The organism is Streptosporangium sp. NPDC002544 (assembly GCF_040295965.1).
GTDB lineage: Bacteria > Actinomycetota > Actinomycetes > Streptosporangiales > Streptosporangiaceae > Streptosporangium.
Genome location: NZ_JBEOWJ010000038.1, coordinates 1 through 57,671 on the forward strand (window position 1 = coordinate 1; position 57,671 = coordinate 57,671).

The 57,671-nt window shown below is 70.6% G+C and carries 45 protein-coding genes and 1 tRNA gene (2 of these 46 only partly in view); 22 read left to right on the top strand and 24 right to left on the bottom strand.

Annotation, left to right across the window (positions count from 1 at the left end; genetic code table 11):
- Window positions 1–167 precede the first annotated feature (167 nt).
- A complete protein-coding gene (locus ABT061_RS39900) occupies window positions 168–1,148 on the bottom strand; it encodes a Gfo/Idh/MocA family protein (RefSeq protein ID WP_350928011.1) in 981 nt (326 codons plus the stop codon).
- A 73-nt stretch (window positions 1,149–1,221) separates the two neighbouring features.
- Complete coding sequence (locus tag ABT061_RS39905; RefSeq protein ID WP_350928013.1) at window positions 1,222–2,805, bottom strand: peptide chain release factor 3; 1,584 nt, start codon at window positions 2,803–2,805, stop codon at window positions 1,222–1,224.
- A gap of 251 nt (window positions 2,806–3,056) precedes the next feature.
- On the opposite strand from ABT061_RS39905, the gene ABT061_RS39910 reads away from it, so the two are divergent.
- The 6 genes from ABT061_RS39910 (at window position 3,057) to ABT061_RS39935 (ending at window position 12,745) form a co-directional block, all read left to right on the top strand.
- Window positions 3,057–3,818, top strand: coding sequence for a PP2C family protein-serine/threonine phosphatase (locus ABT061_RS39910; RefSeq protein ID WP_350928015.1), 762 nt, complete (start codon window positions 3,057–3,059; stop codon window positions 3,816–3,818).
- Between the two features lie 532 nt (window positions 3,819–4,350).
- Entirely contained in the window at window positions 4,351–4,959 is a 609-nt protein-coding gene (locus tag ABT061_RS39915; protein ID WP_350928017.1) for a hypothetical protein, read from the top strand.
- A gap of 13 nt (window positions 4,960–4,972) precedes the next feature.
- On the top strand, window positions 4,973–7,084 hold the full coding sequence (locus ABT061_RS39920) for a flotillin family protein (RefSeq protein WP_350928019.1): 2,112 nt from the start codon (window positions 4,973–4,975) through the stop codon (window positions 7,082–7,084).
- Entirely contained in the window at window positions 7,081–12,129 is a 5,049-nt protein-coding gene (locus ABT061_RS39925; RefSeq protein ID WP_350928020.1) for a DNA repair ATPase, read from the top strand. The genes ABT061_RS39920 and ABT061_RS39925 overlap by 4 nt, the downstream gene beginning before the upstream one ends.
- 47 nt (window positions 12,130–12,176) lie before the next feature.
- Window positions 12,177–12,311: a hypothetical protein gene (locus tag ABT061_RS39930; RefSeq protein WP_350928022.1), complete on the top strand. Its 135-nt coding sequence runs from the start codon at window positions 12,177–12,179 to the stop codon at window positions 12,309–12,311.
- Window positions 12,312–12,382: 71 nt separating this feature from the next.
- Entirely contained in the window at window positions 12,383–12,745 is a 363-nt protein-coding gene (locus tag ABT061_RS39935; protein ID WP_350928024.1) for a DUF488 domain-containing protein, read from the top strand.
- Window positions 12,746–12,877: 132 nt separating this feature from the next.
- Here ABT061_RS39935 and ABT061_RS39940 read toward each other — a convergent pair whose 3' ends face one another.
- Together ABT061_RS39940 and ABT061_RS39945 are read right to left on the bottom strand one after the other, a co-directional pair.
- A complete protein-coding gene (locus ABT061_RS39940; RefSeq protein WP_350928026.1) occupies window positions 12,878–13,987 on the bottom strand; it encodes a DNA alkylation repair protein in 1,110 nt (369 codons plus the stop codon).
- A 197-nt stretch (window positions 13,988–14,184) separates the two neighbouring features.
- Window positions 14,185–14,799: a helix-turn-helix domain-containing protein gene (locus tag ABT061_RS39945; protein WP_350928028.1), complete on the bottom strand. Its 615-nt coding sequence runs from the start codon at window positions 14,797–14,799 to the stop codon at window positions 14,185–14,187.
- 114 nt (window positions 14,800–14,913) lie between these two features.
- Between ABT061_RS39945 and ABT061_RS39950 the strand changes: the two genes are divergently transcribed.
- The gene (locus tag ABT061_RS39950) at window positions 14,914–16,569 is read left to right on the top strand and encodes an FAD-dependent oxidoreductase (protein WP_350928030.1); all 1,656 of its coding nucleotides are present in this window, start codon (window positions 14,914–14,916) and stop codon (window positions 16,567–16,569) included.
- A gap of 122 nt (window positions 16,570–16,691) precedes the next feature.
- The gene (locus ABT061_RS39955; RefSeq protein ID WP_350928032.1) at window positions 16,692–17,522 is read left to right on the top strand and encodes a phosphoribosylaminoimidazolesuccinocarboxamide synthase; all 831 of its coding nucleotides are present in this window, start codon (window positions 16,692–16,694) and stop codon (window positions 17,520–17,522) included.
- 85 nt (window positions 17,523–17,607) lie between these two features.
- Here ABT061_RS39955 and ABT061_RS39960 read toward each other — a convergent pair whose 3' ends face one another.
- Window positions 17,608–18,411 carry a PP2C family protein-serine/threonine phosphatase gene (locus ABT061_RS39960; RefSeq protein WP_350928034.1) on the bottom strand — a complete coding sequence of 268 codons (804 nt, stop codon included), beginning with the start codon at window positions 18,409–18,411 and terminating at the stop codon, window positions 17,608–17,610.
- An 84-nt stretch (window positions 18,412–18,495) separates the two neighbouring features.
- Here ABT061_RS39960 and ABT061_RS39965 point away from each other — a divergent pair, with 84 nt between their 5' ends.
- The gene (locus ABT061_RS39965; RefSeq protein WP_350928036.1) at window positions 18,496–20,439 is read left to right on the top strand and encodes an N-6 DNA methylase; all 1,944 of its coding nucleotides are present in this window, start codon (window positions 18,496–18,498) and stop codon (window positions 20,437–20,439) included.
- Between the two features lie 25 nt (window positions 20,440–20,464).
- Window positions 20,465–21,358 carry a serine/threonine-protein kinase gene (locus ABT061_RS39970; protein WP_350928038.1) on the top strand — a complete coding sequence of 298 codons (894 nt, stop codon included), beginning with the start codon at window positions 20,465–20,467 and terminating at the stop codon, window positions 21,356–21,358.
- A 179-nt stretch (window positions 21,359–21,537) separates the two neighbouring features.
- On the opposite strand, the gene ABT061_RS39975 is transcribed toward ABT061_RS39970, so the two are convergent.
- The gene (locus ABT061_RS39975) at window positions 21,538–22,161 is read right to left on the bottom strand and encodes a class I SAM-dependent methyltransferase (protein ID WP_350928040.1); all 624 of its coding nucleotides are present in this window, start codon (window positions 22,159–22,161) and stop codon (window positions 21,538–21,540) included.
- 134 nt (window positions 22,162–22,295) lie between these two features.
- On the opposite strand from ABT061_RS39975, the gene ABT061_RS39980 reads away from it, so the two are divergent.
- The 3 genes from ABT061_RS39980 to ABT061_RS39990 all read left to right on the top strand — a co-directional run bounded on the left by ABT061_RS39980 (window position 22,296) and on the right by ABT061_RS39990 (window position 25,143).
- Window positions 22,296–23,573, top strand: a complete 1,278-nt coding sequence (locus ABT061_RS39980; protein ID WP_350928042.1) for a sensor histidine kinase — start codon at window positions 22,296–22,298, stop codon at window positions 23,571–23,573.
- Window positions 23,546–24,205: a response regulator transcription factor gene (locus tag ABT061_RS39985; protein ID WP_350928044.1), complete on the top strand. Its 660-nt coding sequence runs from the start codon at window positions 23,546–23,548 to the stop codon at window positions 24,203–24,205. The genes ABT061_RS39980 and ABT061_RS39985 overlap by 28 nt, the downstream gene beginning before the upstream one ends.
- Before the next feature lie 110 nt (window positions 24,206–24,315).
- Complete coding sequence (locus tag ABT061_RS39990) at window positions 24,316–25,143, top strand: MBL fold metallo-hydrolase (protein ID WP_350928046.1); 828 nt, start codon at window positions 24,316–24,318, stop codon at window positions 25,141–25,143.
- A gap of 7 nt (window positions 25,144–25,150) precedes the next feature.
- Here ABT061_RS39990 and ctaD read toward each other — a convergent pair whose 3' ends face one another.
- On the bottom strand, window positions 25,151–26,851 hold the full coding sequence (ctaD, locus tag ABT061_RS39995; protein ID WP_502991581.1) for an aa3-type cytochrome oxidase subunit I: 1,701 nt from the start codon (window positions 26,849–26,851) through the stop codon (window positions 25,151–25,153).
- 276 nt (window positions 26,852–27,127) lie between these two features.
- Between ctaD and ABT061_RS40000 the strand changes: the two genes are divergently transcribed.
- A complete protein-coding gene (locus ABT061_RS40000; RefSeq protein ID WP_350928048.1) occupies window positions 27,128–28,465 on the top strand; it encodes an NAD(P)/FAD-dependent oxidoreductase in 1,338 nt (445 codons plus the stop codon).
- Between the two features lie 166 nt (window positions 28,466–28,631).
- Entirely contained in the window at window positions 28,632–29,780 is a 1,149-nt protein-coding gene (locus ABT061_RS40005) for an NAD(P)/FAD-dependent oxidoreductase (protein ID WP_350928050.1), read from the top strand.
- 102 nt (window positions 29,781–29,882) lie between these two features.
- On the opposite strand, the gene ABT061_RS40010 is transcribed toward ABT061_RS40005, so the two are convergent.
- The 4 genes from ABT061_RS40010 to ABT061_RS40025 form a co-directional block, all read right to left on the bottom strand.
- A complete protein-coding gene (locus tag ABT061_RS40010) occupies window positions 29,883–30,752 on the bottom strand; it encodes an SIS domain-containing protein (RefSeq protein WP_350928052.1) in 870 nt (289 codons plus the stop codon).
- A gap of 243 nt (window positions 30,753–30,995) precedes the next feature.
- Window positions 30,996–32,750, bottom strand: a complete 1,755-nt coding sequence (locus tag ABT061_RS40015) for a CotH kinase family protein (protein WP_350928054.1) — start codon at window positions 32,748–32,750, stop codon at window positions 30,996–30,998.
- Window positions 32,751–32,756: 6 nt separating this feature from the next.
- Window positions 32,757–33,434, bottom strand: a complete 678-nt coding sequence (locus ABT061_RS40020) for a DUF4956 domain-containing protein (protein WP_350928056.1) — start codon at window positions 33,432–33,434, stop codon at window positions 32,757–32,759.
- A gap of 16 nt (window positions 33,435–33,450) precedes the next feature.
- Window positions 33,451–34,323 (bottom strand): polyphosphate polymerase domain-containing protein, encoded by an 873-nt coding sequence (locus tag ABT061_RS40025; RefSeq protein ID WP_350928058.1) that lies wholly within the window; start codon window positions 34,321–34,323, stop codon window positions 33,451–33,453.
- A gap of 480 nt (window positions 34,324–34,803) precedes the next feature.
- On the opposite strand from ABT061_RS40025, the gene ABT061_RS40030 reads away from it, so the two are divergent.
- On the top strand, window positions 34,804–36,570 hold the full coding sequence (locus ABT061_RS40030; RefSeq protein WP_350928060.1) for a PD-(D/E)XK nuclease family protein: 1,767 nt from the start codon (window positions 34,804–34,806) through the stop codon (window positions 36,568–36,570).
- 278 nt (window positions 36,571–36,848) lie between these two features.
- Here the strand turns inward: ABT061_RS40030 and ABT061_RS40035 are convergent, their stop codons facing one another.
- The 7 genes from ABT061_RS40035 to ABT061_RS40065 form a co-directional block, all read right to left on the bottom strand.
- Window positions 36,849–38,162 carry a DUF4407 domain-containing protein gene (locus ABT061_RS40035; RefSeq protein ID WP_350928062.1) on the bottom strand — a complete coding sequence of 438 codons (1,314 nt, stop codon included), beginning with the start codon at window positions 38,160–38,162 and terminating at the stop codon, window positions 36,849–36,851.
- Window positions 38,152–39,555: a hypothetical protein gene (locus ABT061_RS40040; protein WP_350928064.1), complete on the bottom strand. Its 1,404-nt coding sequence runs from the start codon at window positions 39,553–39,555 to the stop codon at window positions 38,152–38,154. Before ABT061_RS40040 ends, ABT061_RS40035 begins: the two co-directional genes overlap by 11 nt.
- Complete coding sequence (locus ABT061_RS40045; RefSeq protein ID WP_350928066.1) at window positions 39,552–41,660, bottom strand: hypothetical protein; 2,109 nt, start codon at window positions 41,658–41,660, stop codon at window positions 39,552–39,554. The genes ABT061_RS40040 and ABT061_RS40045 overlap by 4 nt, the downstream gene beginning before the upstream one ends.
- Window positions 41,657–41,998: a hypothetical protein gene (locus tag ABT061_RS40050; RefSeq protein WP_350928068.1), complete on the bottom strand. Its 342-nt coding sequence runs from the start codon at window positions 41,996–41,998 to the stop codon at window positions 41,657–41,659. The genes ABT061_RS40045 and ABT061_RS40050 overlap by 4 nt, the downstream gene beginning before the upstream one ends.
- Before the next feature lie 17 nt (window positions 41,999–42,015).
- The gene (locus tag ABT061_RS40055) at window positions 42,016–42,720 is read right to left on the bottom strand and encodes a hypothetical protein (protein ID WP_350928070.1); all 705 of its coding nucleotides are present in this window, start codon (window positions 42,718–42,720) and stop codon (window positions 42,016–42,018) included.
- A gap of 137 nt (window positions 42,721–42,857) precedes the next feature.
- Window positions 42,858–43,574 (bottom strand): Crp/Fnr family transcriptional regulator, encoded by a 717-nt coding sequence (locus tag ABT061_RS40060; protein WP_350928072.1) that lies wholly within the window; start codon window positions 43,572–43,574, stop codon window positions 42,858–42,860.
- Window positions 43,575–44,341: 767 nt separating this feature from the next.
- The gene (locus tag ABT061_RS40065; protein ID WP_350928074.1) at window positions 44,342–44,962 is read right to left on the bottom strand and encodes a hypothetical protein; all 621 of its coding nucleotides are present in this window, start codon (window positions 44,960–44,962) and stop codon (window positions 44,342–44,344) included.
- A gap of 429 nt (window positions 44,963–45,391) precedes the next feature.
- On the opposite strand from ABT061_RS40065, the gene ABT061_RS40070 reads away from it, so the two are divergent.
- Together ABT061_RS40070 and ABT061_RS40075 are read left to right on the top strand one after the other, a co-directional pair.
- A complete protein-coding gene (locus tag ABT061_RS40070) occupies window positions 45,392–45,847 on the top strand; it encodes a helix-turn-helix domain-containing protein (RefSeq protein ID WP_350928076.1) in 456 nt (151 codons plus the stop codon).
- A gap of 2 nt (window positions 45,848–45,849) precedes the next feature.
- Window positions 45,850–46,404, top strand: coding sequence for a PIN domain-containing protein (locus ABT061_RS40075; RefSeq protein ID WP_350928078.1), 555 nt, complete (start codon window positions 45,850–45,852; stop codon window positions 46,402–46,404).
- A gap of 271 nt (window positions 46,405–46,675) precedes the next feature.
- Here the strand turns inward: ABT061_RS40075 and ABT061_RS40080 are convergent, their stop codons facing one another.
- Together ABT061_RS40080 and ABT061_RS40085 are read right to left on the bottom strand one after the other, a co-directional pair.
- Entirely contained in the window at window positions 46,676–47,326 is a 651-nt protein-coding gene (locus ABT061_RS40080; RefSeq protein ID WP_350928080.1) for a response regulator transcription factor, read from the bottom strand.
- Window positions 47,323–49,407: a sensor histidine kinase gene (locus ABT061_RS40085; RefSeq protein ID WP_350928082.1), complete on the bottom strand. Its 2,085-nt coding sequence runs from the start codon at window positions 49,405–49,407 to the stop codon at window positions 47,323–47,325. Before ABT061_RS40085 ends, ABT061_RS40080 begins: the two co-directional genes overlap by 4 nt.
- 389 nt (window positions 49,408–49,796) lie before the next feature.
- On the opposite strand from ABT061_RS40085, the gene ABT061_RS40090 reads away from it, so the two are divergent.
- Window positions 49,797–50,168 carry a ClpX C4-type zinc finger protein gene (locus tag ABT061_RS40090; RefSeq protein ID WP_350928084.1) on the top strand — a complete coding sequence of 124 codons (372 nt, stop codon included), beginning with the start codon at window positions 49,797–49,799 and terminating at the stop codon, window positions 50,166–50,168.
- A 422-nt stretch (window positions 50,169–50,590) separates the two neighbouring features.
- Entirely contained in the window at window positions 50,591–51,682 is a 1,092-nt protein-coding gene (locus ABT061_RS40095; protein ID WP_350928086.1) for a PP2C family protein-serine/threonine phosphatase, read from the top strand.
- A gap of 185 nt (window positions 51,683–51,867) precedes the next feature.
- On the opposite strand, the gene ABT061_RS40100 is transcribed toward ABT061_RS40095, so the two are convergent.
- Window positions 51,868–51,939 (bottom strand) — tRNA-Arg (locus tag ABT061_RS40100).
- A 91-nt stretch (window positions 51,940–52,030) separates the two neighbouring features.
- Window positions 52,031–52,411 (bottom strand): C40 family peptidase, encoded by a 381-nt coding sequence (locus ABT061_RS40105; RefSeq protein ID WP_350928088.1) that lies wholly within the window; start codon window positions 52,409–52,411, stop codon window positions 52,031–52,033.
- 936 nt (window positions 52,412–53,347) lie between these two features.
- Between ABT061_RS40105 and ABT061_RS40110 the strand changes: the two genes are divergently transcribed.
- Complete coding sequence (locus ABT061_RS40110; RefSeq protein ID WP_350928090.1) at window positions 53,348–53,737, top strand: response regulator transcription factor; 390 nt, start codon at window positions 53,348–53,350, stop codon at window positions 53,735–53,737.
- A gap of 275 nt (window positions 53,738–54,012) precedes the next feature.
- Here the strand turns inward: ABT061_RS40110 and ABT061_RS40115 are convergent, their stop codons facing one another.
- A complete protein-coding gene (locus tag ABT061_RS40115; protein WP_350928092.1) occupies window positions 54,013–56,772 on the bottom strand; it encodes an ATP-binding protein in 2,760 nt (919 codons plus the stop codon).
- Window positions 56,773–57,051: 279 nt separating this feature from the next.
- Here ABT061_RS40115 and ABT061_RS40120 point away from each other — a divergent pair, with 279 nt between their 5' ends.
- Window positions 57,052–57,671: the 5' portion of a LysE family translocator gene (locus ABT061_RS40120; protein ID WP_350928094.1), read on the top strand. The gene runs 1 nt beyond the window's last position; 620 of the gene's 621 nt are visible here — the first part of the coding sequence; its start codon is at window positions 57,052–57,054; only part of the stop codon is in view: it crosses the right edge, with 2 bases visible at window positions 57,670–57,671.
- Window positions 57,624–57,671, bottom strand: partial view of an alpha/beta fold hydrolase gene (locus ABT061_RS40125; protein ID WP_350928096.1) — the final stretch only. Its footprint extends 696 nt past the window's final position; 48 of the gene's 744 nt are visible here — the last part of the coding sequence; its start codon lies off the right edge, out of view; its stop codon occupies window positions 57,624–57,626. The genes ABT061_RS40120 and ABT061_RS40125 overlap by 49 nt on opposite strands.

The window sequence follows — 57,671 nt, forward strand, 5'->3', positions numbered from 1 at the left end:
CCACCACACCCGAGCAGGCCGGAGGCCGAAATCACCAGACGGCCACTGAGACGGCCGGCCGGAACACCCGCCCACCGCAGCGGGCACAGCGCAAACCCCACGCAGGGCACGGCGAACACCCCGCACCTGGAGAACCCCCGGGCCCGCACCGGAAAGCTCCAGATCAGTCATTCACCGGGAAACCGGACACCCACCTGCGCGCGGACCTCATCCAGGATGCCCATCACGTCCAACGTCGCCTGCCACGGCACCAGCGGGCTCTCCAGCAGCCCCTCGCGCAGGCAGCGCATGGCCTCGGCCGCCTCGTGCAGCATGCCGGCCCCCTCGAAGGGGACGTGGAAGGTCTCCGGCTCAGCGCCCATGCGGTGCAGGACGAAGGTGTCGGGACGGAAGAACGGGTTCGGCAGCTCGATCCGGCCGAGCGGACCGGAGATCGACGCGGTGACCGGGCTGCTCGCGGTGATACCGCAGGAGAGCAGGGCGACGGCTCCGCTGTCGTAACCGAGCAGCACGCCGGTGTTCTCGTCCACGCCCTCGGGGGTCAGCCGCGCCCAGGACCGCACCCCGGTGGGGACACCGAGCACGAGGTGGGCGAAGGAGATCGGGTAGACGCCCAGGTCGAGCAGAGCGCCGCCACCCAGCTTCGGGTCGCGGAGCCGGTGGTCGGGCTCGACGGAGACGGAGATCGAGAAGTCGGCGTGCACGGAGTCGACCGGGCCGACGGCCCCGCCCTCGACCAGCTCCACGAGCTTGCGGATGCCCGGGACGCAGCGCATCCACATGGCCTCCATCAGGAACAGGCCCCGCTCCCTCGCGAGGTCGACCAGCCTGGCGGCCTCGGCCCGGTTCAGGGTGAACGCCTTCTCGCACAGTACGGCCTTGCCCGCCTCCAGACAGGTCCGTACCGCGGCGTAGTGGGCGTTCTGGGTGTTGGCCACGTAGATGATGTCCACGTCCGGGTCGGCGGCCAGCTCGGCCCAGCTGCCGTAGGCCCGGGGGATGCCGTACCGGTCGGCGAAGGCCCGCGCGGACTCCTCCGACCTCGATCCGACCGCGACCACCTCGGCGTCCGGCAAAAGCTTCAGGTCTTCGGTGAAGGTGGCGGCGATGCCACCGGTCGCCAGGATTCCCCATCTAGTCGCACTCATGGCGACAAATTTCACCACAAATGGCAGGTAAACCAACCGGGTACGGCCGGTCAAAAGGCCGTACCCGAACCGGTCAGCCGCGAGTGTCGGCGAGCAGGGCGTTCAGCACCAGGTCAGGGTGGTCGCGCATGACGCCGCGCATCCGCCACTCGTCGGTGAACAGCGCCAGCAGGACCCCGTCCAGCGAGCGGGTGAAGACCTCCACCCCGCGCTGGCGGGCCAGGATCGGTGCCGACTCGGCGTCGGTGAGCCTGGCGATGCCGAAGTCGAGCCGGTCCATCAGGATCTCGGTGTTGAACTCGGTGGCCATCCGGTGCTTGACCACGTCGAACTGCATCGGACCCACTGCGGCGAGCACCGGCGACTGGTCGCCTCTGACATCGGAGCGGAGCACCTGGACCACGCCCTCGGCGTCGAGCTGCTCGATGCCCTTGCGGAACTGCTTGGAACGGCTGGAGTCGCGGACCCTTGCCGTGGAGAAGTGCTCGGGGGCGAAGCTCGGAATTCGGGGGAACTCGACGGGCGAGCCGTCGTACAGCGTGTCGCCCGGACGCAGGGCGCTGGCGTTCACCAGTCCGACCACGTCTCCGGGGTACGCCTCGTCGATCGTGGCGCGTTCCTGGCCGAAGACCGACTGGGCGTACTTGGTGGCGAACGGGCGGGCGGTGGCCGCGTGGACGAGCACCATGCCGCGCTCGAACCTGCCCGAGCAGACCCGGACGAAGGCGATCCGGTCGCGGTGCGAGGGGTCCATGTTGGCCTGCACCTTGAAGACCAGGCCGGAGAACGGCTCCTCCAGCGGGCGCGGGTCGTCGTCGACGTCCGGCCGGGGCGCGGGAGCGGGAGCGATGTCGACCATGGCGTCCAGCAGGCGGCCGACGCCGAAGTTGGACAGCGCGGCCCCGAACAGCACCGGGGTGGACTCGTGCGCCTCGAAGGTCTTCTGGTCGTGGTCGGCGCCGATCGCGGAGAGCAGGTCGATCTCGTCCTTGGCCCGCTCCCAGTCGCCGCCCAGCTCTATCAGGGCCTGCTCGGCGCTCAGATCGGTCTCGATGGCCTTGGTGGCACCGCCGGGGGTGCGGGTGTAGCGGACGATCCGGTCGGCGCCGCGGTCGGCCACCCCGTGGAAGAAGCCGCCGGTGCCGATCGGCCAGGTGATCGGCGTGGGCTTCAGACCGGTCTTCTCCTCGATCTCGTCCAGCAGTTCCAGGGCCTCGCGGCCCGGCCGGTCCCACTTGTTGACGAACGTGATGACGGGGATGCGGCGGTGCCGGCACACCTCGAACAGCTTCAGCGTCTGCGGCTCCATGCCCTTGGCCGCGTCGAGCAGCATGACCGCGCAGTCGACGGCGGCCAGCACCCGGTAGGTGTCCTCGGAGAAGTCCGCGTGGCCGGGAGTGTCGACCAGGTTGAACATGTGGCCGCGGTATTCGAACCTGAGCGCGGCGGAGGTGATGGAGATGCCTCGGGCCTTCTCCATCTCCATCCAGTCGGAGGTCACCCCGCGCCGTCCGGACTTGCCGTGCACCGCGCCCGCCTGGCTGATCGCGGAGGCGTGCAGCGCCAGTGCCTCGGTCATGGTCGACTTGCCCGCGTCGGGGTGGCTGATCACCGCGAACGTGCGGCGACGTGCCGCCTCCTGCATGATCGCGGTCATTCCTGATCTCCTAGTGGTGCGTAAAGTGGGGAACTCCGGGCACAGTGCGGGGGCACTGAGGAGGCGCTGAGCGGCCACTGAAACAGCTTACGCGCCACTACCGGTGTCAACAGATGTGGCAACACTTCCCCAGGCCGCTTGCGCCACCATGGTGTTACGTGGATCGTGGAACATCTCGGTTCGCCATAGGCCCATCCCAACTGTCCGAAAGCGGCTCAGCTCGTGCAACTCGACGATCTAGTGATGTGCAGATGATCACGCTGCGCTATACGGCAGGGTCCGACGTCGGCCGGATCCGGCAAGGCAACGAGGACGCCGCCTACGCGGGTGCGCGGCTCCTGGCCGTCGCCGACGGAATGGGCGGTCACGTGGGTGGTGAGGTCGCCAGCTCGGCGGCCATCGCCACCGTGGCGTCCCTGGACCAGGAGTGCCCGGGCGACCTCGCCGCCGCCGCCGAGGCCGGGGTCCGCAAGGCCAACCAGCGTCTGCGCGAGCTGGTCGCCGAAGACCCGTCACTCACCGGCATGGGGACCACTCTGACCCTGATGCTCTGGAACGGCTCGCGCGTCGCCCTGGCCCACATCGGCGACTCCCGCGCCTACCTGCTCCGCAACGGCGATCTCTATCAGATCACCTACGACCACACCCTGGTCCAGACGCTGATGGACGACGGCCGGATCACCGCGGAGGAGGCCGCCCGCCACCCGCACCGGTCGATCCTGCTGCAGGTCCTCGACGGCAACGAGAACCTCGAACTCGACCTCTCCCTGCGGGACGCCGAGGTCGGTGACCGCTACCTGCTCTGTTCCGACGGGCTGTCGGGGGTGGTCGATGCCGAGCGGCTTCGCCAGGTGCTCGCCGAGGTCGACGACCTTCAGGAGGTCACCCGGCAGCTGATCGCGCTCGCCTGCGAGGCGGGAGGACCCGACAACATCACCTGCGTGGTCGCCGACGTGGTCGAGGGGGAGATCACCGACAATCCCGTGGTGGTCGGTTCGGCCGTCCCCTCATAAGCGCTCACAGAGGCTTACAGAGGCTCACGGAAGCCGCCCGCTCGTGGTCGGTCACCGCTCATGCGGACAGGTCACGACACGCCGGGATACCCCGGCCGCTGCCCGCTGCCCGGTGAGCCCTGGTCACAGCCGGGGGACAGCGGTTATCGTCGGAAACCCACGTTCCTCGCCGACCCACCTTTCGGAGGGATGTCCCCCGTGTACAAGGAATTCGCCATCGAGGCCGTCGTGTGGCTCATCCCCGTCGTGATTCTCGTCGGTCTCGCCTACATGATCACCCGGCCCGCCTGATCTCTCGGGATCACGCCGAGGACGCGAGGCCACGCCTGCGCTCCTCGGTTTCCTCATGCCCTCGGACGACCCCGCGCCGCCGCGCGCACAGCCCCCGGGAACCCGCAGGTGGAGCAGTTAATACGGATATTTTTCCAATTTGGGAACTATTCCCTTTAACCGATCTTTACCTGTATATAGTCACCAACACGCGCTCGGGGGAGCGCGATCCGGTACGCCAGCAGGGGGACCTCACACGCCAATGGGCCAGTTCGTCGACGCCACGCTGTCTTTTCCGACCGTCCTGTTCACGTTCCTGCTCCTGGTGATCATCGCGTACTGGGTGCTCGTCGTGTTCGGCGTGTTCGGGTTCGACGGTGACGGCGACGGCTCCGAAGCCTCGGGAGCCACCGGCTTCCTGAGCGGTCTGGGACTCGGCGGGGTCCCGGCCGCACTGGTCATCTCGCTGCTGGTCGTCGTCGCCTGGTTCGCGAGCCTCGTGGGCGGCACACTGTTCACCGGCACCCCCGCCCTGGTGGCGGTACTGGTCGCGGCGCTGGTCTGCGCCTGGGCGTGCACGCGCCTCATCGTGCTGCCGCTGCGACGTCTCATCCCGAAGGAGCGCGTCCCCTCCCGCGCCGACTTCGTGGGCCGTGCGTGCGTCATCCGCACAAGCCGGGTCGGCAGTGACTTCGGCCAGGCCGAGGTCACCGCTCCGGACGGCTCCTCCGCTCTCGTTCAAGTGCGTCAGACCGGCGACGACGTCTTCGCCGCCGGAAGCACCGCCCTGATATTCGCCTATGACTCCCCCGGCGAGTTCTTCTGGGTGATGCCCTACGCCGCGGAACTCGACCCTGATCGTCCTATTTAACCGAGGGACCATTTTGGACGTCATCTCCACCGGACTCGGCATTTTCCTCGCCGTCGTCCTCCTCGTCGTCGTCGGCCTGCTCATCATGATCAGCCGCCTGTTCAACAAGGTCGAGCAGGGTAAGGCCCTGATCATCTCGAAGATCAACAAGGTGGACGTCACCTTCACCGGGGCCATCGTGCTGCCCATCTTCCACAAGTCGGAGCTGATGGACATCTCGGTGAAGACCATCGAGATCGCCCGGACCGGCCGTGAGGGCCTGATCTGCCGCGACAACATCCGGGCCGACATCCGCATCACCTTCTTCGTCCGGGTCAACAAGACCGTCGAGGACGTGGTGAAGGTGGCCCAGGCCATCGGCACCGCCCGCGCGAGCGACCAGGAGACGCTGCAGGAGCTGTTCAACGCCAAGTTCTCCGAGGCGCTCAAGACGGTCGGCAAGCAGCTCGACTTCGTGGACCTCTACACCCAGCGTGACCGGTTCCGCGACCAGATCATCCAGGTCATCGGCACCGACCTCAACGGCTACAGCCTTGAGGACGCGGCCATCGACTACCTCGAGCAGACCTCGCTGATGTCCCTCGACCGGAACAACATCCTCGACGCGCAGGGCATCAGGAAGATCACCGAGCTGACCGCCATCGAGCACGTACGGACCAACGAGTTCCAGCGTCGCGAGGAGAAGGAGATCACCCGCCAGAACGTGGACGCGCGGGAGGCCATCCTGGAACTTGAGCGCCGCCAGGCCGACGCGGAGATCAAGCAGAAGCGCGAGGTCGAGACCATGCGTGCCCGCGAGGAGGCGGAGACCGCCAAGGTCCAGGCCGAGGAGCGGCTCAAGGCGCACGCCGCGAATCTCCGTACCGACGAGCAGCTCGGCATCCAGCAGGAGAACCAGGCCCGCGAGATCGCGGTGGCGGCGAAGAACCGTGAGCGGGTCCTCGCCATCGAGACCGAGCGGATCGAGAAGGACCGTCTGCTGGAGGTCATCGCCCGCGAGCGCGAGACCGAGCTGTCGCGCATCTCCAAGGACAAGGAGGTGGAGGGCGAGAAGCGCTCCATCGCCGAGGTGATCCGCGAGCGGATCGTGGTGGAGAAGACCGTCGCCGAGCAGGAGGAGAGCATCAAGCGCCTGCGGGTGGTCGAGGAGGCCGAGCGGACCCGCCAGGCCGTGATCATCCAGGCCGAGGCCGAGGCGCAGGAGAGCCTGGTCAAGGACATCAAGGCGGCCGAGGCCTCCGAGGCGGCGTCCAAGCACCGGGCCCGCGAGGCGCTGGTGCTGGCCGAGTCCCGGCAGCAGGCCGCCGAGCTCGACGCCCGCGCCAAGATCCGTCTGGCCGAGGGCATCCAGGCCGAGACCGCCGCTCCCGGCCTGGCCGAGGTGCAGGTGCGCGAGCGGGACGCCGCGGCGATCGAGAAGGTCGGCCGCGCCGAGGCCTCCGTCGAGCGGGAGAAGGCGCTGGCCGTCGCCGAGGGCGAGCAGGCCAAGGCGCACGCCGTGGCCACCGCGGTGCGCGAGAAGCTGAAGGCGGAGGCCGAGGGCGAGCAGGCCATGGCACTGGCCGCCGCCGCGACGGTCGGCGAGAAGCTCAAGGCCGAGGCCGAGGGTCTCACCGAGAAGGCCGCGGCGATGGCCGCGCTCACCGACGCGACCCGCGCCCACGAGGAGTACCGCCTGCGGCTGGAGGCCGAGAAGGAGATCCGCCTCGCCGGGGTGAACGTGCAGCTCAAGATCGCCGAGGCACAGGCCTCCGTGGTCTCCGCCGGCCTGTCCAAGGCCAACATCGACATCGTCGGCGGCGACAGCGTGTTCTTCGACAAGCTGATGAGCTCGATCACCATGGGCAAGGCGGTGGACGGCTTCATGGAGCACTCCGACGTCGCCCGCACGCTGGCCGAGCCCTACCTGAACGGCTCGTCGAGCCTCCCCGCCGACCTGAGCAGGGTCCTCGGCTCGATCGACACCGCCGACGTGCGGAACCTCTCGCTGTCCGCGCTGCTGGTGAAACTGATCAAGGACGGCGGCCCCGACGCCGACCGGCTCCGCGGCCTGCTGAGCGAGGCCCAGGCCGCGGCCACCACCACCGAGGTCCCGGTCGCCGCGCTCAACTCCGCCGGCAAGTGACGTCCTCCACGGCGGAGGCCGTCACCGACGCCCCCGGCGCGGAGGGGGCCGGGCTGGACGCGGGCACCTACGAGGTGCTCCGCGCCCGGCTGACCGAACAGGCCGCCGAGCTGGCCAGGCGGTCCGACGCGCTCAACGCCGAACGCCTGGCGGTGTTCGGCGGAGCCGAGCTGCGCCTGATCGGCACCGAGCGGATACGCACCGAGAACAACTGCGTGCCGCGCGACATCGTCTCGGTCGGCGGGCTCATGCTCTTCGGCTACAACGTGTTCATCGGGCTGAAGCCGGAGACGGCCGTCGCGGACGTCTTCTCCATGCACACGTTCGTACGGGACACGGCGGACGCGTTCCGGTTCGACCCGGCGCCGATGTTCCGTGACCCGCGCTTCGAGCGGGACTTCGCCGAGCTCTACCGGTACTACCGGGAGACCCGGCTGCTCCAGCTCCGCCGGGTCGAGGGCAAGCTGCTGGCCGTCTTCCAGACCGGCCCGCAGGACACCCGGGTGCTGCGCTGGCAGGTCGGGGTGGACGGCACGCTCACCTACATCGACGACCGGGGGGAGCGCGACCACACGTTCCCGCCCTCGCACGACTTCGAGTGGACCCCCGCCACCCGCGACGACCACGTGCTCGGCCGCCACCCGCACATCTCGATTCAGGGCGAGGTGTTCGTCGAGACCGTCGGCGGCGACCTCACCATCAAGATCGAGAACAACACCGAGTCCGGTGAGGGCATCTACCGCGAGCCCGTCACCGAGCCGCTGCAGAGCCTCGCCGACGCGGAGGTCCAGCACGCCAGGATCGGCCCGCTGATCCTGCTCCGGATCCGGCCGTACAAGGAGCCCGAGTGGCGGTACCTGGTCTTCAACACCCGGACCAAGGGCGTGGTCCGCCTCGACGGCATCGGGCAGGCCTGCCAGCGCCTGCCCGAGGACCAGGGGATCATCTTCCCCGGCGGCTACTACCTGTCCACCGGGGTCAGCAAGACCTTCGACACCGACGTGTCCGAGCTGGAGTTCGAGCGGGTCATCCGCTCCCCCAACGGCGAGGACGTGCTGTACGTCTTCCACGCCCGCGCCGAGGGGCGCTCGCTGCTGCTGCCGTACAACGTGATCCGCAAGCAGGTGGCGAATCCGCTCTCCTGCCACGGCTACTCGCTGTTCGACGACGGCACGCTGGTCGTCTTCAGGGCCACCTCCGAAGAGCCCACCCGCGTCCACCCGATGCAGGTCTGGCAGACGGCGTACCAGTCGGACCTCTACGCCGCCGGCCGTCCGGTCGGCACCGGCCCGCTGGAGCGGATCGGCAACGCGGAGCTGGTCCGCGGCATCTCCGACTGCCTCTCGGTGGCCGGGATGGTCGACGAGATGGCGCCGTCGATCCCGGTCTTCGAGGCGCTGATCGCCTCCTGCGTCCGGGTCTTCGACCACTACCACTGGCTGGGCGAGCACGGGTTGCGCGGCCCGCTCGCCGACGTGCGGGCCACCGCCGAGCAGGTGCTGGACGAGTTCGAGAACGTCCAGTCGCTCACCCGGCAGGCCGCCGAGGCGCTGGAGGCCACCGCCGCCGACATCACCGCGCTGGTACGGCACGCGCGGAGCGAGGCGCCCAGGTCCGCCCAGGGCTGGGTGGACCGGCTCTCGCAGCTGCGCCAGTCGCAGGGGCACCTGGTGACCCTGCGCGAGCTGCGCCACGTCGACGTCGCCAGGATCGACGCGCTCGACGCGGAGCTGGCGGCCGAGCTGGACAGCACCGCGCAGCGCGCCGCGGGCTTCCTGCGCGGCGACGACGCCTTCGCCGGCTACCACGCGGAGGTCGAGTCGCTGGTCTCCGAGGCGGGCGCCATCGCGACCGTGGCCGAGGCCGGGCCGATCGGCGAACGGCTGGAGCGGCAGGCGCGGGGCCTGGAGATCGTGGTCGAGGTGGTCGGCACGCTCGACATCGCCGACGCCACCGTGCGGACCGCCATCCTGGAACGGGTCGGCGAGGTGCTCGGCGGCGTCAACCGCGCCCGCGCCACGCTGGACGCCCGGCGCGGGGAGCTGCTGGCCGGTGAGGGCAGGGCCGCCTTCGCCGCCGAGTACGCCCTGCTGGGGCAGGCGATCACCGGGGCGCTGGCGATGTCCGACACCCCCGAGCGCTGCGACGAGCAGCTGGGCCGGCTGATGCTCCAGCTGGAGAACCTGGAGTCGCGCTTCGCCGAGTTCGACGACTTCCTGGGGCAGCTGTCCTCGAAGCGGGAGGACGTCTATGAGGCGTTCTCCTCGCGCCGCCAGGCGCTGCTCGACGAACGGGCCCGCCGCGCCGACCGGCTGGCCGACTCCGCGACCCGGATCCTGTCGAGCGTACGACGCCGCCTGGCCGGGCTGAGGTCACTGGACGAGGTCAACACCTACTTCGGGTCCGACCCGATGGTGCTCAAGCTCAAGAGCGTGGCCGGGGAGCTGCGCGCGCTGGGCGACCAGGTCCGCGCCGAGGAGCTCGAAGGCCGGGTCAAGTCCGCCCGCCAGGAGGCGGGCCGCGCCCTGCGCGACCGGCTCGACCTCTACACCGACGGCGGCGAGACCATCCGGCTCGGCCGCCACCTGTTCGCGGTCAACACCCAGCCGGCCGACCTGACCCTGGTCCCGCACGAAGGCCGGATGGCGTTCGCCGTCACCGGGACCGACTACCGTTCCCCGGTGCTTGACGCGGCCTTCGAGGAGACCCGGCCGTTCTGGAACCAGCTGACGGTCTCGGAGTCGCCGGAGGTCTACCGGGGCGAGCACCTGGCCGCCGCCATCCTGGCCGCCGCCGAGTCCGGCACCCTGACCCTGGGCGAGCGGCAGGTCTCCCTGGACGCGCTGCACGAGGCGGCGGTGGCCGACGGGGAGCTGCTGGAGATCGTCCGCCGGGTGGCGGAGACCCGCTACGACGAGGGCTACGAGCGGGGCGTCCACGACCACGACGCCACCGCGATCCTGCAGGCGGCGCTCCGCCTGCACGCGGGCGCGAGCCTGCTCCGCTATCCGCCGGCGGCGCGGGCCGCCGCCCAGCTCTTCTGGACCTACGGCACCGACGAGGCCGCCCGCGCGACCTGGACCACCCGGGCGACGTCGCTGGCCCGGGCCCGGACCCTGTTCGGCCAGGTGGAGGCGGTACGGGAGACCCGTGCCGCCCTCGGCTCCGCGATCGCGTCCTTCAGCCGGGGTCTCCACGGCCGGCCGGAGAGCCCGGCGGGCGCGCTCGCCGTGGCCGCCGCGAGCACGTCCGGGGCGCCCCGGGCGACCGGGACCCGCGCGCAGGAAGACGAGGGCGTCTTCGAACTGGCCGGGGAGTATCTCTTCGAGGAACTGGCGGGCAAGCCGTTCGGGTTCGTGACGAGCGCGGGGGCACGGTCGCTGCTCGACCGGTTCGACCGGGCGCTCGGCCCCGCGCGCCAGGAGTTCGAGGACGACCTGCGAGCGCTCGGCGACGACCTCTCCGGGCGTCACCGCCTGGCTGAGGCATGGCTGTCCGCCTTTGACGTCTCGACGCCGGGCTCCGGGCTGGGCTCGGCATCGGCCTCCGGATCGGCGGAGCTGGTGGAGGCGGTTGCCGTACTGCTCTGCGAGGTGGCGCGGCACGACTCGTCCGCGGCGCTGACCGCCACGGTCGAGGGGCTGCTCGGCGCGCACCCCCGGATCTCCGGGCGCGCGCTCCAGCTGCGGCTGGACGAGTTCCTGGCCAGGACCCGGCACTTCCGCGACCACCGTGTCCCCGCGTACCGCGCCTACCAGAAGCGGCGCAACGAGTTGGTCGCGGCCGAGCGTGAGCGGCTGCGTCTTGAGGAGTTCCAGCCGAAGGTGATGACCGCCTTCGTCCGCAACCAGCTGCTCGACGAGGTCTACCTGCCGCTGATCGGCGACAACCTGGCCAAGCAGCTCGGCGCGGCCGGGGATGCCAAGCGAACCGACCAGATGGGCATGCTGCTGCTCATCTCCCCGCCCGGCTACGGCAAGACCACCCTGATGGAGTACGTGGCCAACCGGCTGGGGCTGATCTTCGTCAAGGTCAACGGCCCTGCCCTGGGCCACCTGGTGACCTCGGTGGACCCGGCGCAGGCACCCGACGCGACGGCACGGCAGGAGATCGAGAAGATCTCCTTCGCGCTGGAGATGGGCAACAACGTGCTGCTCTACCTGGACGACATCCAGCACACCTCCCCGGAGCTGCTGCAGAAGTTCATCTCGCTCTGCGACGGCCAGCGCCGGATGGAGGGTGTCTGGGAGGGCAGGACCCGCACCTACGACCTGCGCGGCAAGCGCTTCGCGGTCTGCATGGCGGGCAACCCGTACACCGAGTCGGGCAAGCGCTTCCGCATCCCCGACATGCTCGCCAACCGCGCCGACGTGTGGAACCTCGGTGACGTGCTGTCCGGCCGGGACGAGCTGTTCGCGCTGAGCTACATCGACAACGCGCTGACCTCCAACCCGGTCCTGTCCCCGCTCTCCACCCGCGACCGCGACGACATCCGCCTGCTGGTACGGCTGGCGCGGGGCGACTCGGGGGTCCGGGCCGACCAGCTCTCCCACCCGTACTCCTCGGTGGAGCTGGAACAGGTCCTCGCGGTGCTCCGCAAGCTGCTCCGGATCCAGAAGGTGGTGCTGGCCAACAACCAGGCGTACATCGCCTCGGCCGCCCAGTCGGACGCCTCGCGGACCGAGCCGCCCTACCAGCTCCAGGGCTCGTACCGGAACATGAACAAGCTCGCGGCCCGGGTCGTCCCGGTGATGAACGACGCCGAACTGGAGGCGGTGATCGACGACCACTACCTCGGCGAGGCCCAGACCCTCACCTCAGGGGCCGAGGCCAACCTGCTCAAACTCGCCGAACTACGCGGCACCCTGACCGCCGAGCAGGCCGCCCGATGGACCGAGGTGAAGACCGCCTACCTCCGCTCCCAGGCCCTCGGCGGCGCCGAGGACGACCCGATGACCCGCGCGGTCGGCGCGGTCGGACTCCTCGCCGACCGAGTGAGCACCGCCATCGAACACGCCGCCGACCGGCTCTCCCCCGAACCGTGAAACCCGGTCACGGAGGCCAAGGCCGGCAAGGAACGCTCTGGTGGCCCTTGCCCGCCTGGCCCCGTGACCGGCACTCGGTCAAGCTCGACCCGCTGACCACCGACGTCCGCCACCACCTGCGGCAGATCTCCGGCAACGGCGGTCCCGACTACGAGGTCAACGTCACGCTGTCGCCCAGCTGATCGACGGACCGACTCCACCCGGTAGCCGGACCTGTGGCTACTCATTACCGCGATCCGGGAACGACCACGGCATGGCTGACGAACCAAAAGTACGGGTGCGCCGGGTCTACGAGGAGCCGGAGGCGCAGGACGGTGCCCGGGTGCTGGTCGATCGGGTCTGGCCGCGCGGGCTGTCCAAGGAAAAGGCGCATCTGCAGGAGTGGTGCAAGGCGGTGGCGCCCTCGACCGAGTTGCGCAAGTGGTACGGCCACGATCCGGCTCGGTTCGAGGAGTTCGGCCGCCGCTACCGGGCCGAGCTGAAGGACCCCGAGCGGGCCACCGCGCTGGAGCACCTGCGAGAGCTGGCGAAGCAGCGAACGCTTACGCTCCTGACCGCGACCAGGCAGGCCGACATCAGCGAGGCCGTGGTCCTCGCCGACCTGCTGCGGAGTTGACCGCGGTGTCCTGCGTGCGCTCGGCACTGAGGGGAGCGCGCGGCCGACCGGGTGAGTATCGCCGTCGAGTCCCCCGAACCGTGAAGGCCGAGGTCGGCGAGAAGCGCTCTGCCGCCTTACCCCCGTGAGCCGTCAGCCGGGAGCGAGCAGGGTGAAGTCGGTGCGGCCGGAGGCGACTCCGTTGACCTGGAGTTCAACCGCGTGGGTGCCGGGGTAGTAGCGCCTGGTGGTGATCTCGCGGAACGAGTGGTCGCGCGAGAGATCGATGGTGTCGCCGGGTGCGAGGGTCCTGGTAGTGAGCTTGAAGGTCTTGCCGCTCTGGCTCCCGTTCGCTCTCCTGTGGTGAACGATGTAGTCGATTGCGAGCCGCACCGGCTCCTGTCCGGGGTTGGTGACGGAGACGGCGAATCTCAGCGTACCGCCGAACGGTACGGTGGTGCCGGCGAGCTTCGGCCCCACGATCTCGACAACCGTGCCCGGAGTGAACCCCATCAGTTCCAGTGCGCCGGGGTGGCCTTTCTTGATCAGTGTCCGCAGTCCGTGCTGGACGAGCCTCCGCGTGTTGCCGTCCGGATCGGCCAGCCAGGCGGCGGCGGTCTCGATCACCAGGTCGGGCTGCTCCCTGCTGAGGTCGTTGAGATGGTTGGCGACCGAGCGTCGTACGTACTCGCTCTCGTCCCGATACAGGGCGCTGATGATCGGCACGGTCGAGTGGGGATTCGCGAGGATGGCCGGAACCCGCTTGGCCCAGGGCAGGAAAGCCCGGGTCCCCTCGGTCGCGAGGCGGCGGACGTGCTCACTGGGATGAACGGTCCAGTCGATGATCTGTGCCATCGCGCGATCGAGATCGCGTTCCAGCAGCAGGCGGATGGCGAACTCGGAGGTCAGGCGTGGAGTGAGCTCCGCGAGCGCGTCAAGGGCGTCATCGAATGCCTCGCCGCTCCCATCCTCGATCGCCTTGGTGGCAACAGCACTGCTCACCGGCCAGATCAGCCAGCCGCTGAAGGGATGTCCCCCGTTCAGCGCGGCCCGGACGGTGCCCGCGAAGGACCCGTAGTCTCCGGGCAGGTCCCGCAGCAGGGCGTCACGCAGCAGGTCGGCACGCTCGCGCAAGGACAGGGAGCCGAGTTCGGAGGTCGCCGCTCGAAGTGCCGTGAGCCGGGTGTCCGGCGCGACCGCCCCGATCGCCTGGGCCAGTGTGCGGGCGGTGTCGGGTCCGATGAGCTCGTCGGCGAAGGGCATGCGTGTTCTCCAATGGAACGTCGCGGCGGCGTGCCCGCCGCCGCGATGGGGTGTGGAGGTCCCTCCTGCTCATCGCGCGGCCCGGCACGCGGCAGGAGAGGCCAGGTCTTCCCGCGTGCGACGCTCCCGGGAACCGCCGCGAGTCGTAGACATGATGACACGACCGTCTTCGGGGCGGGCGCCCGGCGCCGGTCGGCTCATCTGCCGGAGGGGCGGGCGCGGACGTGCAGGCGTTCGCCCTGGGGGCCGAACAGGCTGAGTGCCTCGGCGGGTTCCGGGCCGGGATTGCTGAAGGCGTGCGGGATGTGGGTGTCGAACTCCGCCACCTCTCCGGGCATCAGGACGATCTCCTTCTCGCCGAGCGACAGGCGCAGCCGCCCGGACAGCACGTAGAGCCACTCGTAGCCCTCGTGGACCCGCTGTTCCGGCCCGCAGGCGGGCCGGCTCATCGGAATGATCATTTTATACGCCTGGAGCCCGCCGGGCCGGCGGGTCAGCGGGACGAACGTCATGCCGTTGTGGGTGATCGCGCGCTGGCGGACGCGCGGGTCGCCGGTCTCCGGCGCGCCGACGAGCTCGTCCAGGGGGAGCTGGTGGGCTCGGGCCAGCAGGAGCATGAGTTCCAGGGTGGGACGGCGCTGACCGGACTCAAGGCGGGACAGGGTGCTGACCGAGATCCCGGTGGCCTCGGAGAGCTGCGACAGGGTCGCGCCGCGCTGCTGGCGCAGTGCCCGCAGGCGCGGGCCTACCGCGTCGATGACCTTGTCGAGGGCTTCGTCTGGGGTGAGGGCGTCGTCGTTCATGCCACCCATTTGCCATCCCGGCAAAGGCATTTGTCAAATCTGCCGCCGTGCGCGAATAGTTCAGCGACGAGACGGCCGCCGTGATCCCACTCCGGCCGTACGACGAGCAGAGGAGAGCACGCGGTGGAGGAGAAGTACGACGTGGTGGTCGTCGGTGGCGGTGCGGCCGGGCTCAGCGGGGCCCTGACCCTGAGCCGGGCACGCCGCTCGGTGCTGGTGGTCGACGCCGGTGCCCCGCGCAACGCCCCGGCCGGGCATGTGCACAACTACCTGGGCCGCGAGGGCACACCCCCCGGCGAACTGCTGGCCGCCGGCCGCGCCGAGGTGACCGGTTACGGCGGTGAGATCGTGACCGGCACCGCCACCTCGGCCCATCGGCTGGAGGACGGCGAGGGCTTTCGCGTACTGCTCGCCGACGGCCGGGAGGTGCGGGCCCGGCGGCTGCTGGTGACCACCGGCCTGGTGGACGAGCTGCCCGACGTTCCAGGACTGGCCGAGCGGTGGGGGCGCGACGTCCTGCACTGCCCGTACTGTCACGGCTGGGAGGTCCGCGACCAGGCGATCGGCGTCCTGGCCGACAGCCCGATGGCCGCGCACCAGGCCCTGATGTTCCGGCAGTGGAGCCCGCGGGTGACCCTGTTCCTGCACACCGCCCCCAAACCCACCGATGAGGAGTACGAGCAGCTGGCCGCCCGGGGCGTCACCCTCGTGGAGGGCGAGGTCGCCGCCCTGGAGACGACCGGCGACCGGCTCGGTGGCGTCCGGATGCGCTCGGGAGAGCTCGTCCCCTGCCAGGCCGTGGTGGTCGCACCGCGCTTCACCGCCCGGGCCGGCGTGCTCGCCTCCCTCGGGCTGGAGCCGGTCGAACAACTGGCCGGCGGCCACGTCATCGGCAGCTACGTGCCCGCCGACCCCACCGGGGCCACCTCGGTGCCCGGGGTGTGGGTGGCCGGCAACGTCGCGGACCTGCGCGCCCAGGTGATCGTCTCCGCCGCCTCGGCGCTGAACACCGCCGCGGCCATCAACGCCGACCTCATCGCCGAGGACACCCGCCACGCCGTCGCCGCTCACCGCGGCGGGCCCGAACCCCGCTCCGACCACGCCGAGCGGACGCCCGGCGACCACCACCACGCCCCGGCCGAGAGCACCGCGAGCATGTTCAGCGAGCAGGCGTGGGAGGAGCGCTACCGTTCCCGTGACGCGATCTGGAGTGGCCGGCCCAACCCCCAGCTCGTGACCGAAACCACCGACCTGTCACCCGGCACGGCGCTCGACGTCGGTTGCGGCGAGGGGGCCGACGCCCTCTGGCTGGCCGAACGCGGCTGGCGGGTCACCGCGGCGGACTTCGCCACCGTCGCCCTGCGGCGCGGCGCCGAACGCGCCGACGCCCTCGGCGCGGAGATGGCCGGGCGGATCGACTGGGTACACGCCGACCTGACCAGCTGGGCACCCGATGAGGGCTACTTCAACCTGGTCTCCGCCCATTTCATGCACCTGCCGGGGGAGCAGCGCGAGGCACTGCACACCCGGCTGGCCGCCGCGGTGGCCCCCGGCGGGACTTTGCTCATCGTCGGCCACCACTTCTCGGACCTGGAGACCACGATGCCCCGGCCCAATGTGCCCGACATGTTCTTCACCGCCGAGGAGATCGCGCACTCCCTCGACCCCGACCGGTGGGACATCCTCGTCACCGACACCAGACCGCGCCTCGCCGACGACCCCGAAGGCCGCCAGGTCACCATCCACGACGCCGTCCTGCGAGCCCGCAGGCGCCCGTGACCTGCCACATCTCCCCCGACTTTGGCGGAGTCGGCGTGCCCGGTTGCCGGGTCGCCGCCGGATGTCGAATACGGTGAGCAGGTGTCGGTCAGCGACCGGGTCGAGCGAGAGCAAGGAAAGCAGTGAAGCTTCTTCATTCAGGGAAGGTCCGCGACGTCTACGAGGACCGCGGGGACATCATCCTCGTGGCGTCCGACCGGGTGTCGGTGTACGACGTGATCCTGCCCACGCCCATCCCCGACAAGGGGAGGATCCTCACGCAGCTCTCGCTCTGGTGGTTCGAGCAACTCGCCGACATCGTGCCCAACCACGTGATCTCGGCGACCGACGTACCCGCCGAGTTCGCGGGCCGTGCGGTGCGGTGCAGGAAGCTGGAGATGGCGAAGGTCGAGTGCGTCGCGCGCGGCTACCTGACCGGCGGCGGGCTGAAGGAGTACCGGGCGCACGGGTCGGTCTCGGGCGTGCCGCTGCCGCCCGGCCTGCTGGACGGCTCCAAGCTCCCCGAGCCGATCTTCACCCCGTCCACCAAGGCACCGCTCGGGCAGCACGACGAGCCCATCTCCTTCGACGAGGTGGTCGCCCTGGAGGGGGCCGAGGTCGCCGAGGAGTTCCGGCGGATCACGCTGGAGATCTACCTGCGAGGCTCCGAACTCGCCGCGGAGCGGGGCGTCATCATCGCCGACACCAAGATCGAGCTGGGCTGGGACTCCGAGGGCACACTCGTGCTCGGCGACGAGGTGCTGACCTCGGACTCCTCCCGCTTCTGGCCCGCCGACCGGTGGGAGCCCGGCCACGCGCAGTTCTCCTTCGACAAGCAGTACGTGCGTGACTGGGCGACCAGCACGGGCTGGGACAAGAAGGAACCCGCTCCGGAGGTCCCCGCCGAGGTCGTGGAGGTCACCCGGGCGCGCTACATCGAGGCGTACGAACGCATCACCGGCAGAACCTGGTAAGAACACCTGGAGATCCCCGCCAAGGCCGTGGAGGTCACCCGAGCACACCGGTGCTTCCCCGACGTTCGGGGAGGCAGCGGGGTCCCTACAGGGAGAGTTTCCTCTCGACCGCGGCGCCCACGATGGTCGGTTCCACCGGGGCGGAGCCGGTGGGCGCCCCGAAGTCGGCCACGATGCAGGTGATGTTGTCGGGGCCGCCACCCCGGTTGGCGAGGTCGATGAGCCAGCGGGCCGCCTCGTCGGGGTCGGAGATCTCGGTCAGCGTGTTGAACAGGGTCTCGGGACCGACCACGGCGGTCAGGCCGTCGGAGCAGAGCAGGTAGCGGTCCTCCGGGTAGGCCTCGCGCAGTGACAGGTCCAGCTCACCGTCGCCGGTGCCCTCAAGGACCCGCAGCACCATTGACCGGCGCGGGTGCTCGGCGGCCTGCTCAGGGGTGATCCGCCCCTCGTCCACCAGCGACTGGACCAGGGTGTGGTCATGGGTGATCTGGTAGAGGGCGCCGTCGCGCAGCATGTAGGCCCGGGAGTCTCCGACATGGGCCAGGGCGAAGGTGGCGCCGTCCCAGAGCATCGCGGTCAGGGTGGTGCCCATGCCGCGGAGCGTGGGATCCTGCTCGCTCATGTCGCGCAGTGTGTGGTTGACGTCCCTGGCGGCGCCCTTGAGCGCGGCGAGCAGGTCGACACCACCGGTGGGAAGGGTGTCGTCCAGCGCCGCCATGGCGGTGACGGCAAGTGAGCTGGCGACCTCTCCACCCGCATGACCACCCATGCCGTCCGCTATGGCGAGCAGGCGCGCGCTCGCGTAGCCCGAATCCTCGTTCGCCTCACGGCGGACCCCCACGTCGGAGCGGGCCGCGTAGCGCAGTGCCAGTGGTTGGTTCAGTGCCATGAAGGCAGTAAATCATTGGTTGAAGCACTTCACAAGCAAAGACGTTGTAGACCGTTGCGGCACAGTCAACTACTGTGGCCCAACATGGAGGAGCGCCAGGAGATCACCGTGAACGCGGGCGACATCGCCCGGCTTGCCGGGGTCGGCAGGGCAGCGGTGAGCAACTGGCGCCGCCGCCACGAGGACTTTCCCCAGCCGGTGGGCGGCACCACCTCCAGCCCGCTGTTCTCGCTGCCGGAGATCGCCGTGTGGCTGCGCGCGAACGGCAAATCCTTCGAGGTCTCGCTCGGCGACCTGGTCTGGCAGCGGATGCGCACCTCGGTCGACGACCTCAGGCTGGGCGAACTGGTGGCCAAGGTCGGCGCGTTCCTGCTGTTCCTGCGCCGCGAGCCCACCGCCTGGCGTGATCATGGAACGAAGTCTCTCACCCGCATGGCCGAGGTGACGACCGATCTCCCCGGCTCCGCCGATCTTCGCCTGGACGATCTGGCCCTCGTCCGGCTGGTCGCCGAGCTGGCCACCGAACGCGACCCGCTGGAGGTCTTCGAGTTCCTGTGCGAGCGCTACGTCGAGGCGCACTCCCGCCAGCTCTCGGTCACCAGGGACGATGTGGCCGAGCTCATGGTCCGGCTGGTGGTGCGGAAGGGGGACGTCGTCCTGGACCCGGCATGCGGTGTCGGAACGCTGCTGCTGGGCGCGGACACCTTGACGGCCCGGCGGGGAGGCGCTTCGACCGGCGGGAAGACCGTCCTGATGGGGCAGGAGGTCAACGAGACGAACGCGCTGCTCAGCGCGGTTCGGGTGCTGCTGCGCGGGACCGAGGCGCGGATCGTCGCCGGTGACTCGCTCCGCGAGGACGGCCTGGCCGGTGACGTGGCCGACGCCGTGGTCTGCGACCCGCCGTTCAACGAGCGGGTCTGGGGTCACGAGGAGCTCGCCGGCGACCCGCGCTGGGAGTACGGCCTGCCGCCGCGCGGTGAGTCCGAGCTCGCCTGGGTGCAGCACTGCCTCGCCCGCGTGCGGCCGGGCGGCCTGGTGGCGATCCTGATGCCCACCGCCGCCGCCAGCCGGCGTCCGGGCAAGCGGATCCGCGGCAACCTGCTCCGGGCGGGAGCGCTGCGGGCCGTGGTGACGCTGGCGCCCGGCGGCCCCGACCTGTGGATACTCCGCAGGCCCGACGGCGGGCGCCCGCCGTCCCAGCTGCTGGTGGTGGACGCCGGCGAGGACCTGTCGGTCGTGGAGCCCGCCTGGCGCGCGTACCTGGAGAACCCCGAGGCCGAGCTGTCCGGCGAGAGCCGCACGGTGCGCATCATCGACCTGCTCGACGACGAGGTCGACCTCGCCCCGGCCAGGCACCGCCCGCAGCACAGCGGCCTCGACTTCCCGCGCGACTTCACCGAGGCCCTGGCCAGGTTCATGGAGACCTCGGCCACGCTGTCGGAGGCCACTCCCGCCCTGGAACTGCTCGCCGAGCGGCAGGACCTGCCGACCACCACGGTCGGCGAGCTGGCCAAGGCGGGGCTGATCACGATCCTGCAGGCGCCGCCGAGGATGTCGGCGGACGAGGGCCCTCTCCCGGTGCTGACCGCCGACGACACCGCGGCGGGCGCCTCACCCTCCGGCCGTACCACCCTCGACCCGGCACTGATCATGATCAGGCCCGGCGACGTGGTGACCACGGTGCTCGGCGCGGTCAGGGTGATCACCCAGAGCGGAGCGGCGCTCGGCCCGCAGCTCACGCTGTACCGGGTCGACCCGCAGCGGCTCGACTCCGGGTTCCTGGCCGGTTTCCTGCGCTCGGCCGACGCGGCCAGGGTCCATCCCAGTTCCAGCCGCCTCGACGTGCGGCGGGCGAGGGTGCCCATGCTGCCCCTGTCCGACCAGCGGATGTACGGCACGGCCTTCCGCGAGCTGTTCGAACTGGAGGACAGACTGCGCGCGACGAGGGCGCTGGGGGAAACGCTGATCCGGCTAGGCTTTGACGGACTGGTCGACGGCCATCTCCGGCCGTGCGACCAAGGGGCGTGATGCCCGCACGTCCAGGGGAGGGTCGATGGTCATCGGCGACCGATACGTGCTCGACGACCTCCCTCTCGGCCAGGGGGGCATGGGGGCCGTCTACGGCGGCCATGACAGGCATCTCGACCGCAGGGTGGCCGTCAAGTTCCTGAGGTTCCTCACCGGCCCCGACGAGGAGCTGAAGCGGCGTTTCCTGCGCGAGGCCCGCATCCTGGCCAGACTGGAGCACCCCGGCGCACCGGTCCTGTACGACTTCGGCACCTTCGACCAGCGGCTGTTCCAGGTGATGCAGTTCATCGAGGGCGTCACCGTGGCCGACGTGGTCAGCGAGCACGGCCCGCTCCCCGTGCCCTGGGCCGCGGCGATCGCCGCCCAGGCCTGCGCGGTGCTGACCGCGGCCCACGCGCTGTCCGTCTGCCATCGCGACCTGAAGCCGACCAACCTGATGCTCTGCCCCGACGGGAGCGTCAAGGTCCTCGACTTCGGCCTGGCGGTGCTCCGCGAGGCCGACTCGACGCAGTTCACCCGGGTCGGCCAGATTCTCGGCACCCCGTCGTACATGGCACCCGAGCAGATCCAGCGCGGCCTGTCCGGTCCCCGCAGCGACCTCTACGCCCTCGGATGCGTGCTCCACGAGATGCTGACGGGCCGCCAGCTGTTCACCGGTCCCACCGAGTACGCCGTGTTCGAGCGCCAGGTGAAGGAGCGCCCGCCCGAGGTCCCGGGGGTTCCCGCCGAGCTGAACCGCCTCGTCGCCGACCTGCTGGAGAAGGATCCCGACAACCGTCCCGCGGGCGCCGACGTCCTCTACGAGCGGCTGCAGCCCTTCGCGGTGGACCTGCCGATGCTCCCTGGCTTCCTGCACCCGTCGTCGGTGCCGAGCCCCGGCCGGATGTACGCACGGATGGTCGGCCGGGTCCTGGCCTGACGGTCCTACCGGACCGTCCCCGCGGAAGCCTGTCCCGGCGGTCTGCGGTCTCCCGGCCCGTCCGGGCCATCGCCGCGCCGGGTGCCCACCGGCTTCCACGGCTCCTGGTTCGCCGACACCGAGCGGGCCGGGTGGGTCGGTCACGAACGGCGCGAGCGGGACCCGGTCCCGGGGAACCCTCAGGGAGGCGGGAGAACGGGGACCGTCGGTCTGCGGCACACGTACGCCACTCCGGGGGGCAGGTTGCGCCAGATGGGCCCGGTGGTCAGCACCTCGTCGAAGGCCGACCGCAACCGCAGGCGCAGGGCCCTGGCCCCGGCGAGCGGCAGGGCCGACAGGTAGGTGACGGTCGTGAACGCCCCGGACGGCGCGAGCGCCCGGCCGACGCCCGCCAGGATCCGCTCCTGCTGCTCGCCGGGGAACAACGACCAGGGCAGCGTGCTGACGACCGCGTCCACCCGGTCGACCCCGGCACCGGCCAGGAGCGCGCCGAGGTCGGCGGCGTCGCCCTCGATCGTCTCCATCCAGGGTTTCGTCCGGCGCAGGTGCGCGGCCATGCCGGGGTCGATCTCCACGGCCAGCTGGCGGGACCCCGGGGCCAGCCTCGCCCGGATGGCCTCGCTGATCGGACCGGTGCCGGCCCCCAGCTCCACGACCACCGACGGGCCCAGCGCGGGGACCACCGCGCTGAGCGCCCTGCCCAGCGCCGGGGAACTCGGGGCGATCGCGCCCACCACGCGCTGCCTGCGTACCGCCGCCGTCAGGAATGCCCGCAGGTCCGCGGGCGCCGCCGTCTTGTTCATGGTCCCCATCAGACCGCCGCGGGAGCGCGGCCCGCAGGGCACCGGAGCCTAGTCTTCCGGGTATGGCCGGCCATACCGTCGGAGTAGGCCAGGCCCGGTAGAGGCCATGCCCGCGCGGACCGTACTGTCGGTTGATGCGATCGCGGGCGGCCTGGCAGGCACTCACCCGATGGAACCTGCTCGCCACGTGGTGGCCGTGGCGCTCGTTGGCGTACCTGCTGACGAGCATCCTCGTCGGCGCGGTCACCCTCGTGGTGGTCCTGGTCTGCCTGGCCGGCGGCGCGGTGCTGGCGCTGGTGGTGGTGGGCATCCCGTTCCTGGTGGTGCTGGGGCTCAGTGGCATACCGGTCGCCGCGCTGGAGCGCCGCCGCCTGCGGATCATCGACTCGGAGCCGGTGGAGTCGCCCCACCGCGAGCCCGACCGGCCGGGCCTGCGCGCGTGGGCGCGGCTGCGCTTCAGCGAGCAGGCCACCTGGCGGGAGCTCGCCTACACCGGCCTGCTGGTCATCGTGCTCTGGCCGATGGAGCTGATCTCCCTGGCGTACGGGATCGTCGGGCCGGTGATGGCCATGTGCGCGCCCATCATCCTGGAGGAGGTCGGGCAGGTGCGGCTGTTCAAGTTCTGGCTGATCGACAGCCGTCCCGAGGCGTTCCTCGTGGCGCTGCTCGGGGCCGTCCTGCTCGTGCTGTTCACGTACCCGCTGACGGCACTCGCGGTGCTGCACGGACTGGTGGCCCGCGCGCTGCTCAGCCCCCGGCAGAGCGACGAGGCCAGGCGGGTCGTCGAGCTCACCCGGTCCAGGTCCCGGCTGGTATCGGCCTTCGAGGCAGAACGCCGAAGGATCGAGCGGGACCTGCACGACGGCGCCCAGCAGCGGCTGGTCTCGCTGACCATGACGCTCGGCCTGGCCAAGCTCACCCGGGGGGACGAGACGGCCGAACTCGTCGGCAGGGCGCACGAGCAGGCGAAACTCGCGCTGGCCGAGATCCGCGACCTGATCAGAGGGATCCACCCGCAGATCCTCACCGACCGGGGACTGCCCGCCGCCGTGGCCGACGTCGCCGACCGCTCGCCGGTACCCGTGGAGGTCACCATGGCGCTGCCCGCACGTCTGCCCGAGGTGGTGGAGTCCACCGCGTACTTCGTGGTGTGCGAGGCGCTGGCGAACGTGGCCCGGCACAGCGAGGCCCGGCGGGCCACGGTCACCGGGCGGCTGGACGGCGCCCGCCTCGTCGTGGAGATCGGCGACGACGGCGTGGGCGGCGCCGACGCCGCGGAGGGGAGCGGGCTGGCCGGGCTGGCCGACCGCGTCTCGGTCGTCGACGGGAGACTGGTACTTTCCAGCCCGGCCGGTGGGCCGACCCTGCTACGCGTGGAGATACCGTGCACTCCGATCGATCCCTCAAGGTAGTCATCGCCGAGGACGGCGTGCTGCTCCGCGAAGGGCTGGCCGAGCTGCTCGCCCGGTTCGGGCACCGGGTGGTGGCCACGGCGGGTGACGCCGTACGGCTCGTGGAGGCGGTGCGCGAGCACACCCCCGACATCGTCGTGACCGACGTGCGGATGCCGCCCGGCTTCACCGACGAGGGCCTCAGGGCCGCGGTCGCGCTCCGCGCGGCGGACCCGCGCCTGCCCGTGCTGGTGCTGAGCCAGTACGTCGAGCAGACCTACGCGGCCGAACTGCTGGACTCCGGTGACGGCACCGGGGTCGGCTACCTGCTCAAGGACCGGGTCGGCGATGTGGAGGAGTTCGTCGACGCGCTGTGCGGCGTGGCCGGCGGCGGGACGATCGTGGACCCCGAGGTGGTCAGGCAGCTGCTGCGCCGCCGCCGCGATCCGCTGGAGCGGCTGTCCCCCCGCGAGCGGGAGGTGCTGGCCCTGATGGCCGAGGGCAGGTCCAACGCGGCGATCGCCAGGGCCCTGGTGGTGTCGGAGGCCGCGGTCGGCAAGCACATCGGCAACATCCTGACCAAACTCGACCTGCCCCCGGCCGAGGACGACCATCGCCGGGTACTGGCGGTGGTGACGTACCTGCGCGGTTGAGCGCTCCTCCAGGGAAGGGACCTCCCCGCCGGGTCGCGGCGTGGAAAACCGGCTTCCGCCACGGGTGAGAACCGACGCCGCGAGGATCGCGACCGGAGAGAATACGACCCGTGGAAGGTCGATGGGTCGAGGTGGCGGACCGGGTGCTGGTGCGGCGATACGCCGAGCTGGACCTGTCGGTGGGGCTGGTCGTGGGCGACGGCGGTTGCCTGGTGGTCGACACGCGGGGAGACGAGCGGCAGGGGGCCGAGCTGGTCTCGGAGGTCAGGCGGGTGACATCCGCCCCGTGGGCGGTGGCGATCACCCACTCGCACTTCGACCACAGCTTCGGTACCCGGCCGTTCCTCGACTGCCCCGTCTGGGCGCACGAGGACTGCCGGACCGACCTGGCCGAGAACGGCGGCCGGGCCAGGGACGAGTGGGCCCGCCACTACCGGGATCGGGGACGCGCGGACATCGCCGGTGACATCGCGAAGACCGGGATCGCGCTGCCGGACCACCTGGTGACCGGCCGGGCGGAGCTGGCCGTCGGTGGTCGCCCGGTCGTCCTGGCCCACCTCGGCCGCGGCCACTCCGGCAACGACCTGGTCGTCCACGTGCCGGACGCCGGCGTGGTCTTCGCCGGGGACCTGGTGGAGAACGGTGCCCCACCTGCCTACGAGGACGCCTATCCCCTCGAATGGCCGGCCACCCTCGCCGGGCTGCTCGACCTCCTCGGCGACGGCGGCAGCGACGGCAGTGGCGACAGCGGCGTCGTCGTCCCCGGCCACGGCGACCCGGTCGACCGCGCGTTCGCCGCGGCCCAGCACGCGGAGATCACCGCCCTCGGCCGCCTGTGCGAGCGGGTGGCGGCGGGCCTGCTCTCCCCCGCCGACGCCGTACGCCTGTCGCCGTACCCGGAGGAGACCACCAGGACCGCCCTCGGCCGCCCCTGTTGAGCGCGGCTCAGATCTCCTTCTGGAGCCCGGCTCCCTGGTCGAGCCGGCGCGGCCGGTCCCCGATCCTCGGGTGATGCAGGTCGAAGGCCGGCCGCTCCGAGCGGATGGCCGGGATCGAGGTGAAGTTGTGCCGGGGCGGCGGGCAGGAGGTGGCCCACTCCAGCGAGTTGCCGAAGCCCCACGGATCGTCCACGGTCACCCGCGGGGCGCGGCGCGCGGTGTGCCAGATGTTGTAGAGGAACGGCAGCGTGGAGGCGCCGAGCACGAACGCGCCGATCGAGGAGATCAGGTTGAGCGTGGTGAACCCGTCGATCGGGCTGTAGTCGCCGTAGCGGCGCGGCATGCCCTGCGCGCCCAGCCAGTGCTGGACCAGGAAGGTCACCTGGAAACCGATGAACAGCAGCCAGAAGTGCAGCTTGCCCAGCTTCTCGTTCAGCATCTTGCCGGTCATCTTCGGCCACCAGAAGTAGAAGCCCGCGAACATCGCGAACACCACGGTGCCGAAGACCACGTAGTGGAAGTGCGCGACCACGAAGTACGAGTCGTGCACCTGGAAGTCCAGCGGCGGGGAGGCCAGGATGACCCCGGTCAGCCCGCCGAGCAGGAAGGTGACCAGGAAGCCGACCGCGAACATCATCGGTGATTCCATCGATATGTGCCCGCGCCACATGGTGCCGGCCCAGTTGAAGAACTTCACCCCCGTCGGGACGGCTATCAGGAACGACATGAAGGAGAAGAACGGCAGTAACACATGGCCGGTGGCGAACATGTGGTGTGCCCACACCGTCATCGACAGGCCCGCGATCGCGATGGTCGCGCCGACCAGGCCGATGTAGCCGAAGATCGGCTTACGGCTGAAGACCGGGATCACCTCGCTGATGATGCCGAAGAACGGCAGCGCGATGATGTAGACCTCCGGATGGCCGAAGAACCAGAACAGGTGCTGCCAGAGCATCGCTCCCCCGGTCTGCGGGTCATAGATGCGGGCGCCGTGACTGCGGCTGGCCTCCAGGGCGAGCAGCGCGGCGGACAGGATCGGGAAGGCGATCAACACCATCAGACCGGTCAGCAGCACGTTCCAGGTGAAGATCGGCATGCGGAACATCGTCATCCCGGGGGCCCGCATGCAGATGATCGTGGTGATGAAGTTGACCGAGCCGAGTATCGTGCCGAGACCCGCCATCACCAGGCCGACGATCCACAGGTCACCGCCGACCTGCGGGGAGTGCGGTGCCGTGGAGAGCGGCGTGTACGACGTCCAGCCGAAGTCGGCGGCACCGCCGCTGGTGATGAAACCGAACAGGACCATGACGCCGCCGAAGAGGAAGAGCCAGTAGCTCACCATGTTGAGCCGGGGGAACGCCACGTCGGGCGACCCGATCTGCAGCGGCATGATCACGTTGGCGAACCCGGCGAACAGTGGGGTCGCGAACAGCAGCAGCATGGCCCCGCCGTGCATGGTGAACATCTGGTTGTAGCGCTCCAGGCTCACCACCTGCATGCCCGGCTGGATGAGCTCCGCCCGGATGATCATGGCCATGAGCCCGGCGAGCATGAAGAAGACGAATGAGGTGATCATGTACAGGTAACCGATCACCTTGTGGTCGGTGCTGGTCAGCCAGTTCACGACCAGTGAGCCCGGCACTCGGTTGGGCGGCGCCGGCGGTGAGATCGGCGGCTCCTCACGTGACTGCTCGGAGGTCGTCACAGCCCACCCCCCTCGGGAACCGGCTCGTCCACGAACCGGCCCGTCCTCGAACCGGCGCGGCATCCGATCCCCGCCGCCTTCCATCCCGCCATCCCCAGGAAAGGCCGCTCCCACTCGCCCCCTTCCGCCATCTTGCCCGCGCGCTGACCTGGCGATTAATCGCCCTCATCCGGACCTCACCGGTCCGAGTGGGCAACATCGGACGACCCGCCGTGCTTGACCCGGGAGCAGAGAGGGCACTCCGCTGAAATACGGAGCGTCGAAAGGAACCACCTCATGACCCAGCGACAGCGAGTCGTCGTGATCGGAGGAGGGTTCGCGGGCTTCACCGCGGTTCGCACCCTTTCCAGGATCGCGAAGGGCGCGATCGAGATCGTCCTGATCAACCCGACCGACTACTTCCTCTACCTGCCGCTGCTGCCCGAGGTCGCGGCGGGGATCCTCGACCCGCGCAAGGTGGCGATCCCGTTGGCGGGAAACCACCCCGGCGTGCGGCATCTGCTCGCCACCGCGGGCACCGTCGACATCGAGGCGCGCCGCCTGAGGTGCACGGACACCGAGGGCAACCCCCGCGAGCTGAGCTACGACCGCCTGGTGATCGCGGTCGGCAGCGTCAACAAGCTGCTTCCCATACCCGGCGTCGCCGAGCACGCCCACGGTTTCCGCAGCATCGCCGAGGCCCTCTACCTGCGTGACCACCTGATCCGCCAGATCGAGCTCGCCGCCATCTCCGACGACCCCGAGGAGCGCAGGGCCCGGTGCACCTTCGTGGTCGTGGGCGCCGGATACACCGGTACCGAGGTGGCGGCTCAGGGCCAGCTGCTCACCCTCGACACCCGCAGGAGGCTGCCGGAGCTGCGTGACCAGCCGGTGCGCTGGCTCCTTGCCGACGTCGCCCCGCGCATCCTCCCCGAGCTCGACGAGCGCCTGTCGCGGACCGCGCACCGGACGCTGTCGGAGCGGGGCATGGAGATCCGCACCGGTACCAGCGTGGTCGAGGCGACGGCGGACGGTGTCCGGCTCTCCGACGGGGAGTTCGTGGCGACCCGGTCGCTGATCTGGTGCGTCGGCGTGCGCCCCGACCCGATGGTGGAGTCGCTGGGGCTGCCGACCGAGAAGGGGCGGCTGCTCGTCGACGAATACCTGCGGGTGCCGGGACACCCGGAGATCTACGCCTGCGGCGACGCGGCCGCGGTGCCGGACCTCACCCGCCCCGGCGAGTACACCGCGATGACCGCCCAGCACGCCGGCCGCCAGGGCAGACGTGCCGCCCACAACATCGCCGCCTCGTACGGTCGCGGACGGCTCCGGCCGTACCGGCACAACGACCTGGGGTTCGTCGTCGACCTGGGCGGGGCCGCCGCGGCCGCGAATCCGCTGGGCGTACCGCTGTCGGGCATGGTCGCCAAGGCGGTAGCCCGGGGTTACCACCTGCTGGCCGTCCCGCACGGCCGGGCGCGCATCGCCGGGAGCTGGCTGCTGGACCTCGTGCTGCCTCGCCAGACCGTCCAGCTGGGCATGGTCAGCGGCGCGGAGGTCCCGCTCACCTCCACCGTCCCCGAGCACCCACCCGGCGTGAGCGCCCCGGAGCCCGAGCCGGTGAAGCAGGCCTGAGCGGGTGAAGCGTAAAGGACGACGAGATCTTCGACCCTGCCGGCGACGCCTCACCGGGCCCGTCGACTTCGCTGCCGGCGCCCGCGTCCGCGCTGGCTCGATCCTCCCTTCGGGGGGAGTGGTGGCCGGGCGGTTCCGCAGGGGCGTACAGGGAAGGGTCACCCAGATGAACGACGTGTGGGATCTGGCGGTCGTCGGCGGTGGGCCCGCGGGGGCGGCGGCCGCGCTGCGCGCGAGGCAGCTCCGGCCCGACGCGCGGGTGCTCCTGCTCGATCGGGCCGACTTCCCCCGCGACAAGGCCTGTGGTGACGGCATCGCCGCCCACTGCCGTGACGAGCTCGCCCTGCTGGGCATCCCCGACCTCATCGCCGACTACCGGCCGACGCAGCGCCTGGCGGTGGTCTCCCCCGGCGGCGCGCGCGTCTCGGCCACCTCCGCCCGGCCCAACCACGTCGTTCCCCGCCGGGTCTTCGACGCCCGCCTCGTCGACGCCGCCCGTGCTCTCGGTGTCGAGGTCCGCCGCCACCACGTCCGCTCGCTCGCCGTCCTCGACGGCCACATCGTCCTCGACGGCACCCTCACCGCCCGCGCCGCCGTCGCCGCCGACGGGGCCAACTCGACGATGCGGCGCCTCATCGGCGTCTCCCCCGCTCCCGACAGGCACACCGCGATCGCCGTACGCGGCTACGCCGACGTGCCCGCCGACGACGACGTGCAGTCCATCTTCATGCAGCAGGACGGATGGCCCGCGTACGCGTGGTCGTTCCCCATCGGCGACGGCACCGCCAACGTCGGCTTCGGGATGCTCCTGCCCAGGCTGCGCGCCACCGGCCGGCCGGGCCGCGAGGTGCTGCACGGCCGGCTCGCCGAACTGCTGCCCCACCTGAGCGCCCGCGACCTGCGCGCCCACCACCTGCCCCTGTCCCCGGGGCGGCCGAGGCCGGGCTCGGGGCGGGTGCTGCTCGCCGGTGACGCCGCCGGTCTCATCAACCCGCTCACCGGCGAGGGCATCTACTACGCCCTGGTCTCCGGCCGCCTCGCCGGCGAGGCGGCCGTGCGGGCCGCCGCCGACCCGCTGCCCGCCTACCGGCGCGAGCTGAGGAAGGCACTCGGGCGGCACCTGCGCACCACGGACGTGCTCGCCCTCGCCGCCCAGTCGCCCGGCTTCATCGACGCGGCGATCGACACGGCCGCCCGCCGCAAGGAGGTGTTCGACCTGCTGGTCGACGTGGGTCTCGGCGCGGGCACCGTACCGCTCCCGCTGGCGCTGGCCGTGGTCCGCCGCTGGATCGCGAGCGGCGTCCGACGGCGCTGAACACCGCAGGCGCCCGCTCCCCAGACCACCTGAGAAGCACCGAACGGGTCAGGTCGCCTACCTCGCCGACGACGCCGATCCGCGCGTCGTGGTCCTCATCGGTTACGTGAGAATCACCGAACGGCTCAGGTTGCGTGGACTGTCCGGGTCGAGACCACGCGATCGGGACAACTCGACCGCCAGGCGCTGGGCCCGGACGAGGTCGGCCAGCGGGTCGAGTTCCGCGGCCGTGGTCAGGGCCCCGGTGCGGGTCAACTCCTCACGCAGTTCCTTCGGACCGCCGAAGAACCACACCAGGCTGTTCTCGTCGGCGATGCTGATCGGCCCGTGCCGGTACTCCATCGCGGGGTACGCCTCCGACCAGGCCAGGGCCGACTCCCTCAGCTTCAGTGCCGCCTCCTGGGCCAGGCCGTTGGTCCACCCGCTGCCCAGGAAGGTGAACTGCCGCCGGGAGAGCGCCCCCTCGGGGAGCGGCGCGGCGAGCGCGGCCTCGGCCTGCGCGGCCAGGTCAGCGGGAGCCTCCCCGAGGTGCGCGCGGAGCAGGGCGAGCCCGCTGGTGGCGAACCTGGTCTGCACCACGGAGCGCTCGTCGGCGAACTCCAGCGCGATCACCGTCTCCGCCAGGCCGGACACCGGGGTCGCGGGGTCGGCGGTGACGGCGACCGTCGGGATGTCCCCGGCCGCGCCGAGGGCGTGCAGCACCTCCGTGGTGGTCCCGGACCTGGTGATCGCCACCAGCCGGTCGTAGCGGCGCGCGGGCAGCTCGGAGGCGGCGAACGCGTCGGTCTCCCCCTGCCCCGACCGCTCGCGCAGGACCGCGTAGGCCTGTGCCATGTAGAGCGAGGTGCCGCAGCCGATCACGGCGACCCGCTCGCCCGCCTCCGGCAGGCCCGCCGGGCCCGCCGCGCCGAGCTCCAGCGCCCGCCGCCAGCACTCGGGCTGGCTGGCGATCTCCCGCAGGACGTGCTCCATGCGCGCCTCCCCATCGATGCTTGTTCATCTTCGCGACATGCCGTACACGAGCGGGCCCGGCGTACGCGGGCACGTCACGCCGGTGACCGTCGGAGGCGTCGCCGGGCCCGTGTCGCACCGGCCAACCGGAGCACCTTCGCCGACCACTGTGGATCATCGCATGCCGGTGCGGCCCCGGGGAAAGGGAGTGCGCGGAGGAACGGCGGGAGACCGGGACGCGGGATCCCGCCGTTCCTCGCAGGATCATCCGCCGGCGATCACCTTGTCCGAGCCCAGCGCCTCGGCGCGGGTCTTGAGGGTGGTACGGAGCGACGTGGCGTCGGCCTCTACCTTGGCGGTGTCGGCGCCCTCGTTCAGCCGGTAGGACTTCACGATGTCGTCGAGCAGCGTGGCGGCGGCCCCGCCTCCCAGGAGCTTCTGGTACAGGTTCCGGTACTGCTCCTCGTAGACCTTCTTGAAGGCGGGCGTCTTCAGGAACCTGTCCTTCAGCGCGTGGCCCATCCGCGGCCCGCCCATCGGGTTGCCCTGACGGGCGCCGTCCTTCTGACCGGCACCCTCCCGACCGGCACCGTCCTGCGGCTGACCGCTCCGCGTCGGCTGAACCTGCGGTTGCGGCCCCTGGGTCGGCTGAACCTGCGGCTGCCCGCTCCCGGTCGGCTGGGATTGGGACTGCGAGCCCTGGGCCGGCTGAGCCTGGGAGCCCGCCCCCCGCATCGGGCCGCCCCCGCCGAACCCCATGCCGATCGCGTCGTTCGGCCCCGCCTTGGCGTTGCCGTTGAAGGCGAAGTTGAGGTCCCAGGTGATGACGGTGAACTTCTTGCCGTCCAGGTCGTACCACAGGTAGTAGTTACGCCCGGGACCGCTCATGTCATCGAAGTTGACCATCAGGTTCTGCAGGACGAGATAGCGGGCGAAGGACTCCACGTCCACCCGGTCGGCCAGCCCTGCGGCGAACTCCTCGTCGGAGGCTTGCTCCACCCACTTGACCAGGTCGATGACCGGTTGCAGGTCCTTACCTCCCACCTTGTTGACCTGTTTGAAGTCGGTGCCGTAGGCGGTCTGGTCCTCCCCCTTGTAGCTGAAGCCACTTGAGGCGAGCGACTTGTACAGCACGCCGTCGCCGAGCCTCTCCGCGTATCCCTCGTCGAGATACTCCACCAGCAGACGTGGAGACGAGGAACGGCCGTTGACCGTGAACGAGCTGTAGGTGTACCGCTGGGTCGGCTCGCCGGCCGCGCCGACCAGCGAGATCGCCAGTGCCTCGTTCAGCAGGGTCGAGGACTGCCCGGTCGCGGGACGCACGGCCAGCTGCGAGTGCCCCTGGTAGCGGCGCCCCTCCACGAACTCGTCAAAGCTGATCAGCCAGGGCAGGTTCTCGGGTTCCTCCGCCTTGAGCGCGGTCATCGGACCACCCGGACCCCGCCCGGGTCCTGCCCCGCCACCACCCGCACCGCCGTCCGGCGGCTGGAAACCGTCCGGAGGCTGGAAATCCTCCGGCGGCTGGAAGCCTTCGGGGGGCTGAAAACCCTCCCGAGGCTGGAAGTTCCCCGGGCGCCCGCCGCCGGGGGCGCCGCCCCGCCCCCCGGTGCGGGACTTGCCGTTCCAGGTGAGCCCCATCAGCGTGGAGTTGCCCTTCAGCCGGATGCCCACGCTCGGCAGGGTGGTCCCGTCGATGACCAGATCGGCCTCTACGTACTTCTTCTCCCCCTCCTTGAAATACTCCTCCAGCATGTCCCGATAGGCCCCGTCCTTGAACGTGATCTGGACGCTGTGCGAGATCGCGGTGTCGAAGACGTCCTGGGTACCCGCGATGTCCTGGGTGACCGTCCGCGCCGCGCTGACCTGCCCGGTGGTCACGTAGGGCCGGATCGTCCCGGTGCCGAAGCCCGCACCCACCACCAGCAGGAACACGGCGAAGAGGGCGACCACCCTCCAGTGGTGCCGGAGCCTGACCGGAATCCGGTGCCGCAGCCGCGGCCGGTTCTTGGGAATGGTCACGGCGGCCTACAGGTCGGTCTGGTCGTACCCGGTCAGAACCGTAACCGGCTGGCCGCTGTTGCGCTCCCGCAGGGCCGAGATCAGGCTCGCGGGCTCGCCCCCCTTCTTGATCTTGACCGTGTACATCAGCTCGGTCAGCGCGCCACCGCGGATCGACTCCATGCTCACCAGTTCGAACTCGTCGGTGTGCCGGATCAGCACGTCCTGGATCGTGTGGGTGTAATCCTCGTCCGAGGGCACCTGGACCTTGACCACCTGGCGCTGGACGTTCAGGTGGAACCAGTTGAAACGATTCATGATCATGATGACCAGCGAGATCGCCACGGCGGCGACGGCGGCCAGAACGTAGAAGCGGGTGCCCACGGCCATGCCGACGGCCATCACCAGGAAGATGAAGCCGACATCCCGGGTCTCCTTGATCGCGTTTCGGAACCGGACCACGGAGAGTGCGCCGACCAGTGCGAACGCGCGCGCGATGTTGGAACCGACGACCAGCATGATCAGCGAGATGATCATGCCGAGGATGACCAGTGTCTGGACGTAGGACTGACTGTAGGAGACGTTGCGGTGCGTCGCCCGGTACACCCAGCCGATCATCACGCTGAGCACGAACGACAGCGACATCGCGATGGCGATGTCCATCACGCTGAAGGTGCCGGACAGGTCCTGAAAATCAAAGTTCATGGGGGTTACGCCTCCATCAGGCGGAGTGGGGGTCATGGTCGGGGACGTGGAAGATCGACCGAGGGGTCCGGCCGAAGGCCTCCACGCTCTGGCAGTACTTGGAGACCCGCACCACCTGCAGGTTCCGTTTGGCGGTCAGATCGGTGAGCCAGTAGGGAACCCGCTCGTTCGCCTTGACCTCGATGATCGATTTGGTGGGCGGGACGATGAACCGGTTCTGGGCGTCGGCACCGATGTGGAAGTCCCGGTCACGGCCCCGTACGCGCTGGTCGAAGGTGACCCGGAGGCCGACATCGGCGTCCCGGCCCACATAGGCGTGCCGCTGGTAGCCGGTCATCGCGGTGGCCCGCAGATCGAGCCGGCAGACCAGGTCCAGAACCTCCTCGACGAAGGGCCGCTCCGCCTCGGTGTGCTCGACCGGCTCACGCCCGTCGCACAACCGCAGCGCGTCGGCGTACGGCAGGCAGACCCGGCGCTTCTGGGTGACGCGGTTGACCCGCTGCTTGATCTCGACGAACACCGGGGTGTCTGCGGTGACCTTGAAACGGTCGCCGTAGTGCCTGATCCGCAACTTGCGCCGGAACTTCAGGCCCTCGATCTTCTCCCAGTAGAAGCGGAGCCCGCGGGTGTCGTAGTAGACACTCCAGATGCCGTACCCCTCGTCCCCGCTGTGCGCGTCCCGGTCGAGTCGCCGCTCCATCTCGCCCCGGAGCTCGTCCACCAGAGCGGTGTCGACCAGATACTTGATCTCGTAGCGGTTGAACGCGTGCAGCCTGCTCGGCGCACGCAGCGCGCGCCCGGCATCGGACACCCGCCCCTCCCCGCCACCGCCCCCGGGATCTGCGGGGCTGTCTGCGATCGCGGACGACCTGCGGAGTCTGCGCAGCATGTTGCTCCATTCGAGAGAGCGTCGGCGGACATGTCATGGTGCGAACCCGGGAGCGACGTGTCCGAGCCCCCGGCGTGGGACGCCCCGGACGCGCACGTCCCGTGAGCGGCGGTCCTCGTGGCGAGGCCGCCCGGCCGGAGCGCCCGGAACGGCGGCTCACGGACGTCAGGCCCGTCACCGGCGACCAGCGCCTTCACGGCGGCCGAACCGTTCATGACGTCGTTCTACGTGCCCTCGATGAGAGTCGTCTGAGAAGCGGGTCAACTTCCGTTCATTCAGCGGACGAACGGCAGTAACCCACCGTTAAGCACGGACCGCGAACGGGGCCGGGCCTCTCCCCTGACGGATACCCGATTGTCGCGTTTCATCGGAAAATTTCCGCCCATCACCCCAAAAAATTGTGACTCTAATTCACAATATGTTTCACTGTGTTGCAGCGCAGTAGCACCTCTCTACTTCCCCCATACCGAGGAGAGTGCGTTGAGTCAGCCCCCCAGCACCGAGTTCACCGGAAATCCCGATGTCGTCAGGCTGTCGGCGAGCCTGCTCGACCGCCGGGACGGCGACTGCGGAGACTTCGCGGCGGTCAAGGCTCGCCCGAAGCTGTGGCCGCGGGTCTCCGAGAGGCGTAGGTACGCGCCCTGGGAGACCTTTCCGCTCGGCCTGGTGATGGACGTGCTCAACGCTGTCGAGTTCGAGGGCGTCCCGATCGACGAGGCGCTGCCGAGGACCCTCGGAAACGCCCGCGACACCGTGCATCCGGGGGTCGCCAACTGGATCGAGCATGCCTGCCACACCTATCTGGAGGTCTCCGAGAGCCTGGCCGCCACACTCGCCTCCGAGGGGGTGGAGCTCCGGCCCGAGCATCGGCCGCGGATCGTCCAGGGCGGCCGGTCCCCCGCGGAGATGCGATCCCTCACCGTGTGGGGCCGGTGGTACGGCGCACCGGACGGTACGACGGTGGAGTTCCGGCGGATGCGCCTGCGCCGCCCCCTGGGCGGCACGGATATTCCGTCCACCCAGGCGATGGCGTACGTGGCGGCGGTCGGCAAGCAGGTGACGGACCCATCGGAGTTGCATCGCGCCATCCCCGTCCCGGTACGGCCCGTTCCCGTCCCCCGGCGAGTGCGGGTGGTCGAGGTCGGGTTGACCACCGGCACGGACCGGGTCCTTGTCGACACGACGGACCTGGAGGAGATCCGCGGCGCCTACACCTCGAACGTCAGACCCGCGACGGCCCGGCTGCTGGCCGGTGGCGACCGGACCCCGGGGCGGGACTGTGCCGAGTGCAAGGCACGGGCCTCCTGCGGGGACCTCGCGCACGCGCCAGGCCTGCTCGGCCTCGACGACCGGGGCACGCACCGGCGGACATGGTCGATCACGACATCCCGGTACTACCAGGTCTGCCCGGCACAGGCTCACCTGCGAGAGCTCCGGCTGCCCGGCGACTGGGAGACGAGCCCGGCGGCCGAGCGCGGCCAGCACGTGCACGCGTGGCTTGAGGCCGCACACGGCCGGGGAAGGGCCTGCGTTCCCGCGGACCTGCCGGAGGTGGACGCCGATGACTGCGGCCTCGCCGACGAGTTGATGGAGCGCCAGGAGTACCACCGGGCCCGGCCGTACCTGCTCCGGCATCTGGCGGTATGCCCGCTGCGCGGCCCGGACGAGGTCACCGAGGTCAGACCCGAGCCGAAGATCGCCGCGTACGACGCGCGGGCCGATGTGATGGTGCTCGCCCACCCGGATCTCCTCCGCCGGGTGGGCGGACGCCTCGTCTACCGCGAGCAGAAGACGTCGGCCGTACCGCGCGGCATCACCGCGGGAAACGCGCTGGAGATGGTCCCCCAGCTCGCCCTGGCGGTCCGCCTGATCGCCGCCGGCGTCTTCGGGGACACCGACGGGCTGGTCGAGTTGGAGCAGCTCACCCCGGACTCCGCCGAGGTGCTCACCTTCGACGCGACCGACCCGGCGACCGTCTCGACCGCTCAGGCGGTCATCCTTGACCGGATCCGGCCCTGGCATCGCGATGTCGCCTTCCGTGCCACCCCGGGAGCCTGGTGCCGGTTCTGCCCGGTTTCCCGCTGGTGCCCGAGTGCCTCCGACACCCCCGCACACGTCACGGACGGGCTCGCCTTCGACCCCCGCACCGGGGAGATCCTGGCAAGCCCCGGCCGGTTGGACAGTCGCGTCGAGGCGATCGCGGCCACCCTCGCCGACCCCGAACCCGACGACGAACCTCCGTTCTGAGCCGCTGGAGAGCAACGCCAGGAGGCCCCTGGGGCGTGTCCTGTGGATCTCCCTGTCGCGGGGAGATCCACAGGACACGCCCCAGCGAGCGAGCAGGTCGATCACGCCCGTGGTGCCCTCATCGCCGTGGCCGTCAGCGAGGCGGCACTCCATCAGGGCCATGGCGACCGCGTGGAGGCCGGGGGCGTACGTCTGCGGAATCGACGAGGCGATACGGGATTACGAGCCGTAGTGGCTCCCCACGCCGGCGGTCCCGCCGCACACCCCGTCCCCGGGCGTCACCGGTCGTCGAGTCGTTTCCTGGCCTGTGCCTCCCGCATGGCGTCCTCGATGCCGGCCTCCCGGGAGGCGTCGGCCATGCCCCGCCGTACCACGAGATCCTGACGGTGCGCGTCCAGGTCGTCGCGGTTGCGGCGGCGCCGCTTGGTCCGGCGCAGTTGGGTGTCGTGCGCGTCCGCCCGGTCGGACAGCAGCACCGCCAGCCGGAGGTCGTACATGGTCGGGCGGCTGAGCAGCTTGGTCAGCACCGGTGAGCAGTCGATCAGCAGGAACAGCAGGGTCAGGAAGATGTGCCCGAGCAGCACCGCCGGCTTCTCCGCCGAGAGTACGTTCAGCGTCTCGATCTTCTTCAGTAGGTCCGGCCTGGACGGACGGTTGCGCTGCTGCCGGGCGACCTCCTTCTCGGCCGCGGCGACCACGGCGGCGTCGTAGTCCTTGCCGGAGTCACGCGCGGTGTCGGTGAGCCGCCCGATCTCCTCGTTCAGCGCGGCGCGCCTGGCGTACATCTGCTGGATGCCGCTGCTCCGCTCGTAGTCTTCGGCCTCCCGGGTCAGCCGCGCGCATCGCGGTCCCTCCCCTACCAGGCCGGAGAACCCGCTCTCCGAGCCGCCCGCGCCCGCGCACTCCAGCCTGGCCAGCCGCTGTTTTCCGGTCCAGATGCCCTCGGTCCGCTTGATCGTGGTCTCCAGGCGGCCCAGCTCGCGCTGCTTGGTCGTCAGTGAGCCGGTGTCGTTCGGGGCGGCGACGGGCAGCCGGTAGTTCTCGCAGGCGATCGAGACGGTTCCGGGGGCCCCGGCGGGCGAATGGCAGGACAGGTACGCGCTGAGCAGGTCCTTGTCCGCCTTCTGCTGGTCCTCCCCGATCCGCTGGACGATGGTGGGCTCGAACACCCTGATGGTCAGCGGCTCCGCGATGATCACACCGACCACGGCCGAGATGAGGAGACGGGGGAGCAGCAGCCGCCTGCGGCCCCGCCCGGTCACCCCGTTGAGGCTGATGACCAGCCAGGAGTCGAGGATGCCGATGAGCACGCCCCACACCAGGGCCAGGCTGGCGATCACCGGCCAGGGGGCGTCGAAGACGTCGAAGACGGCGTATCCCATCGACACGGCCGCCATCGCCGCGGTGGCCACGACGAGCGCGCCCTGCCGGGTGTACTTGGGCCGCTCCTCCGGAACCCTGTCCATGAGGTCCTCGTCCACCCCGACCACCGCGCGCAGGATCCTGCCCGCGCCCCTGCCGCGACCGCGGCCGGGGCCGGACGGCGGGATGTCGATCGGGCCCGTGACGGGATCGGCCGTGTCAATCGCCAAAGTCGTCCACCGCCAGTCCCTCGTGGTCCTCCGGCTCCGGCCGCCGGGGCCGGTCCCGCGGCACCTCCGCGTCACCGGCGCCGGTCTCTGTCCCGCCCCGCTGCAGCGCGGCCCGCTCCCCGGTCCCGTCCGGGGCGCGGCCGATCGGCCGGCGGTTGGCGGTGATGTCGCTCATCAGCTGCTTCATGAACTGGTCGAGCGGCATGTCGCTCCCATGGCCCTGCTGGGTCAGCAGGCGCAGCACCTCCAGCTGCGCCTCGGCCTCGCGGTCCTCCAACTCGACCTTCCGGTGCCACTCCCGGTCCGCCCGCTCCAACCGCCACGCCCGTTCCCGGGTCTGCTGCTCCCGGTCGGCCAGCTCCCTCGTCTCCTGGGCCGCCTGCTGCGCCCTGAACCTCTCCGCGCTCTCCTCGTGCCGCCGCCGCCGCTCGCCGTCGGACCTGGCGAGCTGCTCGGACGCGGTCAGCTCGCCTTGTACGCGGGCCATCGCCTCCAGCTTCTCCGGGCCGTCCAGTCCCCTGCTCAGCGCCTCCACCTCCTCCAGGTCGAATGCACGCTGGCGGCGGTCGCGCAGCCTGCGCTGCGCGTCGTCCTCGTGCTGCCGCTCCCAGGTGAAGCGCTCCTCATCGACCTGCCGTTCCCGGCCGGCGCGCGTCCTGTCGTCCTCCAGCTCACGCTTGAGGGGTTCCAGGCGTCGCGTGTTCTCCAGCCGGGCCTCCTCCAGTTCGAGCTCCAGGCGCTCGATGTACTGGCGGTCCCTGATCCGCTCCTCCTCGGCCCGCAGCACCTGCTCCCGCTCCTTGCGCGCCTTCTCCTCCTGCCGCCGCTCCTCGCGGAGCTCGTCGGGCGTCAGCAGTTCGAGGCCGCTCAGTTCGAGGTACATGCCGGGCACCACCAGCGGCCTGATCCGGCAGTAGTCGGAGAGCGCGGCCAGCGCGTCGTCCTTGGCCGCCACGGCCCGCGTCACCTCGAAGGCCGCGCCCGCCCGCTGGAGCGTCTGGCATCCGGCGATGTACACCTCCAGCCGTCTCCGCATGTCCTCCGGGCCCGCCTCGACCACGCGCACCGGGTCTCTGACGGTGCACAGGAAGGCGGCCCTGACCGTGAACTCGTCCACCCCGTCGGAGGGGATGCGCAGCTCCGCGGTCACCGGCCGGTCCTGCGTGGTGTCCACGACGCAGTAGCTGGTGGCGTTGTCGAGGTCCTCCTGCCCGCGCCGCCCGCCGTCGTCGGCCCTGACCAGCCGGTCGCCGACCCGCAGGACCACCACCTCGCGGGGCAGGGGGCTCGGGACCGCGTTCGGCTCGCGCCGGTCGCCGCGGCGCAGGAACCTCCGCCGCCTGGTGACCGGTTCGAGCCGGTCCTGGCTGATTATCGGATATGTGACTGTCATCGACGCTCCGGGAGGGCAACAGGCGCCGGTGGCCTGAAGACGTTGAGCAGGATGGAGAGCAGGAGGCGGCCGGTGTCCCCACCGGCCCTTCTGCGGATCACGTAACGCTCGAACCCGGCGCGGAACGGCTCGCGCTCGTGCTCCGGCAGCGCCTCGTGCAACGCGTCGCCGATCATCCTGAGATGCTCCTCGGGCGTACGGCCGGCCGTGCCGACGGCGCACAGCAGGTCGTAGAGGACGCCGAACGCGGCGGAGCGCACGGGCCGGTGGCACAGCGCCACGGCCCACAGGGCCGCCATGTCCGGCAGGTCCTCGGCACGTGCCAGCAGGTGACGGGCCGCGGCGGGGTGGTCGCCGCTCACCCCGAACACCGCCATGACCAGGAGCAGCGTCTTCAGGATGCGCTCCCGCCGGTCGGCCGTCTGCCTGTGCGCGAGCCGTCTGCCGAGGTCGGCGAGGATCGCTCTGGCGTCGGCCGGAGCGACCTCCACGAGCAGGGCGTACAGCTGCGCGAGGGCCACCTGGGCCTCCCCCGGCTCGGGTTCCGTCGTGACGAGGTGCCACAGCCACTTCGTCGCGTCGGCCGGGTAGCGGACGCCCATCTCACCGGCGAAGGCCAGGCAGGCCGCCTGCCTGCGTGCCGGGTTGTTGCTGCGCGCCCACCGGATGGCCGTCCGCACCGCCATCGCGGCGATGGGGTCGTGGGCGCTCATCCACCACACCACCTTCGGCGCGGTCACCCAGGCCCGCGCCCCGTAGGCGCCTTCCGACCAGGGTTGCAGGAATCTCTCGCGAACCGTGTCGAAATGTCCGTAACTCGCGAGGATCGCCAGCCCCCGGGCGATCTGCATGCGGGTCTCGACGTCGGCGATCTGGACGGTCTCGTGCAACCAGGCGAAGACCGGCTCCCAGAAGCGCTCGCCGAACTGCAGGCTCAGCTCGGCCCCGACCCGCTCGTGCACGGCGGGCGACCTGAACACCAGGCATCGCCGCGGCGGACCCGGCACGTCCAGGTCCATGTCGGTGATCCGCTCCTCGACCTTGATGATGGAACGCGCGTCGCGGCGGGGCCGCCGCCCGTCCAGCAGCCGCCGCGCGGGACGCGGCGCCCCCTGGTCACCGGCCCCCTCCTGCTCGGGAGCGGGGACACCGGCGGTGAGCCTGGCCAGATGCGCCTCGAAGCGCTGCTCCGGCATGCCTTCGAGGAACAGCAGGGCGGCGGCCTCCAGCACCTCCTCGTCGGTGCGGCGCTCGTCGTCGAGCCAGCTTTCGATCTGCTCGGCCGCCCCCATGCCGGTACGGCCGAGCGCGTCCTCCAGTCCGGAGCCGGCGACGAGGTGCTCGGCGAGCCGGACCACGTCGCTCAGCGGCGTCGTCTCCCCTAGCCGTTCGGCCGCCGGCTCGGCCAGCTCGGCGGGCACTCCGTGCGCGGTGAGGACCGCCACCGTCCCCGGACGCTCCCAGCGGAAGTGCGGCACGGCCGCGGACCGGGGGTCTCCCAAGGCGGCCCGGCTGGTGATCACCAGCCAGGCTCCGGCCTCCTGGACGCGCAGGGCGAGTCTGCCGAGCACGAAGTCCGCCGCCTCGGTCTGAAGGTCACCGGCGGACAGTCCGCACAGCAGATAGCCGTTGCCCTCCCGGTAGACCTGGTCGGCGGCGAGCTTGTCCAGCGTCTCGGCGGGTGAGAGCGCCACCAGGGAGCGGGGGGCGGCGGCGTGCAGCATGTTGATCGCCGCGGTGCGGCGGCCGGTGCCGCCCTCGCCGTACAGCACGACCACGCGGTGGGCGCGCAGGCCGGCCAGCGCCCGGGTGTGGAGGGCGGGAACGGCGTAGCGCCCCAACGCGGAGGCGATCTCCACGGCGGGGACGGGGCCGGTCATCCGGCGGCTTGCGGCCTTGGCGACGGGCTCGCCTCCGGCGTTCGCGACGCCGAGCGTCGAGCCGCCGGTGAGGAGCACCGGCCCGAAGAAGCGGTTGAAGACCTGCTGGTCCTGGCGGAGCCCCTGCTGGTCCTGCCCGTACTCCCGCCGGGCCTCCCCCGCCCCCTCGGGGGTTTCGTCCGAGCTCTTCGCGGTGGCCGGCGCCGGCCCGTCGACGGCGGTCAAGGCCGCCTCGGGCCGTTACTGATGCCGATCGTGCCCCCTCGCACGACGACTTTGTCGTTGAACACGTTGGAGACGGCCTGCTCGGCATGGAACTCCTGGATCAGGCGGGCGGCCGAGGCGTCCGCCGCGAGTTCGAGAAGGGTCCGGTAGAGCTCCTCCCTGTTCTCCGGCTCCTCGTTCTGGCCCCTGCCGGAGCGGTGGGCGCGGATGCGGTTCCAGAGGGCGAACAACCCCCTGGCGGCGCTCTCCGTACCCATCGCGCCGGCTCGTTCGAGGCCACCGGTGGACACCGCGCTCCACAGGGTGTCGGCGACCTCGGGCAGGTTGGCAGCGCTCATGTCGATCCTTGCGGTGGTCAGCGGTTGTTGGAGATTCCGATGACGGAGCCGTCGGCTTGGACGGTCTCCCAGAACTGGTTGACGACGACCTGCCGCGGGGCGGCGCCCCTCGGGTCGGCGGGTCCGGCGTCGGCCGGGCCCTCGACCGCCGCTCGGGGGACGTGGATCCACGCCGACTGCTCGAACTCCTTGTGCCTGACCATCACCTGCCGGAAGTCGTCCCCCGCGTAGGTGGTCAGGCCGTACTCGACGGTGTCCTCGTAGACGCGCTGGGAGACCATGAGCGCCAGGTTGGCGTCGGGCGTCGCCTGGAGGGCCTCGTGCAGCACGGCCGAATCCAGCATGCGGCTGACCTCCACGACGGCCTTGCCCGCTATGCCGTTGGCAGCGGGGCTGGTCATTCCGAAATGGACGGCGACCCGGAGTCGAAGTCTGAGCGAGGGATCCGTCCCCTCGTTGTGGCGTCCCAGAAGAACGTTGAGATGGCGCACGAAATCGTCCACCACCTGCGGCTCGGAGCCGTCGTCGGGGATGACGGCGAGCTCGCCGTCGCCCGACGGCTGTCTGAGCCAGGTGTCCCTGTCGAGGCGCGCGCATGCCGCGGCCTCGCTCACGAGCTGCAGGAAAGCGCCCTGTACGGCGAACTGGCGAGAGGAGTCCCCCTTGCCGTAGCCTGCGACGTCGGCGCCCAGAAGCAGTCCCCGTCTGTTCAATCTGTTCATTGCGAATGATCCTCCGTCAAGCGGCAGAGGCGCGAAGTGGGGACAGTTTGCCATGGCTAAGATCCCCAGATGCCTGATTCGTACGGCATTCACGAGAGATATCGCAGCGAATTTCCCGACAAAATCTCCCATTCTCCTCATTCGCCATGAAAGCCGCGGAGAAGCAGCGGGTCGAAGACGATGATCTGCCGGTAGCCGACGCTCACGAGCCCTCTGCCCTTCAACGTCCGCAGAGCCTTGCCGACCGCGTCCTCACGCGCCCCGATGAGCTGCCCCAGCTCGTAGTGGGTCAGACCGATGCCGAGGTCGTGGCCGCCCCCTGGGCGTCGCTGACCGTGCCGCTCCACGAGCTGGGCCAGGACATGGGCGAGGCGGGCCGTCACGCCGTGCTGGGCGATCTCCAGCCGGTGGTGGTTGGCGGAGGACAGCCGGTCAGCGATCATCCGCGTGACAGCGGACCACGCGACCGGGTTGCGGTCGAGGAAGGCCCGGAACACCTCACCGGGGATGGCCCGCGTCAACGTGGGCGAGCAGGCCACCACGGTGGCCGAGCGCGGCCGGTTCGACAGCGGCGCGAGCTCGCCGACCAGGTCACCGCTCACCCTGATGCCGAGAAGGGTCTCCCCGCCGTCGGGCAGCGCGGCGACCACCTTGACGCACGCGGGACGCGAGACACGGGTGGACTGGAGAAGGTGGACGACATGGTCGCGGTCGTCACCCTGCCGGATCAGGATCTCGCCGACCGCGTACCGCCTGACGCCGCCGAGCGCCAGCAGGTCCGTGACGACGTTCGGAGGGAGCCGGTCCAAGAGCGTGTTCGCGGGCCAGGCCCCGCGCGATGACTGTACGGACACGGACACCGAGTCTCGCACGCGAGGACCGCCCCGGACCGCGTCCGCGGAGGCGGCCCATGGGTTCCGTCGCGCCCACGGCCGCGCCCGCCGGGTCGGCTCCCGTGTGTTCAAGCGCGGCCCGCAGGTGAGGTCGTCCCTCCGAGCGCGGAACGACACCGGCACCGCCTGGCGACAGGATGCCGAGCCCCGATCATCGGCTCCCACCGCTCGCGCTCGCGGATTTTCAGACCGAACCGTCCCCGCCCGAGGGGCGAGCCGTTTACCTCAAGGGGTGACCTCAGGTCAAGTGTCCGGAGAACCGGGGGAAGCTCAGCTGACTAACGCCGGGCGCCATCTGCCGAACGGCATCTGGTCCACCTCCCGGCCGGGAGGCTTGACGCATGAAATCCTTCACTCTGGAGTCGCAACGCGGTGCGAGTGTCAGCCACAGCGCGGGCCTGCCGTACATCTGCAACCCGGCCACAGGTGCCGTTAGGCACATTCACCGGCAGCCGCCGGTTGCTCCGTACGCTCCTCGTACGTGATCATGGGCATCCGGCTGCCATCGATGGCACACCCCGGAACGCAAAACGACCTGCGTTTCCGCAGGTCGCTGCCGGATTTCCCCTGGTAGATCGCTGGTGCCCCCGAGGGGATTCTCGAGGTCACTCCGCCGCGGGGTCGTGGCGACGGAGGATGTGGCCGCGCCCGGGGATGTGGTGTCCCGCGAACTCACCGTGCCGCCATCGCCGTCGAGCTCCTCCGCAACGACGATCCCTTGGGCGTCCTTACCGTGAGATGGGACGAACGGCGAGGCGGACTCCCAGGTGGGTATGCATGCCGAGCAGCCACGCCGCGCTGACGTACACCGAGACGGTCGAGCCGCCGAAGATCTGGGCCACCATGGTCACCGGGAACCACATGCCCGCCAGCAGCGGCAGCCACCGCAGCGCTCCCTGGTAGCGGCCCTTGACCGCGAGGACGATGCCCAGGACCAGCATGCCGAGCTGACTGAACGGCCAGCAGGCGTCCAGGATCATCAGCGGCAGCGGGAAATCGTCGTGGGTGGCGTAGCCGAAGGACAGCGCGTTGAGCAGGAACGCGCCGGGGAGCAGCACAAGCAGGCCGGCCGGGATGATCCGGGCCCACCCGTCACCGGCGCCGCGGGTGGCCAGCACCGTCCAGACGAAGGCGAACAGGCCCACGACGAACAGCATCCCGGTGATGGTGTCGAGGGTCTGGATGCCTTCCTCGATCTTGTCCCCGACGATGACGATGCCGGCCGCCCAGGCGGCGGCCCCGACGGCCAGGAGCAGTCCGGCGATCCGGATCCACACCGGGTCCGCGGTGCGTTGGATCGCGACGGGCTCGTTGGGATTGACGTTGCTGGGCACGATGCGACTGGACATTGTGGTGTTCCTCCGTTGCTTGTCGGTGGCAACACGATCTCGGCCGTGCGTCCCGGGCGCCCAGGGAGCGCGGCCACGCGCGCGGTCCCGAGTTGGCCCGGCGTGACCGGGCCAGGCGTCCCGGGGCGGCGGGGACACCGCTCCCAGGCACGCGGACGGGCTGCGTGACACCGTGAGCGACCGTGTCCTCGGAGAGACGCGGCGGTGCGCGGCTCCACGAGATGGTCAAGCAGGCCGGCTGGCACCAACGTCAAGCTAGGCGACCTGTCCGAGTGGGGCGCCTGCCAGACGGGCCTGGTCCCGACCGAGGAGTAGCTCCACAGCTCTCGCTGTACGGCTCGCGCTCAACTCTGAGCGCGAGCCGTATGCTGCCGACATCGCTTGCGTTTATTTCGTTTGTTGCGGATACTGCGAGAAGGAGGTACGGCGATGACAGATGTGCAGGCCAAGCGAGTACAGCCCGGAAGCATCGATGCTGAGATGGCTGGCCGTGCCGTGCGCCGCATCAAGGACTACCTCATGCGATCTCACGAGCAGCCAGTCATCCGTGTCGTCGGCGAACATGATGCAGAGGACCCGCTGATCTTGCCTCGGGAAGCCGTAAGTCTGCTCGCCTTCATTCTCGCCCAGGCGGCCGAAGGGAGGGGAGTGACAGTCATCCCCTCTCACGCCGAGCTGACGACACAGCAGGCGGCGGACATGCTGAACGTCTCGCGTCCCTACCTGATCAAGCTACTGGAGGAGGGAGAGATCCCCTTCCGCCTGGTTGGTAAGCACAGGCGCGTCACATACGAGGACCTTCAGGAGTACAAGCGCCGCGATGACGCCAGGCGTCGTACGGCTGCCGATCAACTTGCCGCGCTAGGCCAGGAGCTAGGCATCTGAGCATGAGCTTTGTGGTGGTCTATGACGCGAATGTGTTCTATGGCAACACGCTTCGCGACCTGCTCATCCGCCTGGTCATGACGGGACGGCTCCAGGCCAAGTGGACCAGCAGGATTCTCGACGAAATGCAGCGTAACCTTGCCGCCAATCGTCCAGACATTCCAGAGGAGAAGCTGGGCAAGCTTCGCCTGCTCATGAACTCCGCAGTCCGAGACTGCCTGGTCGAGGGGTACGAACCCCTTGTCGAAGGGCTGAAGCTACCCGACCCGGATGACCGGCATGTGCTTGCTGCGGCGATCAAAGTAGGAGCACAGGTCATCGTCACGTCAAATCTCAGGGACTTTCCTTCGGAACACTTGGCGCCCTGGGAGATCGAGGCCAAGTCTCCCGATGACTTCGTGCTGGACCAGATCGAGCTCGATGGACGAGTGATCTGGGCCTGTGTTCAGCAGATCGCGGACTCGCGGGTGAACCCGCCGGAGGCCGTAGACGATGTGCTCGACGCTTTGGAGAAAGCAGGTCTGGTCGAGTCGGTCGCCGCCCTCCGAGCTGGTTAGCGGGTCGTCGAGGCTGAGGTGACAGTGAGAATGATTTGCTGCCTGAAGCGAACCGCTACCACCAGCAAGACCTGTTCAGGTGCCGAACGGCTACTGCGGTGTCGGCGGACCGGCGACGCGATGACCATGCGAAATGAACGGAGGGTGGCTCGGCCGCCCCCACCGCGCCATACGATGCGATCCGGTCGGCCGGCCCCTGTGGGGCCGGCGTCGACCAACGCTCACTCACCCGTGCGCGGGCGCCGCCCGTACGAGGCCGAGAGCACGCCGGTCACCGGCCGAGGCCGGCCTCGCGGGCCTGGATGATGGCCTGGGCGCGGTCGGCGACCTGAAGCTTGGCGAAAACGCTGGACACGTTGTTACGTACCGTCTTGGGCGCCAGCGACAGCCGCTCGGCGATCATCCGGTTGGACAGGCCGGCCGCGATCAGGTCGAGTATCTCCCGTTCCCGAACGGTGAGCTGGGGGAACGGCCCCTCCCGGACCGGACGGGCTACGGCCAGCCGGGCGAAGTAGCGCGTCACCCGCCCCGCGAGTGCCGGCCCGAAGATCACCTCCCCGCTGGCCACCGCCATGATGGCGCGCAGGATCTCCGTCTGCTCAGCCCCCTTGAGCAGGTAGCCGCGAGCGCCGGCGAGCATGGCGGCGAAGACGCTCTCGTCATCCTCGTGCATCGTGAGCACCAGCACGTGCGTGTCCGGGCAGGTGGCGACGATCCGCTCGGTGGCCTGCACACCGTCCATCCTGGGCATCCTCAGGTCCATCACCACAACCTGAGGGCGCAGCCGGACGGCCTCGGCGACGGCCTCCTCCCCGTCCGCGGCGATCCCCACCACCTCGGCCTGGTCAGTCGAGGCGAGCATCATGCGCAGACCGTCCCGGTACACGGGATGATCGTCGGCGATCAGCACCCGCGGCGTCACGAGGGGGTCACGGTCCCGACGGGCAGGACGGCATGGACCTGGGTTCCGCCACCGCGGCCGACCCCGACCGCGCACTGGCCGCCCAGTTCCTCCGCGCGCTCACGCATGCCGACCAAACCCACCCCGACCACGGCGCCCGGAAGGACCCCGCGCCCATCGTCGGTCACCTCGACCTCCAGCTCGTTCCCCGCCACGGCGACACGCACGTGGCAGGTGTCCGCGCCCGCGTGCCGGGTGACGTTGGTCAGCGCCTCGCAGACGATCCGGTACGCCGCCACCTCGCTCGCGGCGGACAATCCCGTCAGGTCCCCCTCCACCTCCACCCGCACGGCGAGCCCATCGCCACGGAACCGGGCGGCCTCCTGCCGCAGCGCCCCGGCCAGGCCGAACTGATCCAGAGCCGGCGGCCGCAGATCGTGCACGAGCCGCCGCACGTCCCCCAACATCGTGGCAAGATCCTTCCTCACCTGGTCCAGCGCCTCCCGGGCGGTGCCGGGATCCCGGGTCAGCAGGTTGTGCGCCGCCTCCACCTTCAGCGCGGCGGCGGCCAGCGTGGGCCCCAGCCCGTCGTGCAGGTCCCGGCGCAGCCTGCGCCGCTCCTCGGCCACGCCGGTGACCAGACGCTCGCGGCTGTGCTGCAGTTCCTCGGTCAGCGCGGTCGCCCGCACAGCCGCGGCGGCCTGCCGCACCACGTCGGCCAGCAGCCGCTGGTCGGATTCGTCCGGCCGCGCACCCGCGCGCGGCACCAGGACAAGCCGCCCGATCGGCGCGTCGCGGTAGGCGAACGGCAGCACCACGACGGCCTCGCCGGGGGTGCCGTGCTCCACCACGACGGTCTTCCCGTCCGCCCGGTCCAGTTCGACCCGCACGTACGGCGAGCGGAACACCCCCGACACCGCTTTCGCCACCTGCAGCAACAGCTCCTCCGGCCGCACGGACTCCTCAAGCCGCCGGGCGAGGGCCGAGACCACCTCGTACGGCTCCGTCCGCCCCATCAGCCCCCGGTTCACCCACCGCCGGACCCGCTCCCGCAGCGGTGCGTAGACCACCCCGACCAGGACCGCCGCCAGGACCGCCGCCACCGGCTCGTCGATGATCGCCCCCAGGCTCACGAAGACCGGCACGTCGATCGCCACGACGGCGACCGCGAGCCCGCCGTACAGGAGGGTCCAGCCGAGCACCGGATCAATGTCATAAAGCCGGTACCGACTCACCGCCACCACGACCGCCGCTGCGACCGCCACCAGGGCGACGACGAACGACAGGTCCTGCGGCAGCCCGTCCAGCACGGCGGAGGCCAGGATCAGTGCCGCGTTCAGCAGCGCCGCCATCAGCATCCAGCGAAGCTGCGCCCGCCGAACACCCGCCGAGCCCCGGAACCGCCAGGCGAAGGCCAGCACCGACACCAGCAGGCTCACCACCAGCAGCGCCGGCACCGCCGCCAGCGCCGAGTGCCACACCGCATCCGGGAGTGGCGGGAACGGCAGGTCGAGTCCCGGCCAATTCATGCCCGGCGATTCGATCCGCCACGGGACGGCGAGGAACACCGCGACCGCCAGGCCCGTCGCCCCCAGCGACAGCCACGCGGCCCATCGCCACCGCGGTGATGGCAGCCGCCCATCAGGAAAGAACAGCAGCACCAGCAGCGGGAGCAGGTTCAGCAGCGGCCCCAGCCGCGCCCCGGCGTAGACCGCGGCCGGGGTCAGCGGCAGCGCACCACCGTGGCGGGTCAGCGACAGCACCGCGTACGCGGCGGCCAGGCCGTTCACCGCGGCGACGACGCCTCCGGCGATGAGCAGCCAGGTCATGAGGTGGCGGGGCAGGCGCACCGCCAGCACGATCCCGGCGATCGCGAGGGCCACGCCGGGCACCGTCGAGGACCACACCGCCCAGTCCAGTGGCTCGGGCCGCGTCACCGCCCCGGTCGCCATGTCAAGCCAGGTGGCGACCCCGCATGCCACGACGCAGAGCGCGACGAGAGCCGACGCCCCAACCGCCAGGCGCCGATCCACGGCAGAGACACCGCCGGGGGCGGGCCCCGGCGGGGCCGGGACGCGACCGGCGGGAAAGGAGTCGGACACGTCGCTCAGAGTGCCACACGGCGTGCCCCGCCTACCCGGGAGTGGTGTCCCGTCCCGTCCGGGACACACCCTGGCCTGGAGCGGGCATAGCCGGGGCTTGCCGGCCTCGGAGCCTTGGGACACGCCGACAGGCCGGGCTTCGCATCCCACCCACCGTGGACCAGAGCTCCTGATCGTTCGCCGGGGACGGCAGGAGCCGGTGGCCCGCAGGCAGTCCGTCCCCACCGCCCGGAACCACACCGCCTGCCAGCAGTCCGAGCGTGTCTCGGTAACGCTACTGGGGTGTTGTCAGCGAGGCGCTTCGGAAGGATGCAACGCGCATACCAGTTGTCAGGGATTCCCTGACGAGCTAAATTGTCAGGGAATCCCTGACACCTTAGGAGTGCGCTGTGACACCGCCCGACACCCCGGCCGAACTCGCTCGGTGTTCCTTCTGCGGCAAGCCGGACACCAAGGTCGACAGGCTGGTCGCCGGCCCTGGAGTGCATATCTGCAACGAGTGCGTGGCGCTCGCCGCGTCGATCATCGACGGGAGCCTCGGCAATCCCCCGGGACCGCGCGTGCCCGTCTGGGAGTCGTTGACGGACGGGGAGATGCTGAGCCACATTCCGCGCGTCGCCGCGCACATCGACCAGGCCGAGGCCGACCTGCGCTCGTGGGTGCAGGAACTGCGCCGACGCGGCGTCACCTGGATCAAGATCGGCGAAGCTCTCGGCATCACCCGCCAGTCCGCATGGGAGCGGTTCTCCGGCGAGAAGTGACACGACCCTGGGCAATCCACCCGCATCTCGTGGTCTTCTATGCGAGATGATCCCGCTATGCGTGGCGGGGGTGGGCTGTTCGAGGCGGGGCCGGTCGAGACGAAGCGGCCAGGTGCTTCGTATTCACGGTAAGCGCGAAACCGAATCTCCCGCACTCGTCGTTCCCTCAAGGTCGAGCACTTCGCATCGTGCCATGCGCGTGTGGCCCTTACCGTCCTCGCCGATCCGCCCGATCGGCACAAGCTGTCAAGTTCCTTGCGGACGGGCCCGGTCACCACCCGGACGAACGCCCTGGGAGTGTCGCCTCGACAGGCGATTCAACGTTCACTAGAAAGGATCAAAGCCAGGACCTGGGAGAATTCCAGGGAATTCAGATGGCCTTCCACACATACGGGTCGATCGGCTGTGGAATCGGGGCTCGGATGAACCCACTCACTACGAGCTGGCCCCGGTACGTCTCCTTCATACCGGCCGCCATGATCGTCGTCGGCACCGTCCTCAACGTGCTGTCCCCGCGCTACTACTGGGGCGACTACCTGCTGGGCGCCGCGGTCGTGACAGCAGGGGCGCTGCTCTCGCTCCGGCACACCTTCGCGGTCGCAGCGGCCATCGTCCTGATCCAGCTGGCGTTGTTGATCAAGGATGGTTACTTCGGTCATGTCGTCGGCACGCTCTCATTGATCAGCGCGGTGTTCACCGCGCTCGTCGGCCTCGGGGTGAACCGCGTGGTCACCAGCCACAGCCGCCGGCTGGAAGTGGTGCGTTCCGTCGCCGAGGCCGCCCAGCGTGCCGTGCTGCCCGCCCCGCCGGCGCGTATCGGCCCGCTGGCCGTCGCCGCGCTCTACAAGGCCGCGCAGATCGAGGCACTGATCGGCGGAGACGCCTACGCCGTGCAGGAGACCCCGTACGGCACCAGGCTGCTGATCGCAGACGTGCGAGGCAAGGGCCTGGGCGCGGTCGGCACGGTGGCCGTACTGCTGGGCGCATTCCGGGAGGCGGCGGACCAGGCGGCCGACCTCGTACTGCTGGCCGAGCGTATGGAGCGCGCGCTGGTCAAAGAGGCCGCGTCCCGCGAGGAGAGCATCCGCATGGAGGGGTTCGTCACAGCGGTGCTCGGCGAGATCACACCGGACGCGGACAGTGTGCGGCTGCTGAACTGCGGCCACCCCCCGCCGTACCTTCTTGAGGGTGACACGGTGTCCTCGCTGGATCCCGGCGAGCCGAGTCTTCCCCTGGGCATGAGCGGCCTGGGCGTGCTGCGGGCAGAGCCGGAAAGCCGGCCGTTCCCGACCGGGAGCACGCTCCTGCTGGTCACCGATGGAGTGACGGAGGCCCGGGGGCCTTACGGCACTTTCTACGACCCGGTGAGCGGGCTCGCCGGCCGGGGTTCGTTCCGGCGGCCAGGGGAGGTGGTCGAGGCCCTGGTACGCGATGTCGAGCGCTGGACCGGCGGCTCGCACGATGACGACATGGCGATTCTGGCGATCACCCGGTACACCGGCGGGCTACGTTGAGCCATCCGGACACCACCGACGATCCCCAGATGGTCAACGGGCAGGGGCGCGGGCGAGAAGGTCCATGACCGGTCCACCACCAGCGAGCGCCAACGAGAACGGGCGGGACTCCATGAGACTGGAGACCCGCCCGTTCCTACGTCGTTCGCCCTGGCCGACGGCTAGATCCGCTGGTCAGGACTGTGTGCCCCCTGCAAGATTCGAACTTGCGCTCCCGGCTCCGGAGGCCGGTGCTCTATCCCCTGAGCTAAGGGGGCCAACGCGTCATTACATTACCAGCATCCTGGGGTTAACCGACACTCACTACGGAGAGCGAACGATCTTTGGAGAGGATTCGGGGGCGGAGAGTCATCCGGCGGGCCGGCTCGGGGAGGGGCGGACGGCACCCCGATAGCGGGAGAGGTAGTAGGCCGAGGCGGCGAAGTCGGTCGTCCTGACGACGCCGCCGGCTCCCGGGGCGTGGACCATGACGCCGTCCTTCAGGTAGAGGCCCACGTGGGTGGGGTCCTTGGCACCCCCGCCGAAGAAGACCAGGTCTCCCGGGCGGAGCTGCGAGAACGGCACCCGGCGGCCCTGCCTGAACTGGGTTCCGGTGTAGTGGGTGAGCCTGACCCCGGCCCTGGACCAGGCGTGCAGGGCGAGCCCGGAGCAGTCGAAGCCCCCGCCGGTCGGGCCGGCGCTCGAACCGCCGCCCCAGACGTACGGCCTGCCGACCTGACGGAGCGCCACGACCGCCGCGATCTGTCCCGGCGAGGGCGCGCCGCGTCCACGGGAGACCGCCGCCTGCCCGCGTGCGGACGCTGCCCGCCCCCTGGATGGGGCTTTCCGTCCGGGTGAGGACGCCGCCCATCCGCCGGATGGCGTTCTCCTCCCGCGTGGTGGGCGCTGTGACCGCTCGGCGAGCGCTCGCCAGGATTCCGGCCGGGAGGAGCTCCGCTTCGCGGAAGGAGCGGAAGCGGAACTCGAACCGACGGGAGGATCTACCGAAGCGCCGGCGAGAGAGCCTGCGGCAGCACCGGCAGGGGAAACCGGAGGGGTGGCGAGCCGGCGGGAGTGGTCGTCTCCCGGAGGGCCGTCGCTTCCCGGCCATTCGTCATGCTCGCCCTGGAAGTGGGCCTTCAGTCCGCCATCAGGACTGTGCGGGGCGCCTGTCCACTCACCGTCCGTCCCCGAGAGGTCCATCGGCCATCCGCCGCCCGGATCCGAGAAGGCCGTCGACCGGTTACCGTCTGTGTCCGGGAGGGCGGCACCGGGCGGCGTCGACGCGGGGCGGTCTGTCAAGGTGGCTCCGGTATCCGGGAGAACGGTGCGCCGAGCCCCGCAGACGGCGGTGAGGGTGACGCGGACCTCCTCCGGCAGCCGGCGCAGGGCCGTCGTGGAGAGAAGGCCGGCCCAGGCGCCGCAGGCTTCCGGGGAGAGGCGGGGCGCGGGGACCTGGAAGCTCCCCGCGAGGGCCGCCGAGAGGATGGAGACGGTGACGAATGCCGTGATCACGCACGCCCTCCTTGGGCTCGATGAAGGATCGAGGCCCCAGGATCGGCGTGCGGAAGTGATCGCCAAGGAGCCGAACGCGGTTCTGTGGAAAACCTGTCGCCTGTGGACAGCTGTGCGTACACATCCGTGGAAACCCGCGCGGGGGCGGGAAAGAGGAGTTAGCCTCACGCCGTGGGAGAGGTTCTGGGCAGGGTGTTGGTAGTGGATGACGACGACGTCATCCGGCAGCTCATCGCGGTCAACCTGACCCTGGAGGGGTTCCAGGTCGACACGGCCTCCGACGGGCAGGACTGCCTGGACCGGGTGCTGGACGTGATGCCCGACGTCATCACGCTGGACGTCATGATGCCCAGGCTGGATGGCTGGATGACCGCCACCAGGCTGCGGGGCGACAAGGGGACCAGGCACATCAAGGTGGTCCTGATCACCGCGCGGGCGCAGGAGGACGACAAACGGCGGGGCCTCGGAATAGGGGTCGACGCCTACCTGACGAAACCCTTCGACCCCGCCGAGCTGATCCAGGTCGTCCGCGATCTGGCCCTGACCGCCCGCAGCGGTTAGCGCAGGCCCTGACCCGGCGGCCGACCAGGGCGAGCCCGACCACACCGGTCAGCGGGAGCCCTGACCGCCAGGCGAGTCCGGCCGGAGCAGGTCGTGATCGCGCGGCCGATCCGGACGAGTCCAGCCACACCGGGCAGCGGGAGCCCTGACCGCCAGGCGGGTCCGGCCGGAGCAGGTCGTGATCGCGCGGCCGATCAGGACGAGTCCCGCCACACCGGGCAGACCAGAACGGGCCGCGATCACGGTGGCGGGGCGAGCCGGCTGACGGCGGGCGGTCAGAGCAGGCCGTCCCTGTGGGCCACGGCGGCGGCCTGGGTACGGGAGGAGACCCCCAGCTTGGCGAGAATGTTGGAGACGTGCACGCTCACCGTCTTCTGCGCGATGAACAGCCGCTCGCCGATCTCCCGGTTGGGCAGTCCCTCGGCCACCAAGGCGAGCACCTCCTGCTCACGAGCCGTGAGCAGGGTCGGCGACGCGGAGACGAAGCGCGCCCTGCGGCCCAGCTCGGCCAGGGCGGCGGCGAGCGGCTGGGCGCGCAGTGACTCGGCGGCCTCGACGGCGAGTTCCCATTCCTTCAGGGCCGCGACGCGGTCGCCCGCGACGAGCAGCGCCTCGGCCAGCCGCCACCGCGAGCGAGCGACCTCGTAGACGAACCCGAAGTCGAAGGCCTCGACCACCGCGCGCCACGCCGCGACGTCGAGGCGGCCGTGCGCCCGGTGCCACTCGGCCTCGGCCCGGGCCAGCCAGGCCAGCCCCTCGGGGCCCAGCGCCCCCCGGCGGACGGAGCCGGGGCCGACGTCGGCGGGCACCCTGGCCCGTGCCAGAAGGGCGTCGGCCTCGTCGGCGCGCCCCAGGTCCGTCAGCGCCCACAGGGCGGTGCTGCTGAGCCGGATCACGGCCGGGTCGTTGGGAACATGGGCGTCGAGCCCCGCGAGGGCGTGTTCGAGCGCGCTCTCCGGATCGCCGCGCCACAGTGCGTGCTCGGCGGCCAGGCCGCGGCCCATGGAGGTGACCGTGACATCGTCGGGGTAGAAGGGCTCCAGCCAGGACAGGCGCTCCTCGACGACGGGCAGGCCCCTGGCCACCTCGACGAAGAGCGCGAAGGACGACAGCAGCGCCTCCGCCGGGGTGCCGACGCGGACACCGAACCCGGAGGCGACCTTCTCCGCCTGGTCCCACTCCCCCGCGACGTAGTGGATCAGAAGCCGCAGGAAGCGCAGGTCGGTGCCGAAGGTGCTCCAGTTGAGCCCGGTCTCGTGCGCCAGCCGCAGTCCCCGGTCGGTGGTGACCGCCGCCTCGGCCAGGTCTCCGTTCTCGTACTGGAGGCGGGCCTGGTTGAAGATGGCCCGCAGATCGATGCCGAGGTTGCCCGAACTCTCCGCGGTGGCGCGGGCGAGCAGTTCCTTGGCTCGGGGGATGTCGTCGGCGAGGGCCGCGAGGATCGCGAGAGTGGTCAGCGCGCTGGTCTCCGCGTCGGCGGCGCCGCTGGCACGGGCCGTCTCCAGGGCGCGGCCGGCCAGGGCCTCGACCTCGTCGTGCCGCTCGGTCCAGTAGAGCGAACGAGCGTAGGTGGCGAGCGCGCGGGCGAGCACGGGCCCCTCCGGTGCCGCCGCGACGGCCGCGTGCGCGGCGGCCATCGCGCCCGGGACGTCCTCGGTGTCGATGAGGACGTACGCGAGCCGCTCGTTGACCTCGGCGGAGGGCGGCAGGCGCCGGAGCTGGGAGATCGCCCGGTGGTTGTCGCCGCTGTCGGCCGCCGCGTCGGCGCTGCGCCTGGCGAGGCCGACGTGGTCGATCCCGGCCAGGCGCTCGGCGTCGGGGACCCGGTCCCAGAGGCCGAGCGCCCGGTCGAAGTGGCGGTGTGCCTCGGCCGGGGCGCCCAGCCGTTCGGCCCTCCGCCCGGCCTCCACCGACGCCGCCAGCGCCCCCGGCAGGTCGTGTCCCGCCAGGTAGTGGTGGGCGAGCTCGGCCGCGGAACCTCCTCGGGCGGTCAGCAGGCGGGCGAACTCGGCGTGCGTCCTGATCCGCTCGCCGGGCAACAGGTCGGTGTAGACGACCTCCTGCAGGAGCGCGTGCCGGAAGGCGTAGCCGTACTCCCCGTCGGGGCGGAGCAGACCGCGCGAGACGATCTCCCGCATGGCCTCCTCGAAGGCCAGGTCATCGAGGCCCGAGGCCTGCTGGAGCAGATCGTGGTCGGCCCGGCGACCCGCGACGGCCGCGCCGCGGAGCACCCCCTGCGCGGGATCGGAGAGCAGCTCCACCCGGGAGAGCAGCAGACCGGCCAGGCCGTCGGGCATCGAGCAGCCGGCGGAGACCGCCTCCAGCAACTCCTGGGCGTAGAAGGGGTTGCCCTCGGCCCGGTCGACGACCTCCCGCAGCACGCGGGCGTCGGTACCCCCGAGCGCGGCCAGATAGTCGGTCATCTCGTGGCGGTCGAGGGGATCAAGCTCCACGGAGGTCACCGAGGGGAGCCGCTTGAGCTCGGCGAGGACCCTGCGGAGCGGGTGCCGGCGGTGCAGGTCGTCCGTGCGGTAGGTGCCGACGAGGCAGACCTGCTCGGTCTGCAGCACCCGGCTGAGAAAAACCAGCAGGTCTCGGGTGGACTGGTCGGCCCAGTGCAGGTCTTCGAGCACCAGCAGCACCGGCCGCGCGGCCAGGAAGCCGAGCATCGAGCCGAAGAGCTGCTGCTGCGTCAGGCCCGAGGCGCCCTCCCCGCCGGCGTCGGTACCGCCGGGCAGCAGCCTGCCGAGGACCGGCCGCGCGTCGAGCTCCGCGCGCAACTCCCCGCGCACGGAGCGCAGGGCGTCGGCGAGCGGGAGGTACGGAAGGGCGTCACCGAGTTCGGCGCACTGCCCGATGAGCACGGCGAATCCGGCGGCCTCGGCCCGCTCGGCCAGCTCGGTGACCATCCGGGTCTTGCCGATGCCCGCGTCACCCCCCAGCAGGGCGACTCCGGCCTGCCCCGCCGCGGCGGTGTCGAGCACGACGGTCAGCCGATTGAGTTCTGCCGCCCGCCCAATAAGAACGTTTTGCACGCTTCGCTCCCCCCGTCGGCGAGTATCGCACGTGGCACCGACGGGAATGGACGGTCGACGTCGCACCGGCCCGGGAATCGATCATCCGAGACGTGCACCGGCGGGGCCGATTCCGGCCGGCTCCGCACCGCGGTCGACGTCGCGTCGGCGCCGGGGTCGATCGCCTGGCCGGAACGCTTCACAAGACATCGGCGGGGCCGGTTCCGGCCCGATTGGTACCCCAAGGCGTCCGCGTATTGGCCCTGACGACGGGGAGACGGACGCTTCTAAGGTCGGAGCATGGTCTCCCCGTCCACATTACTGATCTTCTCGGTCGCGTCGCTGGCACTGGTCCTGGTGCCGGGCCCGAACCACATCTACATCATCACCCGGGCCGTCTCTCAGGGCCGTGCCGCCGGTGTCGCGAGCGCGTTCGGCGTGGAGGTCGGCACGCTGGTGCACATCGCCGCGGCGGCGGCCGGTCTCTCGTACGTGATCGCACAGTCCGCGACCCTGTTCAACGTGATCAAGTGGGCCGGTGTGGCCTACCTGGTCTATCTGGGCGTCCGGGCACTGACGAGCAGGCAGGAGCTCGCGGCCGGGGAGACGGCCCCACAGCCGCTGCGGGCGATCTTCCTTGAGGGCGTGGTCGTCAACCTGCTCAACCCCAAGGTCATCCTCTTCTTCCTGGCGTTCCTGCCGCAGTTCGTGGAGCCGGAGGCGGGTGCGGTGCCGCTGCAGATCGCCGTCCTGGGCACGACCCTGCTGGTCCTGGGCCTGCTCTCCGACCTGATCTACGCCATGGCCGCGGGCGCCCTCGGCAGCCGGCTGAGGATCAGGTCGGCCCTGCTCGGCCACTTCAGCGGGGTCGTCTACCTCGTCCTCGGCGTCGCGACCGCGCTCTCCGGCCGCTCCGTCTG

What these genes read in the sequence shown, in the direction of transcription:
- ABT061_RS40070 (WP_350928076.1), top strand. Translation starts at nt 45,392, where the DNA reads ATGACAGATGTGCAGGCCAAGCGAGTACAGCCCGGAAGCATCGATGCT.
- ABT061_RS40075 (WP_350928078.1), top strand. Translation starts at nt 45,850, where the DNA reads ATGAGCTTTGTGGTGGTCTATGACGCGAATGTGTTCTATGGCAACACG.
- ABT061_RS39975 (WP_350928040.1), bottom strand. Translation starts at nt 22,161, where the DNA reads ATGAACAAGACGGCGGCGCCCGCGGACCTGCGGGCATTCCTGACGGCG.
- ABT061_RS39910 (WP_350928015.1), top strand. Translation starts at nt 3,057, where the DNA reads ATGATCACGCTGCGCTATACGGCAGGGTCCGACGTCGGCCGGATCCGG.
- ABT061_RS40050 (WP_350928068.1), bottom strand. Translation starts at nt 41,998, where the DNA reads ATGAGCGCTGCCAACCTGCCCGAGGTCGCCGACACCCTGTGGAGCGCG.
- ABT061_RS39915 (WP_350928017.1), top strand. Translation starts at nt 4,351, where the DNA reads ATGGGCCAGTTCGTCGACGCCACGCTGTCTTTTCCGACCGTCCTGTTC.
- ABT061_RS39905 (WP_350928013.1), bottom strand. Translation starts at nt 2,805, where the DNA reads ATGACCGCGATCATGCAGGAGGCGGCACGTCGCCGCACGTTCGCGGTG.
- ABT061_RS40005 (WP_350928050.1), top strand. Translation starts at nt 28,632, where the DNA reads ATGAACGACGTGTGGGATCTGGCGGTCGTCGGCGGTGGGCCCGCGGGG.
- ABT061_RS40095 (WP_350928086.1), top strand. Translation starts at nt 50,591, where the DNA reads ATGAACCCACTCACTACGAGCTGGCCCCGGTACGTCTCCTTCATACCG.
- ABT061_RS40065 (WP_350928074.1), bottom strand. Translation starts at nt 44,962, where the DNA reads ATGTCCAGTCGCATCGTGCCCAGCAACGTCAATCCCAACGAGCCCGTC.
- ABT061_RS40055 (WP_350928070.1), bottom strand. Translation starts at nt 42,720, where the DNA reads ATGAACAGATTGAACAGACGGGGACTGCTTCTGGGCGCCGACGTCGCA.
- ABT061_RS40010 (WP_350928052.1), bottom strand. Translation starts at nt 30,752, where the DNA reads ATGGAGCACGTCCTGCGGGAGATCGCCAGCCAGCCCGAGTGCTGGCGG.
- ABT061_RS39970 (WP_350928038.1), top strand. Translation starts at nt 20,465, where the DNA reads ATGGTCATCGGCGACCGATACGTGCTCGACGACCTCCCTCTCGGCCAG.
- ABT061_RS39960 (WP_350928034.1), bottom strand. Translation starts at nt 18,411, where the DNA reads ATGGCACTGAACCAACCACTGGCACTGCGCTACGCGGCCCGCTCCGAC.
- ABT061_RS39965 (WP_350928036.1), top strand. Translation starts at nt 18,496, where the DNA reads ATGGAGGAGCGCCAGGAGATCACCGTGAACGCGGGCGACATCGCCCGG.
- ABT061_RS40020 (WP_350928056.1), bottom strand. Translation starts at nt 33,434, where the DNA reads ATGAACTTTGATTTTCAGGACCTGTCCGGCACCTTCAGCGTGATGGAC.
- ABT061_RS39980 (WP_350928042.1), top strand. Translation starts at nt 22,296, where the DNA reads ATGCGATCGCGGGCGGCCTGGCAGGCACTCACCCGATGGAACCTGCTC.
- ABT061_RS39945 (WP_350928028.1), bottom strand. Translation starts at nt 14,799, where the DNA reads ATGGGTGGCATGAACGACGACGCCCTCACCCCAGACGAAGCCCTCGAC.
- ABT061_RS40040 (WP_350928064.1), bottom strand. Translation starts at nt 39,555, where the DNA reads ATGACAGTCACATATCCGATAATCAGCCAGGACCGGCTCGAACCGGTC.
- ABT061_RS40000 (WP_350928048.1), top strand. Translation starts at nt 27,128, where the DNA reads ATGACCCAGCGACAGCGAGTCGTCGTGATCGGAGGAGGGTTCGCGGGC.
- ABT061_RS40025 (WP_350928058.1), bottom strand. Translation starts at nt 34,323, where the DNA reads ATGCTGCGCAGACTCCGCAGGTCGTCCGCGATCGCAGACAGCCCCGCA.
- ABT061_RS39935 (WP_350928024.1), top strand. Translation starts at nt 12,383, where the DNA reads ATGGCTGACGAACCAAAAGTACGGGTGCGCCGGGTCTACGAGGAGCCG.
- ABT061_RS39900 (WP_350928011.1), bottom strand. Translation starts at nt 1,148, where the DNA reads ATGAGTGCGACTAGATGGGGAATCCTGGCGACCGGTGGCATCGCCGCC.
- ABT061_RS39940 (WP_350928026.1), bottom strand. Translation starts at nt 13,987, where the DNA reads ATGCCCTTCGCCGACGAGCTCATCGGACCCGACACCGCCCGCACACTG.